This is a genomic window from Enterobacter sp. Tr-810 (assembly GCF_011752765.1).
GTDB lineage: Bacteria > Pseudomonadota > Gammaproteobacteria > Enterobacterales > Enterobacteriaceae > Enterobacter > Enterobacter soli.
The window spans coordinates 114,996-172,531 of the sequence record NZ_VWWW01000008.1 but is presented as its reverse complement, the minus strand read 5'-3'; the positions used below and the strand labels follow the sequence as shown (position 1 = coordinate 172,531).

Genomic DNA, 57,536 nt, shown 5'->3' with positions numbered 1-57,536 from the left:
ACAGATTTCACCTCTGGATGATGGGTCATGATCCCAAGAGCCGTCATGCCCCCCATTGATGCCCCTGCCACCGCCAGACGGTTATCCGCCACCAGCCCCGCCTGGTGCAATGCATCTCGCAGCGCGGCGAACTCGTTAAGGCTGCCGTGAAGGATTTGCCAGAACTGCCCAAGACGAGCCTGTTCATCACCCGTAAAGCGTGCGCCGTGATCGGGGGCATCCGGCATTACCACACGAAAACCCGCCTGTGCCAGCGCGACTGCAAAGTAGCTGTAAACCAGCTTAGATGAAGTAAACCCATGATAAAAAACCACAACGGGCAACGGTTGCTGACCTTTTCCCGCCGGAAAAGCATGTAAAATTTCGTGGTCACCGAGCCGTTGTGTTTCAAGTTCTATCATTGTCGATCCTTTGCAATTGAATGATTCATAATGTTGAGAACTGGGTTACGCTTTCACGACATTTTCATTCGAAATTTACGCCCCAGATAACACTTCGGGAACATTCCCCCAAAACTAAATTTACAGACAACTACACTATGGCTATCAGGAAACGAGATATGGTTATGCGCAGGTTTGCTGCTTTATTGCTGGTGTCACTGCTTAGTGGCTGTAGCGCGCTGCAAGGCACGCCACAACCCGCTCCCCCGGTTGCCGATCACCCGCAGGAAATTCGTCGTAATCAGACGGAAGGATTACAACGAATGGGTACTGTTTCCGCGCTTGTTCGCGGTTCCCCGGATGATGCGCAATCCGCAATAAAAGCCCAGGCCGTCGCTGCAAAAGCAGATTATTACGTCATCATCATGGTTGATGAAACCATCATTACGGGACAGTGGTACTCACAGGCGATTTTGTACCGTAAGTAATGGGCTTCATTTGAACGACATTTACACTGCTTTGCGTCCATAGACATTTTCCTGTCCACAATAAACTCCATGCCCGCAACAATGGAAGTGAGTTTATTCGCGAAGGATTGCCCGGCGGATACCGGAGACATGTGAAATGGAGCTGACGATGAAACGAACTCTTGCTTTGACCTCTCTGTTGCTCTCAGCAGGCCTTGTGAGCACGACTGCGCAGTCAGCTGAATTCGCCAGTGCTGATTGTGTTACTGGCCTCAATGAAATTGGCCAGATCTCCGTGAATAACATTTCGGGGAGCCCGCAAGACGTTGAACGTGTAGTTGCATTAAAAGCAGATGAACAGGGTGCTTCCTGGTATCGCATCATCCAGATGCAGGAAGATAACCACGTCGATCAGTGGCGGGTACAGGCCATTCTCTATGTGTAATCCTTCCAGATAAAAGCCACTTATTTTTAGTGGCTTTTCGTTTTTGCAAATCTTTTATCCTTTAATAAACCATTCAAAAACAATTGAATAACATTTTGTTACATTAAGAAGATAAATGTTATCTCTGCCCTGCCGTTGAAGAGCCATACCTTTTCAATAATGAGCAATTTATGATCAGTTTTTTCCGCCGTGCGGGTCTGGGCACTAAGCTATCGCTGCTTACCGGCGTGAGTGTCGCTATTCTTTTCCTGTTCTTCACTTTTCTGCTTAGCCATAAAACCAGCCAGCAGCTTGAAGCCCTTGCAGTCGAAGACCTGCACAACCAGTCCACCGGCATGGTCGATATGGTTCAGATGTTTAACACCAGCCTGAGCGAAGAGGTTGAAAGTTATACCCGACTGTTCAGCACCTTTTTACCTCAGCCGCTTAACATCGATAATAGCCAGAATCGCGCAATCAATGGGATGAACGTCCCCCTGCTGAAAGGTGGTGAAACGGAACTTCATGAAAATAATAGCCTTTCTGACGACTTTCTGAGCCGTACAGGCGCTATCTCAACTCTGTTTGTACGCAGCGGTAACGACTTTGTCCGCGTGGCCACCTCGCTGCGCAAGGAAAACGGCGATCGGGCCATTGGCACCGTGCTGGACACGGCAAGCCCGGCCTTTGCCGCCGTTAGCAAGGGCGAAGTGTATCGCGGCCTGGCATTGCTATTCGGCAAACGCTACATCACCCAATATCAGCCCGTTAAAAACAGCGATGGCCAGGTCATTGCCATTATGTTCGTCGGCGTGGATATCACCCACTCCTGGAACGTCATGCGCGAGAAAATCCTCAACCGCCGTCTGGGTGAGAGCGGCCATTTCTTTGTTCTGGATCGCAGCAACGGAAAAACGCACGGGCAATTCCTGTTCCATTCCAGCGAAGAGGGCCAGTTACCTAAGTGGAGCAACGCAATCCAGCAGCAGTTGATGAGCGATAAATCCGGCACGCTGGAACGCGAAAGCGATGATGGCCGCACCTTGAAAATGGCCTGGACGCCGATGCCTGGCTGGAACTGGACCATTGTGGGCGAAGTGGATAAATCGGTACTTCTCGCCAGCGTGACGACGTTACGTGACCGCTTCCTGCTGGCGGGCGTGGTGTTATCCGCGCTCTTCGCGGGCCTGTTTGTCCTTATCATTCGCAGGATGCTGACGCGCCCACTGCGCGATGTTATCCACCTGGCGCGCCAATATGCCGCCGGTGACCTCCGCGCCAACCTGCCCGTAACACGTCGTGATGAAGTGGGCCAGTTGATCACCGCCATTAACGGGATCGGTGCCGGATTACAAAAAATCGTGCTTCAGGTTCGGGAAGCCGCAGGCGAGATCCACATGGGCACGAACGCACTGGCCTCGGATAGCGGGGAGATCTCAGAGCAGATCAACAAACAGGCCAGCAGCGTGGAAGAAACCTCGGCCAGCATGGAGCAACTTGCCGCGACCGTGCAGCAAAATGCTGCCAACATGGAGCAAACACAGCAACTGGTGGGCGAAACCTCACAGGCCGTGCATCAGGGTGGCAAGACGGTCACCCACGCGGTGGCTACCATGGATGATATTCGCGACGCATCGAAACGTATCGAAGACATCACGCGCGTGATTGAGTCAATTGCATTTCAGACCAATATTCTGGCACTTAATGCGGCGGTTGAGGCGGCGCGCGCCGGGGAGCATGGCAAAGGTTTTGCCGTGGTGGCGCAAGAAGTTCGCGCCCTGGCGGCACGTAGCGCCAATGCGGTGAAAGAGATTGAGCAACTGATTGGCGATACGCTGAACAAAGTGAGTGAAGGCCACGCGCTATCTGAACAGACGCGCCTGGCGATGGATGCCATCATCCTTCATATCGATAACATCAGCCAGCTGGTTACGGAGATTAACCACTCTTCCCACGAGCAGTCGGCGGGGATCCATCAGGTTAACCTTGCCATGACGCACATTGGCGAAGCTTCACATATCAACGCCGACCGCGTTTCACGCAGCGAGCAAACCGCACAAACGCTGCGTGAGAAAGGCTCACACCTCACCCAACTGGTCAGCCTGTTCCAGTTAAAAGACTAACCCACCCTGCCCGTGGCACGCAGCAGCAGGTCATTCTGTACCTGTTCGCTCAGAAGTGAGCCGCCACGGGTATCGAGCATCATGCGGCACCACGCCTGCGCGACCGGCGGCGATGCGTGCCGCAGCATCTGGCTCCCGGCACCCAGCAAAAAGAGCTGTTGCGTGATCTCCCTGCCCTGCGCCTCCTGAGGTTTACGCAGTTTTTGCTGAAGCTGACGCCAGCTACGATCAAAATGCCGATCCTGCCCTTTTACCTGCGCAAAATCCTCACCAAGAAGCTCCAGGATGCCTGGCTGCTTCGTGAGTACCCGCAGGACGTCCAGGCACATGATATTGCCCGAGCCTTCCCAGATGCTGTTCACCGGCATTTCCCGGTACAGGCGTGGAAGTTCGCTCTCTTCGCAATAGCCAATCCCGCCCAGCACCTCCATCGCCTCCGCCACAAATGGGATACCGGCTTTGCACACGCCATATTTTGCTGCCGGGGTGAAAAGCCGCGCCCAGGCCGCTTCCTGCACGTCTTCCCGCGAGTCCCAGGCACGTGCAAGGCGAAACAGCAGCGCAGTTTGTCCCTCAAGCACCAGCGCCATCCGGCTCAGTACATCGCGCATTAAAGGCTGATCGATAAGGTTCTTACCAAATGTCTGTCGCTGATGGGCATGGAACAGCGCCACAGACAACGCCCGGCGCATCAGGCCGTGGCTGCCAAGCGCGCAGTCGAAGCGCGTCATTCCCCCCATCCTGAGAATTTGTCGAATCCCTTCGCCCTCCTCACCCAAAAGCCAGCCAGCGGCGTCCAGAAATTCCACTTCACTGCTGGCATTAGAACGGTTACCCAGCTTATCTTTCAGCCTCTCCAGCCGTACGGCATTGCGCTGCCCGTCAGGTAAAAAGCGCGGGACAAAAAAGCAGGATAACCCCCCTTTCGCCTGGGCCAGCACCAGGTGCGCGTCACTTTGTGGCACCGAGAAAAACCATTTGTGGCCCACCAGCCGGTAACTGCCGTCACTGCTTTTCTCCGCTTTGGTGGTATTGCTGAGAACATCCGAACCACCCTGTTTTTCGGTCATCCCCATACCAATCAACACCCCACGCTTTTGTCCACCTGGCGCGAGATGCGGGTCATAGCGATCGCTGTGCAAAGGCGTGAGCCAGTCACGAAAGATTTTGGGCAGTGCCTGCTGGAGCAACGGCGTGGCGGCGAAGGTCATGGTGACGGGGCAAAGCGTACCCGCTTCTACCTGCGCATGGAGGATAAAGCGTGCCGCCCTGGCAACGAACGAGCCTTTGCGCGCGTCCTCTTCCCACGCCAGATTGTGAACCCGGTTGGCACATAGCCCCTGCATCAGTAAATGCCAGGCAGGGTGAAAACGCACATCATCCAGCCGTTCGCCCGTGGCGTCATAGCGCAGAAGCTCCGGCGGATTGACGTTCGCCAGCCTGCCAAGCTCCAGGGATTCTGCCGTACCCAACTGCTGGCCGATGCTGGCGAGAAATTCCATGTCCCACTCCGCCCCTTCGCGGTTTACCGCTTCACGCAAAGCGCAATCCGAAAGGAAAAGATTGCTGTTGGAAAGCGGCACAGGCTGATTAAAAACCGTATGCGTTTGCCAGTTCATGTTGTGTCCCTCCTTCAGTGGCAATGAAGGTAAGTATGGACAGCACAGGCTAACGCTGCATGGGAGTGGGGTCACAGGGTGGCAATCCCACTGAAATCATTCGTGAAATAGCTCACATAACATAAGAATAAACTATTTCATGGTCAGCTATTTGTTGAATAATTTATTCTTACTCTTCCTGTGAGGATCCTTATGCAACCTTCACACTTTGCGCCGGATGCGCACAAGCGCGCACTCATTGCCGGCTCTATTGGTAATTTCATCGAATGGTATGAATTTGCGGTGTACGGTTTTCTGGCGACCGTGATTGCGAAGAACTTCTTCCAGCTGGAAGGGGACGCGGGGCTGACCAGCCTGATCCTCACCTACGCCTCGTTTGCCATCGCCTTCTTCTTTCGCCCGCTGGGTGCCGTCGTGTTCGGCCGGATAGGTGACAGGATTGGCCGCAAACCCACGTTGATTATTGTCCTGGTGCTGATGACGCTCGCCACCGCCGCAATTGGCATTGTGCCGGTGTATGCGAGCATCGGGATTGCCGCACCGCTGATGATGACGTTGCTTCGCATATTGCAGGGGCTGTTCGCCGGGGGTGAATACGGTGGCGCAGTCTCGCTAATGACCGAGTTTGCGCCACGCGGAAAACGTGGCCTGTACGGCGCATGGCAATCTTTCACCGTGGCGCTGGGGCTGCTGGCGGGTGCGGGTATTGTCGCCCTCCTCTCTGCGTTGCTTACCCCGGAGGCACTGCACGACTGGGGCTGGCGTATTGCGTTCTTCCTGGCTCTGCCGATGGGCGCGGTTGCCCTGTGGCTGCGCGTGAGCATGGAAGAGACGCCAAGCTTCGTCCAGCAACAGGAAAAGCCAGTTGTCGCTCAGGCTCACACTGCGGCGACGCTGAAAGCCATCGTGATGGGGATTGGCCGGGTCATGGTGTGGTCGGCAGCGGGCTATACCTATCTGGTGATCATGCCCACCTACCTCCAGTCGGCGCTGCATACCGGGTTTAATCAGGCATTATTGATTGCGGTGATTTCCAATATCGGCTTTGCACTGACCATCATTCCGTCGGGGATCCTGAGCGACCGGATCGGCCGACGTACCGTGATGCTCATTGCCACCGGGCTGCTTCTGATCCTCGCCTTGCCGCTGCTTAAAATCCTCCAGGCAGAGTCCAGCACGCTGGCGGTAAAAGCAATTGTAGTGCTGGTTGCAGGCGGTCTGGTGGGAATGCTGGCAGGGCCGGGGCCTGCGATGCTCTCAGAGATGTTCCCGACCCGCGTGCGTTATACCGGGCTTGGGCTGGCCTACTCGCTCTCAAACGCTATTTTTTCGGGCTGTGCGGGTTTGATTATCACCGGGCTGATTAAAGAGACAGGCAACCTGGATATTCCGGCGTATTACGTGATGGCTACGGCGGTGGTGAGTATTGTGGCGCTGATGACGCTCAGGAAGGATGACCATTTGCGGTCTTTAGAGGAGTGAGGTTGTTTTGCCGGGTGACGGCTTCGCCTTACCCGGCCTACAAAACCGTAGGCCCGGTAAGCGAAGCGTCACCGGGCGAAAATCAGCTACGCTGACGCACCGCTTCAAACAGGCAAATACCTGTTGCCACAGACACGTTCAAAGACGACACGCTGCCCGCCATCGGGATGCTGATTAGCTCATCGCAGTGTTCGCGCGTCAGACGACGCATCCCTTCACCTTCGGCACCCATCACCAGTGCCAGACGACCGGTCATTTTGCTCTGATACAGAGTATGGTCGGCTTCACCCGCGGTGCCCACGATCCAGATGTTCTCTTCCTGAAGCAGACGCATGGTGCGCGCCAGGTTGGTAACACGGATCAGCGGAACGTTCTCTGCCGCGCCGCAGGCCACTTTTTTGGCCGTGGCGTTCAGCTGTGCAGAGCGATCTTTTGGCACAATAACCGCGTGCACACCGGCCGCATCAGCACTACGCAGACACGCGCCCAGGTTGTGCGGATCGGTCACGCCGTCCAGGATCAGGAAGAACGGGTTATCCAGTTCGGCAATCAGATCCGGCAGATCGTTTTCCTGATACTGACGGCCCGGCTTCACGCGCGCAATAATGCCCTGGTGAACCGCGCCCTCGCTTTTCTCATCCAGGAACTGGCGGTTCGCCAGCTGGATCACCACGCCCTGAGCTTCAAGCGCGTGGATAAGCGGCATCAGACGTTTATCTTCACGCCCTTTCAGAATAAAGACTTCCTGAAAACGCTCCGGCGCGCGCTCCAGCAGGGCTTGCACCGCGTGGATGCCGTAAATCATTTCACTCATTGATGGTTCTCATTATGACGATACTTTTCCCTCTCCCCATGGGGAGAGGGTCAGGGTGAGGGGCGGAATTACTCCGCCTGCGTTTTCTTCGCCGCGCGCTTCGCTTTGGTGGCGGCGGCAATTTTTTGGGTCTTAGCGGAAGGCTTTTTCGCTGAGCGAGCTTCTTTCTTCGCGGCCTTCGGTTTCTTTTTCTTTTCGCCACGGAAGGCGCTGTCCGGCTCGAAGTTTACCTTTTTACCGGCCTGGCGACGCTTGCCGCTGGTGTTACCGTTGCCGCCTTTTTTGGCTTTCTCACGCGCAGTTTTGCCAACATTACGTGGGCCACGCTCGCTGGAAATCAGGCTAAAGTCGATTTTACGCTCGTCCATATTAACGGCTTCGACTTTCACTTCGACACGATCGCCCAGGCGATAAGTCTGGCCGCCGGATTCGCCAATCAGACGCTGGCCAACCTGGTCAAAGCGGTAGTAGTCGTTATCCAGACTGGACACATGCACCAGACCATCGATAAACAGATCGTCGAGACGGACAAAGAAACCAAAGCCGGTCACGCTGGCAATCACGCCCTTGAAGACGTTACCGACCTGATCCAGCATAAAGTCGCATTTCAGCCAGTCGGAGACTTCACGCGTGGCTTCATCAGCGCGGCGTTCAGTCATGGAGCAGTGCTGACCCAGTTGCAGCATCTCTTCCATCGAGTAGTGATAACCACCCGTTTCCGTAGTGTTGCCCTTATGCCCCTGCTCCTGCGCCAGCAGATATTTAATCGCACGGTGCAGAGAGAGATCCGGATAACGGCGGATAGGCGACGTGAAGTGTGCATACGACTGCAACGCCAGGCCAAAGTGACCCCGGTTTTCCGGATCGTAAATGGCCTGCTTCATGGAACGCAGCAGCATGGTTTGCAGCATCTCATGGTCCGGACGGTCACCGATGGACTCCAGCAGTTCAGCGTAATCACGCGGCTCCGGCTTGTTGCCGCCCGGCAGTTCAAGACCCAGCTCGGCCAGAACAGTACGGAATGCGGTAATCGCTTCGGTGCTTGGTTTATCGTGGATACGGAACAGTGCCGGCTCTTTGGCTTTTTCAACGAAACGCGCCGCTGAGATGTTCGCCAGAATCATGCACTCTTCAATCAGCTTGTGCGCATCGTTACGCTGCGTCTGCTCAATACGCTCGATACGACGTTCGGCGTTGAAGATAAACTTCGCCTCTTCGCTTTCGAACGAGATCCCGCCGCGCTCTTCGCGCGCCTGATCCAGCGTCTTGTACAGGTTGTGTAGCTCTTCGATGTGTTTGACCAGCGGCGCGTATTGTTCACGCAGATCCTGGTCGCCCTGGAGCATATGCCAGACCTTGGTATAGGTCAGACGCGCATGAGAGCTCATCACCGCTTCGTAGAACTTATAACCGGTTAAGCGGCCTTTGGTGGAGATAGTCATCTCACACACCATACACAGGCGATCAACCTGCGGGTTCAGGGAACACAGACCGTTAGAGAGCACTTCCGGCAGCATCGGTACAACCTGGGACGGGAAGTAAACCGATGTACCACGACTGCGGGCTTCATTATCCAGCGGCGTATGCGGGCGAACGTAGTAGCTTACGTCGGCGATAGCCACCCACAGGCGCCAGCCGCCACCGCGTTTTTTCTCGCAGTACACGGCGTCATCGAAGTCACGCGCATCTTCACCATCAATCGTGACCAGCGGCAGGGAGCGCAGGTCCACACGGCCTGCTTTGGACTCTTCCGGCACCACTTCTTTCAGGCCGACAATCTGCTCTTCAACGGCTTTTGGCCAAACGTAGGGGATTTCATGGGTACGCAGCGCCATATCAACCGCCATACCCGTGCCCATGTTATCGCCAAGCACTTCAACAATTTTACCGACCGCTTTGGTGCGACGAGTCGGGCGCTGGGTCAGTTCGACGACGACCACAAAGCCCATCCGCGCGCCCATGACCTCTTCAGGCGGGATCAGGATATCGAAACTCAGACGGCTATCATCCGGCACCACAAAACCCACGCCTGCATCGGTAAAATAGCGGCCGACAATCTGGCTGGTCTTCGGTACCAGAATGCGCACCACGCGCGCTTCGCGACGGCCTTTACGATCGGCACCCAGCGGCTGAGCCAGGATTTGATCGCCATGAATGCACATCTTCATCTGTTCGGATGACAGGTACAGGTCGTCTTTACGTCCTTCCACGCGCAGGAAACCGTAGCCGTCACGGTGACCAATGACGATCCCTTTCAGCAGATCAAGACGTTCAGGCAGGGCGTAGCACTGGCGGCGGGTAAAGACCAGTTGCCCGTCGCGCTCCATGGCACGCAGGCGGCGGCGAAGGGCTTCAATTTGCTCTTCACCTTCAATGTTTAATTCAACGGCAAGTTCTTCACGATTGGCGGGTTTTTCGCGCTTTGTTAAGTGTTCAATGATGAACTCGCGGCTTGGGATTGGATTCGCGTATTTTTCGGCTTCGCGTTCCTGGAAAGGATCATGTGACATAGCGGTTCCTCCGTTGTCAGCTCCAGTGGAAATTTTCTTCATTCCACCAGCAATAATTTATAAAGCGGTTGATTCTCTTCAACCAAATCGGCCAGCGTGTAGTTATCCAGTTCCTTGAGAAAACTTTGCACGGCCTTAGAAAGCGCCTGTTTCAGACGACAAGCGGGCGTAATGTGGCAGAACTCGCTGCTGCAATTCACCAGAGACAAGGGCTCCAGTTCACGTACCACATCCCCAACCCGGATACTCTGCGCCGGTTTCCCAAGGCGGATCCCGCCATTCTTCCCGCGGACGGCAGCAACATATCCGGCACGACTAAGTTGATTGATTATTTTGACCATATGATTACGGGACACACCGTAGACCTCTGTTACTTCAGAGATACTGGTCATTTTCCCATCGGGTAACGACGCCATGTAAATCAGCGCGCGTAAGCCGTAATCGGTGAAACTTGTTAACTGCACATCAACCTCAGGAAAAGGGAAAACGCGGTCAAACCGCAGAGATATTCATTAATGATGATAAACCAGCCAGATAGTTGGCGGCTAATTTATTTGAACTGAAAGGGGGAAGGAGAACAAAAAAGCCGGATCCACGTTGCTTATCCGGCCTGTGATGGGTTTTGTAGGCCCGGCAAGCGCAGCGCCGCCGGGCGAAACCATCATTATGCGTCGAACGGGTCGCGCAGGATCATCGTTTCAGTACGATCCGGGCCGGTAGAAATAATATCAATCGGCACTTCGGTCAGTTCTTCAATACGCTTGATGTAATCCAGTGCTGCCTGTGGCAGGCCACTACGCTCTTTCACACCGAAGGTGGTTTCAGACCAGCCCGGCATGGTTTCGTAGATTGGCTCGATGCCTTCCCAGTCGTCAGCTGCCAGCGGAGTGGTCGTCACTTCGCGGCCATCTGGCATCCGGTAGCCCACACAGATTTTCACTTCTTTCAGGCCGTCCAGCACGTCCAGCTTAGTCAGGCAGAAGCCAGAGAGGGAGTTGATCTGCACTGCGCGACGCACTGCAACCGCATCCAGCCAGCCGGTACGACGACGACGACCGGTGGTCGCGCCAAACTCGTTACCCTGCTTGCACAGGAACTCGCCGATATCATCAAACAGCTCAGTCGGGAACGGACCTGCACCCACGCGAGTGGAGTATGCTTTGATGATGCCCAGAACGTAATCCACATAACGCGGACCCAGGCCAGAGCCGGTCGCCACGCCACCTGCGGTGGTGTTAGAGGAGGTTACGTACGGATAGGTACCATGGTCGATATCCAGCAGCGTACCCTGCGCACCTTCGAACATGACGAAATCGCCACGCTTGCGCGCCTGGTCCAGCAGATCGGACACATCAACAACCATACCGGTCAGGATGTCAGCAATCGCCATGACGTCATCCAGCACTTTCTGGTAGTCAACAGCGTCAGCTTTGTAGAAGTTCACCAGCTGGAAGTTGTGATATTCCATCACTTCTTTCAGTTTGTCAGCGAAGGTTGCTTTGTCGAAGAGGTCGCCTACGCGCAGACCGCGACGTGCAACTTTGTCTTCGTAAGCTGGCCCAATACCACGGCCAGTGGTGCCGATAGCTTTCGCGCCACGCGCTTTTTCACGCGCTACGTCCAGCGCCACATGATAATCCAGGATCAGCGGGCACGCTTCAGAGAGCAGCAGACGCTCACGAACAGGGATACCACGGTCTTCCAGACCTTTCATCTCTTTCATCAGCGCAGCTGGAGACAGCACAACGCCGTTACCGATGATGCTGGTGACGTTTTCGCGAAGAATACCTGATGGAATAAGATGGAGGACGGTTTTTTCACCGTTGATTACGAGAGTATGGCCTGCGTTGTGACCGCCCTGGTAGCGTACAACATATTTAGCCCGTTCAGTCAGAAGATCAACAATCTTCCCTTTACCTTCGTCACCCCATTGGGTGCCCAGTACGACGACGTTGTTACCCATTTTTTCAAAATCACCGTTTGCTTAAAAATGGATTCTACCATCGCTTTTTCAGATATACAGCACTTTTTGACCCCAAAACATGCCAAATCCGACCACTTTTTGATCAGCCAATCGTTTTCCTCAACATGTAGTAGATAACGATGCCGGCAACCACAAGACCACCGCCAAATCGGCGCAAAATATTATCCGGAAGCTGGCTCATTGTGGCGATCATACGACGCCAGGCACGCGGATAAAGCATTGGGCCCAACCCTTCCAGGACTAAAACAAGTGCCAGCGCCAGCCAGATCGTTGAATTCATTTTGGTTCCTTATAAAAGAAAACCACCGCTCCGTTGAGAGCGGTGGTTTGAAAACTCAAACGAGCCTGAGTTTATCGCGTTGCGTTAGCTGGCGTCTTCATATAACGGAAGAAATCGCTGTCCGGGCTGAGCACCATCACATCCTGGTTGCTCTGGAAGCTATTCTCGTAAGCACGCAGGCTACGGATGAAAGCATAGAAGTCTGGATCCTGGCTGAAGGCATCAGCGAACAGTTTCGCCGCTTCGGCATCACCTTCACCGCGCAGGATACGACCCTGGCGTTCAGACTCGGCAAGCGTCTTGGTCACTTCGTAGTCCGCGGCAGCGCGCAGCTTCTCAGCCTCTTCCTGACCCTGTGAACGGTGACGACGGGCTACCGCTTCACGCTCAGCGCGCATACGGTTGTAAATCGCCTCAGACACTTCAGCAGGCAGGTTGATTTGCTTGATACGCACGTCAACCACTTCGATACCCAGTGCAGCCATACTGTTCGGGTTAATCACCGGCACTTTGCCGTTGGTTTCAGCCTGAACACGTTCTGCTGCTTTGGCAATCGCGTCATCCGCGGCCGGGGTAGAAACTTCGTCTTCCGTGCCCGCTGTACCGGAGTTCAGCGCATCACGCACTTCCAGCGTCAGACGACCACGGGAGTCGGTCACGATGTCTTTCACATCCAGACGACCAATCTCAGAACGCAGACGGTCAGAGAACTTACGTTTCAACAGCACTTCTGCCTGAGAAACATCACCACCGCCTGTCGCCAGGAAGTAACGGCTGAAATCACTGATGCGCCATTTGATATAGGAATCAACGATCAGGTCTTTCTTCTCTTTGGTCACGAAACGATCGGCCTGGTTATCCATGGTCTGGATACGCGCATCAAGCGTTTTCACAGACTGAATGAAAGGCACCTTGAAGTGCAGACCCGGCTCATAAATCACCGGACGCTTGTCACCATCACGGACGACGCTGCTGAACTGGAACTTAATCCCACGTTCACCCTCTTTCACAACGAAAATAGAGGTATAAAGCACGACCAATACGATGATGATGATCGCAATAACTGACTTACGCATCCTTATTCCCCCTGACGCTGGTAGTCGTTACGCTGCGCGTTAGCACGGCGTTGGTCCATGATGTCACCATCGTTCGAAGAAGGCGTTGTAGTCGCACTGGAGCTACCTGATGACGCTGGCGGCAGACGCAGCAGGTTGTTAGCACCGCTGTTGTCTGACGACTTCGCCGCAGGCGCAGAACCGCCTTTCAGCATCTGATCCAACGGCAGCACCATCAGGTTTCCACCTTTGCTGTCGTTAACCAGCACTTTACGCGTATGGCTCAGCACTTTTTCCATGGTCTCGATATACAGACGTTCACGGGTAATTTCCGGAGCCGCTTTATATTCCGGCAGGATCTTCGCGAAACGAGCCACTTCACCCTGAGCTTCCAGGATGGTCTGAGTCTTGTATGCACGCGCTTCTTCAAGAATACGCTGCGCCTGACCGTTAGCACGCGGCTGAACTTCGTTGGTGTAGGCTTCCGCTTCACGGATGTACTGCTGTTCGTTTTCACGTGCAGCAATCGCATCATCAAACGCCGCTTTCACCTCTTCCGGCGGACGAGCAGCCTGGAAGTTAACGTCCAGCAGGGTGATACCCATGTTGTATGGGCGAATGGTCTCTTCCAGCTCACGCTGAGTATCGCTACGAATAACGGTACGACCTTCGGTCAGGATGCGATCCATGGTGTATTTACCGATAACACCACGCAGCGCGCTGTCGGTTGCCTGACGCAGGCTGTCATCCGCACTGGTCACGCTAAACAGATAACGTTCAGGGTCGGTCACGCGGTACTGCACGTTCATCTCAACGCGCACCACGTTTTCGTCAGACGTCAGCATCACGCCAGAGGCGGCCAGTTCACGCACGGACTCCACGTTTACCGCGGTCACGTCGTCAATGAACGTTGGCTTCCAGTTCAGGCCCGGTTCAACCAGATGGCTGAACTTACCGAAACGGGTGACTACGCCGCGTTCTGCTTCTTTAATGGTGTAGAATCCGCTGGCAGCCCAGATGATCACCACAGCAGCGGCAGCAATGCCCACTATGCGGCCACCCATTTGCGGGCGCGGCCCCTGTGGTGCATTACCACCCGAGCCAGAACCTTTACCTCCGCCAAGGCCACCAAGCTTCTTGCTTAGTTTGCGGAAGATATCATCCAGATCCGGCGGCCCCTGCTCGCGACCACCTTTGTTGCCATTTCCCCCAGAGTTGCCGCCTTGATTATTGCTGCTTCCCCACGGGTCGCGGTCTTGTCCGTTATTACCGGGCTGATTCCACGCCATGTATATGCTCCATATTTGTTATGCAAGGGCGAATTATTCAGGCATCCCCTTTCTGGTCAGACGATATAGTCCACCAGCGCAGGTTCTTGTTTACAGAGGCGACGCCAGTCAACGATCGGCATACGCACCTGCATCCCCACGCTGCCGTCATCCTCCATCCACTCTTTTTCTATCGCCTGAAGCTGATAAAACCGGCTGCGCAGCCTGCCTTCCTGTGGCGGCAATCGCAGCGTGTGCTGGGCTACCTCACCGGAAAGACGTTCTGTCAAAGCCTGGAAAAGCAGTGGCACACCAATACCGGTCTGAGCGGAAAGCCAGACCCGAATCGGTTTGTTCTCTTCATCTCGGTCAATACGCGGCTCAAAATCTTCCAGCATATCGATCTTGTTCATCACCAACAGCGTTGGGATTTCGTGGGCGTCAATTTCTTCCAGCACCACGTTTACTGCATCAATATTTTCCTGCACACGAACGTCTGCTGCGTCAATAACGTGCAGCAACAGGGTCGCCTGTCGTGTTTCCTGCAATGTGGCCTTAAACGCCGCCACCAGGTCATGCGGCAGATGGCGGATAAACCCAACCGTATCCGCCAGAACAGTTTCACCTACGTCTGCAACATCAATACGACGCAGCGTAGGGTCCAGGGTCGCAAACAGTTGGTCTGCGGCATAAACCTGGGCCTCAGTAATCTGGTTAAACAGGGTGGATTTACCGGCGTTGGTATACCCCACCAGCGACACCGTCGGGATGTCGGCTTTTGTTCGCGCCCGACGCCCCTGCTCACGCTGTTTCGCTACTCTTTCCAGCCGCGAGAGGATCTGGGTAATACGGCCACGCAACAGACGGCGGTCGGTTTCGAGCTGGGTTTCACCCGGACCGCGCAAACCAATCCCGCCTTTTTGTCTTTCAAGGTGGGTCCAGCCACGCACCAGGCGCGTCGCCAGATGACGCAGCTGCGCCAGCTCAACCTGCAACTTACCTTCGTGGGTACGCGCACGCTGAGCAAAAATATCTAAAATCAATCCCGTGCGATCGATAACACGGCATTCGCAAAGGGCTTCCAGGTTGCGCTCCTGGGCTGGAGACAGCGCATGATCAAACAACACGACTGACGCGCCGGTTGCTTTTACGGCATCCGCAATTTCGACTGCTTTACCTTCACCAACAAAATACTTCGGGTGCGGCGCTTTACGGCTACCGGTAATCACCTGCATTGCTTCGACACCGGCGGAAGAGACCAGAGATTCAAACTCCTGGAGGTCTTCCATATCTTTGTCTTGCGAAAAATAGATGTGTACCAGCACCGCCTGCTCACCGGCATCATAACGGTCAAACAAGCGTATAACCCTCTAAAAAGATCAGCGGGGAACGCAGGATCGCTGGCTCCCCGTGTGGATAACAGCCGGAGAACTTATTCGTTCTCTTCGCTGTCCTGCGCCGGCGTTGAAGAACCCTGCGCGTTGCTGCCATGATGGTAGTTACTGCCTGTGCCGCCGCCAGCGTTATTGCTGTGATGGGAGACCGGACGGGACGGAACAACAGTAGAGATAGCGTGCTTGTAGACCATCTGACTGACCGTGTTTTTCAACAGGATCACGAACTGATCGAAAGACTCAATCTGACCTTGCAGCTTAATACCATTCACCAAATAAATAGAAACTGGAACACGTTCCCGACGCAATGCGTTCAGGAACGGATCTTGTAAAGATTGCCCCTTAGCCATTCTATCTTTTCCTTATATGCTTGTTTTGTACTTAGAACCTTGCGATTCTGAAAAATTGCGCACGATACGGCTTAATTGTACACATTCAGTGAGCGATATCACCAACAACCTCAATCACTTCGTTTAGCGCTTGTTGCGGTTTTTCACTGTCTAACCAGTGAACACCCTCCCAACCGCGTAACCAGGTGATCTGGCGCTTCGCTAACTGTCTCGTGGCGCAAACACCTCGATAAACCATTTCATCGTATGAAATCTCACCTTCAAGATACGACCACATCTGGCGGTATCCCACACAACGAATGGAAGGCATATCCGTATGCAAATCTCCACGGGCAAAAAGCGCCCGCACTTCTGCTTCAAAATCTGAAGCTAACATCTGATGAAAACGCTGCTCAATTCGCTGATGGAGCAGTTCACGGCTCGCCGGGGCGATGGCGAACTGATGCACCTGATACGGCAGAGCTTCTCCTGACGTTTGCGTCAGTTCCGTTAAAGTTTTACCCGAAATGAAAAAAACTTCCAGTGCCCGGGAAAGCCTTTGCGGATCATTTGGATGAATCCGTGCTGCGGCAACCGGGTCAATCTCCTCCAGTTGCTTGTGCAAAACGTCCCATCCTTGCTCTGCCGCCTGCTGCTCAATCTTCGCTCTTACCTCGGGATCCGCTGATGGCAAAGGTGATAACCCTTCCAGCAGCGCCTTAAAGTAGAGCATTGTCCCGCCAACCAGCAGCGGAATTCGTCCCGCAGCGGTTATCTCGGCCATCTGCTCCAGCGCATCGCGGCGAAAATCAGCTGCGGAATACGCTTGCGACGGGTCGAGAATATCGAGCAACCGGTGCGGTGCCGCACGCAGTTCTTCTGCGTTTGGCTTTGCCGTGCCGATATCCATCCCTCGATAGATGAGGGCAGAATCGACGCTAATCAACTCTACGGGCAAAACTTTACGTAACTCAATGGCTAATGCCGTTTTGCCGGAGGCCGTTGGCCCCATCAAAAATAGTGCCTTAGGCAGGCTCGCCTTGCTTACATCAATCATGTTTCAGGGCGGTCATCGCCGTTTGTAAATCAACAGGTTGCAATAATCCACCCGGCGGCGTTTTCACCAGTTGCGGACAAAGTCGTTCGACCTCTGCCAGCACGGTAATCGCCTGCGCCATACTCCACGGATTATGTTCACTCGCCAGATGGCGGGCTATCCACTGCGCGGTATTAGCGGCAACAAACGTCGTTTGCTGCGCCAGGTAGCCTATCAGTTCAGGAATCAAGTTTTGTAAATTTTGTTGGCGTAAGGGTAAAGGCACTGCACGAATTGTCACATGCTGTGCTTCTAACACAAATTCAATGCCCATTTCCGCGAGTTGCTCTGTAGCACGCTGTAATACCGACAGTTCTTGTGGGGATATTTTTAAGCGCACCGGGATTAACAGCGGTTGTGCACACGCCGCATTTGCCCCCGGCGTCAGCTGCGCTTGCTTGAGCCAACGCTCAGCAACCGGCAGAGCGAGTAGCGCCAGCTTGCCCTCACGTTCGAGCAACGCCATATCCGGGGCGACAATGGTTAATACTCGTCCAAAGCTCTGGCTATGCCCTTCCAGTGAAGGTGTCGGAACCTCAATATGCTCTTTACGTTCCACGGCTGGGGTGTCGAGCAATTTACGGTACAACGCCCCCTGCTGTTTTTGGTAGCCGGGCTGAGCGTTTGGATAGTTAGCCCCTGTCGGGCGTGGAGTGTTAGTGTTCCCCACCGACGAGAAACGCGGTGCCGCCGGTTCACGCGCAACCGCAGGTTCAGCAAAATGGTTACGCCCCGCAGCCACACGGTTTTCCGGCAGCAGGCGCGGCGCAGGCTCTTCATTTTGCAGCGGCAATGCGGGTTCGGCCTGCTGCTGCAATACGCTCAGCACGCCCTGATAGATAAAATCATGCACAAGACGCGACTGGTGAAAACGCACTTCATGCTTGGCAGGATGCACGTTCACGTCAACCTGATGCGGGTCAATCTCCAGATACAGCACAAACGCGGGCTGCTGATCGGCCCCGAGCTTGTCTTCACACGCCTGGCGAATAGCGTGGTTAATCAGGCGGTCACGCATCATACGGCCATTCACATAGCAATACTGGATCTCCGCGAATGCCGCGCTGGATGCTTTAGGATCGGCCACCCAGCCGCGCAGAGCCAGATCGCCATGCTGCCACTCGATCGCCAGTGCTTGCTCCAGAAACGGCATCCCGCAAATAGCGCCCAGGCGGCGCTCTTTCTGTCCACCTTCCGCCACGGCACGGTACTGGCGCATCACCTTGCCGTTATGGCTGAGGTTAATGGTGACATCAAAGCGAGCCAGTGCAATACGACGGATAATTTCATCGATATGACCAAATTCAGTCTTTTCGGTGCGCATGAATTTGCGCCGGGCAGGCGTGTTGTAGAACAGATCTAACACTTCCAGCGTGGTGCCAACAGGATGGGCCGCGGGCTTGACCGTCACGTCCATGTCGCGCCCTTCGGCGTAGGCTTGCCAGGCTTCTTGCTGTTCAGCCGTGCGGGAGGTCAGCGTCAGACGGGAAACGGAGCTGATACTGGCCAGCGCCTCGCCGCGAAAGCCGAGGCTAATGATGGCTTCCAGATCGTCAAGCGAGGCAATTTTACTGGTGGCATGACGCGCCAGCGCCAGCGCCAGCTCGTCTTTTTTGATGCCACAGCCGTTGTCACGAATGCGGATAAGCTTTGCGCCACCGCGTTCGATATCAATATCGATGCGGGTTGCCCCCGCATCAAGACTGTTTTCCACCAGCTCTTTCACCACCGACGCAGGTCGTTCCACCACCTCACCGGCGGCGATTTGGTTCGCAAGCTGCGGCGGTAGAACCTGAATCGGCATGAATGCTCCTTAGTTTGTCGCGGTCATCTCACCCGGCAGCGCCGCACTGGCCGTCTGCCCTGTACCGCCCTGTGGCGCGGACTGCAACGGATGCGCATTAAAGTATTTGCGCAGACCATTATAAATCGCATCAGCAATCTGCTGCTGATAGCTATCGCTCCCCAGCAAGCGCTCTTCACCGTTATTGCTGATGAAGCCCGTCTCGACGAGGATGGATGGAATATCTGGCGAACGTAACACGCCCAGGCTTGCATGTTCCGGGCGACGTTTATGCAACACACCCACGCTTTGCAACTGGCTCAATACGTTAGTCGCCACATCATACCCGACGCGTTGCGAATGGCCGAATTGTAAATCCAGAACCGCCTGGCTGAGGTACGGATCAGACTGACTATTTGCCAGCACATCACCCGCGCCGCCTAACAGTTCGGACTGCTTCTCATGCTGTTCCAGCCAGCCGGCCATTTCGCTGTTAGCGCGACGGTTGGAAAGCACCCAGACAGACGCCCCGGTGGCATCACGGTTTGGCGCAGCATCCGCATGAATCGACACCAGGAAGTTCGCATTCTGTTTACGCGCCACATCCGAACGCCCCATCACGGAGATAAAATAATCGCCGTCACGGGTCAGCACGCCTTTGAACATCGGGTCATCGTTGAGCAATGCACGTAACTTACGGGCAATCGCGATAGTGACATTTTTTTCCTGCGTGCCGCCCGGCCCGATAGCGCCCGGGTCTTGCCCGCCATGCCCGGCGTCGATAGCGATAATCACTTTATCGCCACTCACCGCACGCGTGCTGGCCGCAGGGCGTGTTGCCGTATTGCTGCTGGTCACGCTAGTGATACGGTCATTCTCTGATTTAAACGGATTCCGCGCCGGCGTGGATGGACGCGGCGTATATACCGGCTCTTCCACACGTTTTACCACCACTGGTGGTGGTGGCGGCGGTGGTGGCGCGTCAGCATTGATGGTAAAGACCACCGTATAGTTCGCGCCATTCTGCTGCTTCACCGCCTGCGTTTTGCCCTTTTCGGTCAAATCGACCACCAGCCGTAACGACTGATCGTCTTTTGCCGTGCCAGAGCGAATACGTTTTACCAGGTTATTCCCGCTAAATTGCAGCGGCAACCCCTGGACCACACCCGTTTGCTTGATATCCAGCGCCACGCTGTGACTATCGATTTGGGAAAACGCATACTCAGGATCGCCCATAAAGCTGAACGTAATCCGCGCCTGGCTTTCACCGTTCGATACCTGAATATCTGAGAGACTGGCCGCGCCGGCATGCGCGCACAGCAACACCGTTGCAGCCAATAACCAACCTTTAACGCGATTAATCATCCCGTTATCCCTAAGCTCAACCGGCTAAACGAGCCAGTAAGGAATTACCTGATGAGGAAACAGCACTGATGCGTGCCTCACGCCCTTGTGCCTGGTAATCTAAGTGAATTTCGACATCCGGGTCAGGTAACACACCCGCACCTTGTTGCGGCCACTCCACCAGGCAGATGGCATCGTTGGCAAAGTAATCGCGGATCCCCATAAACTCCAGCTCCTCAGGGTCCGCAAGACGGTATAAGTCGAAGTGATACACCATCAGGTTTTCAAGCGTATAAGGCTCGACCAGCGTATACGTTGGGCTTTTTACATTGCCGTTATGGCCTAACGCCTGTAAGAAGCCACGGCTGAAGGTTGTTTTACCCGCGCCTAAATCACCATACAGATAAATGACGGTTGCACCCTGACAGGCCTGCGCCACACGCTTGCCGAGATCTAAAGTTGCCTGTTCGTCAGGTAAAGGAATCGCTCGATTAGTCATTTTCTACGTCAATCACATCCGGGTTAACAACACGCCTTAGCGTGCAAAAAAGATCGGTGGCCAGCATTCCGCGTGTACCATATTGCGCCGCAAGCTTGTCTGCGGCCGCACCGTGTGCCACGCAGCCCGCACAGGCTGCATCATATAGGGGAAGTTTCTGTCCGAGCAATGCACCTATGATGCCAGAGAGCACATCGCCCATACCGCCGCTCGCCATTCCCGCGTTACCGGCATCGATAATGCCCAGCGCATCGTCACAGGCCACGACGGTTCCCGCCCCTTTTAAAACGGCAACACCCCCGTAACGTTTTACCAGACGCTGTGCAGAAAGTAAGCGATCGTTTTCAATTTCTGCAACGCTGCAATTGAGTAATCGCGCGGCTTCGCCGGGGTGCGGCGTCAGGATGCGATTGTGACGCTTATCAGGATTGATTGCCAGAAGGTTCAGCGCATCGGCATCCCACAGCATCGCTTTACGAAAATTCTCGGTTTTTTGTAGCGCCTGCTTACCCCAGGCCAGCTGTCCAAGCCCGGGGCCAATGACCACGACATCCGCCCATTCCAGGCTTTCTTCCAGCGTCTGAGGGGTTAACTCATGCACCATCAGTTCCGGGCGCGCGGTTATAATGGGGGCGATATTTTCGATGCGAGTAAGTACTCGCACTAATCCTGCACCACTGCGCACTGCAGCCTCTCCCGCCATGCGAATGGCACCAGCGGTTCCGTAATCCCCGCCAATAATCACCAGCCTGCCATGATCGCCCTTATGGGATGTCGGGCGTCGCGGTGGCAACCACTGCACAAGCTGTGAAGCATCAAAGCGGGCGATATGTGTTTCCTGCCCGGCAAGCCAGTTTTCCAGCCCCAGCGCGTTATGGTGCAGTACACCCACCACGTCACGTGCTTTACCGATCAGCAGACCAGGTTTGAGGGCGATAAACGTCACCGTGTGGCTGGCATGGATAACCGCGCCGGGTGTGGCCCCGGTTTGCGCGATAAGCCCGGATGGAATGTCCAGCGCCACCACCGGCGCAGAGTGGGCATTGGCTTGTTCTATCAACGCCGCAACACCCTCGCGCGGCGCACTGCGCAACCCGGTGCCCAGCAGACCATCAATAATCACATCGATGTCATCGGGCCAGACGATATCAGACGCATGAATAACACCACCCGCGTTCAGCCAGGCTTCACGCGCCGCGCCGGCTTCTTCCGGCAGCGGTTTATTGTTCTCCAGCGCCAGTAATGTCACTCGAATACCCGCCGCCACGGCCAGCCGGGCGACCACATAGCCATCCCCACCGTTATTGCCGTGTCCGCATAAAATAAGCCAATGTGTCGACTGGGGATAAAGGGCGTGGAAAACGGTAAATGCCGCCTCGCCTGCGCGCTGCATCAGTTCATAAAGGGTGAGGCCGAGACTGTCTGCCGCCTCTTTTTCAGCGCGGCGGAGGTCATCCGCATCCCAGACGGAATGTGGTATACTTGCGGGGTTTTTCTTCACTGTATGGTCCGTCATGTCACAGCCCCTCGATCTCAATCAGTTAGCGCAAAAAATTAAACAGTGGGGCGCTGAGCTTGGCTTTCAGAAGGTCGGTATTACAGACACAGACCTTTCCGCCAGCGAGCCTAAACTTCAGGCCTGGCTGGACAAACAATACCACGGCGAAATGGAGTGGATGGCGCGTCATGGCATGATGCGTGCGCGTCCACACGAGCTTTTGCCGGGCACATTACGTGTCATTAGCGTGCGGATGAACTATCTGCCGGCCAACGCGGCGTTTGCCCGCACGCTAAAAAATCCCTCTTTGGGTTACGTCAGCCGTTACGCCCTGGGGCGTGATTACCATAAACTTCTGCGTAACCGCTTAAAAAAACTTGGGGAAACTATTCAGCAGCACTGTGTTTCGCTGAATTTTAGACCCTTTGTCGATTCTGCGCCTATTCTTGAGCGCCCAATCGCCGAAAAAGCCGGGCTTGGCTGGACAGGTAAGCACTCACTTATCCTTAGCCGTGATGCCGGATCATTCTTCTTTCTGGGTGAGTTGCTCATTGATTTGCCGCTGCCGGTAGACGGCCCGGTGGAGGAAGGTTGCGGGCGGTGCGTGGCCTGTATGACCATCTGCCCGACAGGCGCGATTGTTGAGCCCTACACCGTTGATGCTCGCCGCTGCATCTCTTATCTCACTATCGAGCTGGAAGGCGCTATCCCGGAAGAGTTCCGCCCGCTCATTGGCAACCGGATATACGGCTGCGACGACTGCCAGCTAATTTGTCCGTGGAACCGCTATTCACAGCTTACCGATGAAGAGGACTTTAGCCCGCGCAAGGCTCTGCACGCCCCGCCGCTTATCGAGCTGTTCGCCTGGACCGAGGCCTGGTTCCTGAAAGTCACTGAAGGTTCAGCTATCCGCCGTATCGGCCATTTGCGCTGGCTACGAAATGTGGCTGTTGCCCTGGGCAACGCCCCCTGGGATGAAGCCAATGTTCAGGCACTGGAAAGTCGTAGAGGTGAGCACCCACTTCTCGACGAACACATAGAGTGGGCGATTGCGCAGCAAATCGAGAAGCGAAATGCCTGCGTAGTTGAAGTGCAATTACCGAAAAAACAGCGTCTGGTGAGAGTGATCGAAAAAGGACTTACACGTGACGCCTGAACTATTCACAGCCTGTGCATAAAAATAAAAACTCAGGCGCCATCAGGCTTAGCAGACAGGTCAAGTGATCTCTTTAACATTTTGAAATCAAATTTTCTTAATAAAATTCAATGCATTGAAGCAATACTATTCACCCTGCGAAGTTTTTACCCCATTCAGGTAAACGACAGGATCTGTGGATAACTCTGTTTATAGTAGTATTTCAGATGCAATAGAAAACGTCCCCAACGAACTATTTCGCTGTGGATATTTTAAATATGGAGAAGAATTTGGAGCGGGAAACGAGACTCGAACTCGCGACCCCGACCTTGGCAAGGTCGTGCTCTACCAACTGAGCTATTCCCGCTTAATCTGTGTCTTTCAAGCTGCCACTGCGTTGGCTGCCTTCACTCACCTTAGTCACTTACTTAAGTAAGCTCCTAAGGATTCGTTCAGTTGCCGCCTTGTTGCAACTCGAAATCCCACGATTTGGTGGTCCGTGCTGTGAAAGCACTTTCAAATTTTGGAGCGGGAAACGAGACTCGAACTCGCGACCCCGACCTTGGCAAGGTCGTGCTCTACCAACTGAGCTATTCCCGCTTGGGCAGTCTGTGCTGTGGAAGCACTTTCAAATTTTGGAGCGGGAAACGAGACTCGAACTCGCGACCCCGACCTTGGCAAGGTCGTGCTCTACCAACTGAGCTATTCCCGCAAATCTGTACTGCTTTTGTTGCTGTCGTAACGCGTAATTCTCTGTCGTTACGGGAGGCGCATTATACGAGAAATCCTTTTAGCTGCAACCCCCCTGAAAGCGATTTTTTCGAAATCTTGTTCAAGTGATTAATTAATCAGCAAGCTGCACAATTTAACGACAAAAACCCGGCAACGCAAGGGTGCCGGGCCTCAAAAATCACAGCTTAATAAAATTCTCGCGGTAGTAAGCCAGTTCCGCTACAGACTCACGGATATCATCCATCGCCTGGTGGGTGCCCTGTTTTTTAAAGCCGTCCAGAATTTCAGGTTTCCAGCGACGCGCCAGCTCTTTCAGGGTGCTGACATCCAGGTAACGGTAGTGGAAGTAAGCTTCCAGTTCCGGCATGTACTTAAACAGGAAACGGCGATCCTGGCCAATACTGTTACCGCAGATAGGTGATTTCCCTTCCGGAACCCACTGCTTCAGAAACTCAATGGTCGCCAGCTCCGCATCACGATCGCCCTGCGTGCTGGCCTTCACGCGATCCACCAGCCCGCTGCCGGTATGGGTACGCACGTTCCAGTCATCCATCAGCGCAAGTTGTTCATCAGACTGATGAACGGCAATGGTTGGCCCTTCAGCCAGAATATTGAGGTTTGCATCGGTGACCAGCGTGGCAATCTCAATAATGCGATCGCGCTCGGGATCCAGCCCGGTCATTTCAAGATCAATCCAAATCAGGTTGTTTTCATCTGCGCTCATGTTATTTTCCACCCTTCTCGCATAACCGGCGGTAGCAGGTTAACTAGTATTAATTAGAGTGTATCATAGAGGTTTTGCCCATCACGGGCGACCAGGAGCCAGTGCGATTGAGTAAAAATAAACTCTCCAAAGGGCAGCAGCGCCGCGTCAACGCCAATCACCAGCGCCGTCTTAAAACCACTTCGGAGAAGCCGGATTACGACGACAACCTGTTTGGCGAAGCGACAGAAGGTGTCGTGATTAGCCGTTTTGGTATGCATGCCGATGTCGAATCCGCCGACGGGGATATCCACCGTTGTAATATCCGTCGCACCATCCGTTCACTGGTTACCGGTGACCGCGTGGTCTGGCGTCCAGGCAAAGAAGCCGCGGAAGGTGTGACGGTAAAAGGTATCGTTGAGGCCGTACATGAACGCACATCGGTGTTAACCCGTCCGGATTTCTACGATGGCGTAAAACCGATTGCCGCCAACATTAACCAGATCGTCATCGTTTCGGCGATTTTACCGGAGCTTTCGCTCAATATCATCGACCGCTACCTCGTTGCTTGCGAAACGCTTCAGGTTGAACCGATCATCGTGTTGAACAAAATCGATCTGCTGGATGACGACGGCATGGCCTTTGTTAACGAGCAGATGGATATCTACCGCAAGATTGGTTATCGCGTGCTGATGGTCTCCAGCCACACCAAAGATGGCCTGAAACCGTTAGAAGAAGCGCTGACCGACCGGATCAGCATCTTTGCGGGTCAATCCGGCGTGGGTAAATCCAGCCTGCTGAATAACCTGCTTGGCCTCCAGCAAGAGATCCTGACGAACGATGTCTCGAATGTCTCAGGTCTGGGCCAGCACACCACCACCGCCTCGCGTCTGTATCACTTCCCGCACGGCGGCGACGTGATCGACTCCCCGGGCGTGCGCGAATTCGGCCTGTGGCACCTCGAACCGGAACAAATCTTCAATGGTTTTGTCGAATTCCATGATTATTTAGGCGCTTGCAAATATCGCGACTGCAAACACGATAACGACCCAGGTTGTGCTATCCGTGAAGCGGTAGAGAACGGTGAAATTGCGGAAACCCGCTTTGAAAACTATCACCGCATTCTTGAGAGCATGGAAGACGTAAAAACGCGTAAAAACTTTTCTGATTCGGATAACTGACAACTAAGCTAAGCATCGCTAAAATCGTCCCCTTTTTTCAGGTTCCGGCAGCGTAATGCCGGATCAGGAACGACAAAACAATGGCCTGGAGGCTACCTTGTTAAACTCATTTAAACTTTCGCTTCAATACATTCTGCCAAAACTGTGGCTCACTCGCCTGGCGGGCTGGGGCGCGAGCAAACGAGCAGGCTGGCTGACCAAACTGGTCATCGACCTGTTCGTGAAATACTACAAGGTCGACATGAAAGAGGCGCAGAAGCCGGACACCGCCAGCTACCGCACTTTCAACGAGTTCTTCGTCCGTCCCCTGCGCGACGACGTTCGCCCGGTAAACACCGACCCTAACGTGCTGGTCATGCCTGCTGACGGCGTCATCAGCCAGCTCGGTAAAATCGAAGACGACAAAATTTTGCAGGCGAAAGGCCACAACTACAGCCTGGAAGCGCTGCTGGCGGGTAACTACCTGATGGCTGACCTGTTCCGCAACGGGTCATTCGCCACCACCTATCTTTCGCCGCGCGACTATCACCGCGTGCATATGCCATGCAACGGCATCCTGCGTGAAATGATCTATGTGCCAGGCGACCTGTTCTCTGTGAACCACCTGACCGCGCAGAACGTCCCGAACCTGTTCGCCCGTAACGAACGCGTCATCTGCCTGTTTGATACTGAATTTGGCCCAATGGCGCAGATTCTGGTGGGTGCTACCATTGTAGGCAGCATCGAAACCGTCTGGGCGGGCACCATCACCCCGCCACGCGAAGGTGTTATCAAGCGCTGGACATGGCCTGCGGGCGAAGCAGAAGGCTCCGTGGCGCTGCTGAAAGGCCAGGAGATGGGCCGCTTCAAGCTGGGCTCTACGGTTATCAACCTGTTTGCGCCGGGTAAAGTAAACCTGGTAGAGCAGCTGGAAAGCCTGTCAGTGACCAAACTGGGTCAGCCGCTGGCCGTTTCTACCGAAACCTTCGCCACGCCAGACGCAGAGCCTGCACCGCTGGCAGAAGAAGAGATCAAAGCAGAGCACGACGCCAGCCCGCTGGTTGACGACAAAAAAGACGAAGGCTAACAACAGAAGGACCGCTGACGTGCGCCCGATTATCGTACTACTGATGGCCTGGTGCCTCAGCATGGGGGCGTACGCAGCGACTGCCCCCGACGCCAAACAGATAACCCAGGAGCTGGAGCAGGCAAAAGCGGCAAAACCCGCGCAGCCTGAAACCGTCGAATCGCTCCAGGGCGCACTGAACGCGCTCGAGGAACGCAAAGGTTCCCTTGAGCGTGCTCAGCAATATCAGCAGGTTATCGATAACTTCCCCAAACTTTCGCAAACGCTGCGCTCGCAGCTGAATAACCTGCGCGATGAACCGCGCGAGGTGCCTGCGGGCATGACCTCCGACGCGCTTAATCAGGAGATCCTGCAAGTCAGCAGCCAGCTTCTGGAAAAGAGTCGCATGGCTCAGCAGGAGCAGGAGCGCGCGCGTGAAATTGCCGATTCGCTCAACCAGCTTCCACAACAGCAAACCGATGCCCGCCGCCAGCTCAGTGAAGTTGAGCGACGTGTCGGGACACAGACCGGTAATACCCCGCTTAACCAGGCGCAGAATCTTGCCATTCAGGCTGAATCCGCCAGACTCAAAGCCCTGGTGGATGAGCTGGAGCTGGCGCAGCTGTCGGCCAACAACCGCCAGGAACTGTCACGGATGCGTTCCGAGCTGGCGCAAAAGCAGAGCGAGCAGCTTGATGCCTGGTTACAGACCCTGCGTAACCAGCTAAACAGCCAGCGCCAGCGTGAAGCTGAAAAAGCTCTGGAAAGCACGGAATTACTTGCCGAAAACAGCGATAACCTCCCCGCCGGGATCGTCGATCAGTTTAAGGTTAACCGCGAGCTTTCTGCCGCCCTGAACCAGCAAGCACAGCGTATGGATCTGGTGGCATCGCAACAGCGTCAGGCCACTAACCAAACCTTGCAGGTACGTCAGGCGCTGAATACCCTGCGCGAGCAATCCCAGTGGCTTGGCTCCTCAAACCTGCTGGGCGAAGCATTACGCGCGCAGGTTGCACGCTTGCCGGAAATGCCAAAGCCACAACAGCTTGATACTGAAATGGCACAACTGCGCGTCCAGCGCCTGCATTTTGAAGATCTCCTCAACAAACAGCCGCAAATCCGCCAGATCCGTCAGGCCGACGGGCAGCCGCTGACCAGTGAGCAAAACCGCATTCTGGACGCGCAGATGCGCACCCAACGCGAGCTGCTGAATTCACTGCTTCAGGGTGGCGATACGCTTATCCTCGAGCTCACCAAGCTGAAAGTGTCTAACAGCCAGCTTGAAGATGCGCTGAAAGAGGTGAACGAGGCGACGCACCGCTACCTGTTCTGGACTTCCGACGTCCGCCCGATGACCTTCTCCTGGCCAATTGAAATCGTGCAGGATCTGCGCCGCCTTATTTCACTGGATACCTTCAGCCAGTTGGGCCAGGCCAGCGTGATGATGCTCACCAGCAAAGAGACGATCTTCCCGCTGCTGGGGGCATTGATTCTGGTGGGTTGCAGTATTTATTCGCGCAGGCACTTTACCCGCTTCCTGGAGCGCTCCAGTGCGCGCGTCGGTAAGGTGACGCAGGATCACTTCTGGCTAACGCTACGCACGGTATTCTGGTCGATTCTCGTTGCCTCGCCGCTGCCGGTGCTGTGGATGACGCTCGGCTACGGCCTGCGGGAGGCCTGGCCTTATCCGCTGGCAGTGGCGATTGGCGATGGTGTGACCGCCACCGTTCCGCTGCTGTGGGTGGTGATGATTTGCGCCACGTTTGCCCGCCCAAACGGCCTGTTCATAGCCCACTTTGGCTGGCCGCGGAATCGCGTGGCGCGCGCCATGCGTTATTACCTGATGAGCATCGGGCTTATCGTGCCGCTGATCATGGCGCTTATCATGTTCGATAACCTCAATGACCGTGAATTCTCCGGCTCGTTGGGCCGTCTGTGCTTTATGCTGATTTGCGGCGCGCTGGCGATGGTTAAGCTCAGCCTCAAACGTGCCGGTATTCCGCTGTATCTCGATAAAACCGGCAGCGGCGATAACATGTTCAACCGCCTGCTGTGGAACCTGATGCTCTCTGCTCCACTGCTCGCGATCCTGGCGGCAGCCGTGGGTTATCTGGCTACTGCGCAGGCGCTGCTGGCGCGACTGGAAACGTCAGTCGCCATCTGGTTCCTGCTCCTGGTGGTCTACCACGTAATTCGCCGATGGATGCTTATCCAGCGCCGCAGGCTGGCGTTCGACCGTGCCAAGCACCGCCGCGCGGAGATCCTCGCGCAGCGTGCCCGAGGTGAAGAGGAATCGCACCATACCAACAGCACGGAAGGGAACACCGATGCGGATGATGTTGAACTGGATCTCGATGCTATCAGTACCCAGTCCCTGCGACTGGTACGCTCGATCCTGATGCTGATTGCCCTGCTCTCGGTGATTTTCCTGTGGTCTGAGATCCACTCTGCATTTGGCTTCCTCGAAAACATCTCGCTGTGGGATGTCACGTCGACGGTACAGGGTGTTGAAAGCCTTGAGCCCATCACCCTGGGCGCGGTGCTGATTGCGATTCTGGTGCTGATCATCACCACGCAGCTTATCCGTAACTTCCCTGCTCTGCTGGAACTGGCGCTGCTGCAACACCTGGATTTAGCGCCAGGTACAGGCTATGCCATTACCACCATCACCAAATATCTGATCATGCTGTTTGGTGGGCTGGTTGGGTTCTCGATGATTGGTATTGAGTGGTCGAAGCTACAGTGGCTGGTTGCTGCCCTCACCGTTGGCCTGGGCTTTGGCTTGCAGGAGATTTTCGCCAACTTTGTTTCCGGCCTGATCATCCTGTTTGAAAAACCGATCCGTATCGGCGATACGGTGACGATCCGCGACTTGACCGGCAGTGTCACCAGGATCAACACCCGTGCGACAACGATCAGCGACTGGGATCGTAAAGAGATTATCGTGCCAAATAAGGCGTTTATCACCGAGCAATTTATCAACTGGTCGTTGTCAGACTCCGTTACGCGTGTGGTGCTGACCGTGCCTGCGCCATCGGATGCAAACAGCGAAGAGGTGACGCAGATCCTGTACACCGCCGCAGAACGCTGCTCGCTGGTGATAGACAATCCGGCACCGGAAGTCTTCCTGGTCGATTTGCAGCAGGGGATCCAGATTTTCGAGCTGCGTATTTATGCGGCTGAAATGGGGCATCGAATGCCGCTGCGCCATGAGATCCACCAGCTGATTCTGGCCGGCTTCCGCGAGCACGGTATCGATATGCCGTTCCCTCCATTCCAGATGCGCCTGGAAAGTCTGGATGGTCGTAAGACGGCAAGAACGGTGACATCAGCGGCGCGTAAGCGCCCGGCGGGAAGTTTGTAGCCCTGACCCCTCCCATCCGGGAGGGGGTTTTTATTCGCTACGCCACTTCAGCAGTAAAGGCCGTCGAACGTCGACGGTAGTTCTCATAAATTCCCATCGCCAGCAGCGAGAAGAAGATCGGCCCACCCACCATCCACAGCGCGCTGTTCCAGTCATTCGCTTCGATCACCGGCTGGATAATGGTAAAGATATTGGCGAATGCGACCACCAGCACCACAACCATTGTTGCCAACAGCGTTGCAGCGCGCGTTTTGAAAATCACAAACGGACGCTCAAGATCCTGCTTCGCCTTGAAGAACGGGAACGCCAGCGTCAGGAAAAGATAAGGCAGCGTCATCGACACGTTCGCCATCAGGGTCAGCTTGTTATAAAACGCGGATGCCGTATCCCCACCAAACGACACCAGCAGGATGAACACGCAGACCAGCAGACACTGCATCCACATGGCATTGGCAGGCATACCCGCGGTATTCAGCTGTGTCATGCGTGTCGGCCACAGCGCTTTTGGCGTACCCTGAATAATGGCTTTGAGCGGCGAATAGATAAGCGTGAAGAATGCACCGGTATAGGCAAGGAACATTGAAAGACCGGTTATGCGTGCAAACCAGACGCCCATTGTTGCCGCGGCGTCTGGCGTCAGATGCATTGCCTGCCCCAGTGTCACCCCCAGGCTTTTCATCAGTACATACGTAATATTGCCGAGATTAGTGGTGTTGTTACTCAACACCTGCTGCCAGTTGGTGCTAACGCCCCAAAGGAAAATCGCCAGCGAGTAGCCAACAGAGATAACAATGGCAGCAAAGATAATCCCTTTGGCAAAGTTCTTCTCTGGGTTCTCGGTCTTATCAACCAGGCCGCCCACAGCCTCAATACCGCCGTAGGCAAAGATGGCAAACACCACAAAAGAGAGCATGGCGAGGCCAGACTGGTAGCCCGGATTAGGCGATGAAACGAAATTCACCTCCTGCGCGAAATGCCCGCCGTTCAGACACAGAATGGCGATACTCACCAGCAACAGTACCAGGTTCAGGCACATCACTGCGATCCCCCCCACGGCAGTAATGCGGGCAATTTTATTGATACCTTTCGACGCTACCAGCGTCACCACCACCATCCAGAGGACTGCCAGGATCCCCACAACCTGCGTGGAACTCAGACCCGCCAGCGACCAGACCTGTGTTTTATCGGCCCCAAACAAAAACGTGGAAAACGGCACCCAGACTTTCGCCGCCGTGCTGACCATCCAGACCACGTAAGAGGAGAACCACATAAACGTGCCGATAAACGCGTAGCGCGGGCCGACGCTGTTATTCATCCACGAATAAATCCCCCCCTCTTCTTTCCGGTAAGCCGAGCCCATTTCCGCCATCATCAGCGCAAACGGAATAAAGAAGAACAGAGCAGAAACGATATAGAACGGCGTCGCGCTGTAACCCATCAGGTAGAACGCAGATGGGCTATTCGCAAAGCCAAAGACGGAGGTAAAAATCATCAGAATGAGCCCGGTGAGGGTCATCTTTTTAAGTGAGTGGGACATAGAGCCATCCGAAGGAGAAGTAAACTGCGCGGATGGTAGCAGAAGACCGGATAAATGATGTGGCTATGCGGGTCAAATTAAGAAATTGACCCGTGTATAGAGAGCGTGGCAGTTTTTAATGTTGTCGTGCGGAAATGGAAAGGAATATTGCCAGCCGGGTAAGCACAGCGCCACCCGGCATGTTGTTACGCGCGGTCGACGGTAAACGCAATCACATCGGCCAGTTGCTCGGCACCCAGCGCCAGCATCACCAGACGGTCAACACCCAGCGCCACACCAGAGCAATCTGGCAGACCGGCTTTCAGGGCTTCCAGCAGATGAGTATCAATCGGCTGCTGCGGCAGGCTACGCGCATTACGCTTGCGGTTGTCCTGCTCGAAGCGCTGCTGCTGTTCGCGCGCGTCGGTCAGTTCGTGGAACCCGTTCGCCAGCTCAATGCCTTTGTAGTAAACCTCAAAGCGTTCCGCCACGCGGTGATCTTCAGTGCTGATCTGCGCCAGAGAAGCCTGGCTTGCCGGGAAGTGGTAAACAAAAGCAGGCCGGTCTTTGCCAATCTGTGGCTCAACGCCAAAGGTGAACAGCAGTTGCAGCAGCGTATCGCGGTCTTCTTCAGTATCCGCTACGTTGCTCAAATCAAGCTTCGCCGCCACTTCACGCAGCTGCGTTTTGTCGGCAGACAGCGGATCAATTTCCAGATAGCGCTGGAACGCCTGTTGATAGGAGAGCGTTTCGGCTTCTGCGCAATCCAGTACCTGTTGCAGCAGATCGTCCACCTCATTCATCAGGCGGTACATATCATAATGCGGGCGATACCACTCCAGCATGGTGAATTCCGGGTTATGGTGACGCCCCATCTCTTCATTGCGGAAGCTGCGACACAGCTGATACACCGGGCCACAGCCCGCAGCCAGCAGGCGCTTCATGTGGTATTCCGGGCTGGTCATCAGATACAGATTCATGCCCTGAGAGTGGCCAGGACCAACAAAACGGGTTTCGAACGGGACCAGATGAATATCGGTAACCGTTGCCTGACTCATGCACGGCGTTTCCACCTCAAGTACACCGCGATCGGCAAAGAAGCGGCGGATCTCCGCCATAATTGCTGCGCGTTTTAACAAATTAGGGATGGACGCGCTCGGCTGCCAGGTGGCCGTTTCGCTCATGAGTTCTTCTCCGATTTCAAACAAGGGCACGAAGTCTACTCGTTAGCAGGGACAGAGACAAATTTTGCGCAGTAAATTAGCGGATTTCATTGAAGGCGATAATTCCGTGACGCAATTCATCAATCACAATGATAAATCACCGCACATAACAGCAAAAAAATCGAACACGTCAAATTTCCCTCACATCCACGCGGTTATACTGTTTTACCCATAAAGGAGCAGTGGAAACGCTTTCGCGATAGCCCGTCCGGGCAGGTGAGCTACCTTTAGTTCATCGCATTGCGAAATAACAAAAATCTGGAGGAATGTCGTGCAAACTTTTCAAGCCGATCTTGCCGTTATAGGCGCTGGCGGGGCTGGATTACGTGCTGCGATTGCAGCCGCTCAGGCTAATCCAAACGCTAAAATCGCACTGATTTCAAAAGTCTACCCTATGCGCAGCCACACGGTTGCCGCAGAAGGGGGATCCGCCGCCGTTGCGCAGGATCATGATAGCTTCGAATACCATTTCCACGACACGGTTGCAGGGGGCGACTGGCTTTGCGAACAGGATGTCGTTGACTACTTCGTGCACCATTGTCCAACGGAAATGACCCAGCTCGAACATTGGGGATGCCCGTGGAGTCGCCGCCCGGATGGCAGCGTGAACGTTCGTCGCTTCGGCGGGATGAAAATCGAACGTACCTGGTTCGCCGCCGATAAAACCGGCTTCCACATGCTTCACACTCTGTTCCAGACCTCCCTTCAGTTCCCCCAAATTCAACGCTTTGACGAACATTTCGTTCTCGACATCCTCGTGGATGACGGCGAAGCGCGTGGTCTGGTGGCGATGAACATGATGGAAGGCACGCTGGTGCAAATCCGCGCAAAAGCCGTGGTGATGGCAACCGGCGGCGCTGGCCGTGTTTACCGCTACAACACCAACGGCGGGATTGTCACCGGCGACGGGATGGGCATGGCGCTCAGCCACGGCGTACCGCTGCGTGATATGGAGTTTGTTCAGTATCACCCAACTGGCCTGCCGGGTTCCGGCATTCTGATGACGGAAGGTTGCCGTGGTGAAGGCGGTATCCTGGTCAACAAAAACGGCTATCGCTATTTGCAGGATTACGGCATGGGCCCGGAAACCCCGCTCGGCGAGCCGAAAAACAAATATATGGAGCTCGGCCCACGCGACAAAGTGTCCCAGGCTTTCTGGCACGAGTGGCGCAAAGGCAACACCATCCCTACCCCGCGCGGCGATGTGGTCTACCTTGACCTGCGTCACCTTGGCGAGAAGAAATTGCTGGAACGTCTGCCGTTCATCTGCGAACTGGCAAAAGCCTATGTGGGCGTCGATCCGGTGAAAGAGCCGATTCCGGTGCGTCCAACCGCGCACTACACCATGGGCGGCATCGAAACGGATCAGCAGTGTGAAACCCGCATCAAAGGCCTGTTCGCCGTGGGCGAATGTTCCTCCGTGGGCCTGCATGGCGCCAACCGTCTGGGATCGAACTCACTGGCAGAGCTGGTCGTCTTTGGTCGCATGGCGGGCGAGCGTGCGATGGAACGTGCCGCTACCGCGGGCGAAGCCAACAGCGCCGCACTGGATGCACAGGTTGCAGACGTTGAAAAACGCCTGAAAGACCTCGTTAACCAGGAAGGTAACGAAAACTGGTCGAAAATCCGCGATGAGATGGGGCTTTCCATGGAGGAAGGCTGCGGTATCTACCGTACGCCAGAGCTGATGCAAAAAACCGTCGACAAGCTGGCGGAGTTGCAGGAGCGCTTCAAACGCGTGCGTATCACCGATACCTCCAGCGTGTTCAATACCGACCTGCTTTACACCATTGAGCTGGGACATGGCCTGAACGTGGCCGAATGTATGGCGCACTCTGCGCTGGCCCGTAAAGAGTCTCGCGGCGCGCACCAGCGTCTGGATGAAGGCTGCACCGAACGTGACGATGTCAACTTCCTGAAACACACCCTCGCCTGGCGCGATGCGGACGGGACCACGCGTCTGGACTACAGCGACGTGAAGATCACCACGCTACCGCCGGCGAAACGCGTTTACGGTGCAGAAGCAGAAGCCGCCGAGAAGAAGGAGAAGGCGAATGGCTGAGATGCAAAAACTGAAAGTTGAAGTGGTGCGCTACAACCCGGAAGTGGACGCCGCCCCGCATAGCGCTTTCTACGAAGTCCCTTACGACGAGCAAACCTCCCTGCTGGATGCGCTCGGCTACATTAAAGACAACCTGGCGCCTGACCTGAGCTACCGCTGGTCCTGCCGTATGGCGATCTGCGGCTCCTGCGGCATGATGGTCAACAAAGTGCCGAAGCTCGCCTGTAAAACCTTCCTGCGGGAATACACCAAAGGGATCAAGGTTGAAGCATTGGGTAACTTCCCGATCGAGCGCGATCTGGTGGTCGATATGACCCACTTTATCGAAAGCCTTGAAGCGATTAAGCCATACATCATCGGTAACCCGCGCACGCCGGATCAGGGGCCAAACACCCAGACCCCGGCGCAGATGGCGAAATACCATCAGTTCTCCGGCTGCATCAACTGTGGCCTGTGCTATGCCGCCTGCCCACAGTTCGGTCTGAATAAAGAGTTCATCGGCCCGGCGGCCATTACCCTGGCGCATCGCTATAACGAAGACAGCCGCGACCACGGTAAAAAAGAACGTATGGCGCAGCTTAACAGCCAGAACGGCGTCTGGAGCTGTACTTTTGTCGGCTACTGCTCTGAAGTCTGTCCGAAGCATGTCGATCCGGCCGCCGCCATTCAGCAGGGTAAAGTTGAAAGCTCGAAAGACTTTCTTATCGCTACCCTGAAACCACGCTAAGGAGTGCATGATGACGACTAAACGCAAAGCCTACGTGCGGCCAATGCCGTCCACCTGGTGGAAAAATCTGCCGTTTTATCGCTTCTATATGCTGCGTGAAGGCACGGCGGTACCGGCGGTCTGGTTCAGCATTGAACTGATGTTCGGGGTGTTCGCTCTCAAACACGGCCCGGAAACCTGGGCGAATTTTGTGGGCTTCCTGCAAAACCCGATTGTGGTGATCCTGAACCTCATCGTGCTTGCAGCGGCGCTGCTTCATACTAAAACCTGGTTTGAACTGGCGCCAAAAGCGGCGAACATCATCGTAAAAGGCGAGAAAATGGGGCCAGAGCCGGTGATTAAAGGGCTGTGGGCGGTGACGGCGATAGTCACCGTGGTCATTCTGTTTGTCGCACTGTTCTGGTAAGGAGACTACTGTGATCAATCCAAATCCAAAACGTTCAGACGAGCCGGTCTTCTGGGGTCTGTTTGGCGCAGGCGGCATGTGGAGTGCCATTATCGCGCCGGTGATCATCCTGCTGGTTGCCATTATGCTGCCGCTGGGGCTGTTCCCGGGTGATGCGCTTGGCTACGATCGCGTGCTGGCGTTCGCGAGCAGCTTTATTGGCCGCGTATTCATCTTCCTGATGATTGTTCTGCCACTGTGGTGCGGCCTGCATCGTATTCACCATGCGATGCATGACCTGAAAATCCATGTGCCGAGCGGCAAGTGGGTCTTCTACGGTCTGGCAACCATTCTGACCGTGGTGACGCTGATTGCCGTGGTCACCATCTGAATCATCTGGCCCGCCATCCGGTGGGCCTTTTTATTTCTGCATCTTCCCCACCAGCCACTGCGCAAACTCGTGCATGGCAGGGGTTTCAGTCCGGGACTGCAATCGCGTTAGCCAGTAACTGCCCAGATCGATCTGGGTGGCAAACGGCTGCACAATACGTTCGCTGTTCAGCAGATGGGCAAACATGCCGACCGGTGCGATGGCAATCCCCACTCCCGCCTGCGCGGCTTCCAGCATGGTCACGGATGAATCAAATACCATCACCCGATGTGTCGGCGAGGGTGGCGGCTCACCCGCAGCCTGCATCCATGCCGACCATTCATCCCGTCGATAGGAGCGCAGCAGGGTAAATTTCAGAATATCAGCGGGCGCGTGTAGCCTGTCGGCAAACTCCGGCGAGCAAAGAGGGGCCAGCGGTGCTGCACAAAGAAAAATGGCCTCAGTGCCGTGCCATGCGCCGCCACCGTAGCGGATGGTGTAATCCAGCCCTTCAGCAGCCGGATCGACCCGGTTGTTATGCGTGGAAAGCTGGAGGTCAACATGCGGGTAACTTTGGCGAAAATCCTCCAGCAGCGGGAATAAGCAGCCAGTGGCGAAGGTCCCGACAACGCCGATTTTGAGTTTTTCCTGCGCCCGGTGACGACTAAAGCGGTCCAGCATTCCGGCAATGCGATCAAAAGAGTCGTTCAGTACCGGCAATAAATTCTCACCTTCCGTGGTCAGCATCAGGCCGCGAGAGACGCGCACGAACAGCTGGCAGTTGAGGTGCTGTTCCAGAGCTTTCACCTGCTGGCTAATGGCGGAATGGGTGACATTCAGCTCGATCGCCGCATGAGTAAAACTGAGGTGCCTGGCGGCGGCTTCGAATGCCCGAAGCGAATTAAGGGGTATATAGCTGCGCGTCATGGACTTGTCCGTTAGAAAAATTAACAGCTCCTGCTAAATTTAACCGTTTGTCATGCACAGTCAAATCCAACAGACTACGCTCGTCTGATGGGCCCGGACATTCCCTTGACTCGCTATTACGGAAGATATCTCATGAAAAAATCACTTTGCTGCGCTCTGCTGCTCACCGCCTCCTGTTCTGCCCTTGCCGGGACGATGTCAGAAAAACAGTTGGCTGATGTGGTGGAACGTTCCGTGACTCCCCTGATGAAAGCACAGGCCATTCCCGGTATGGCGGTGGCGGTCATTTATCAGGGCAAACCGCACTATTTCACCTTCGGTAAAGCCGATGTCGCAGCCCGCCAGCCCGTTACACAACAGACGTTATTCGAGCTGGGCTCCATCAGTAAAACCTTCACCGGCGTGCTGGGAGGCGATGCCATTGCTCGCCATGAAATCTCACTGAGCGACCCGGCAACGAAATACTGGCCTGAACTGACGGGCAAACAGTGGCAAGGGATCCGTCTGCTGGATCTGGCAACTTACACCGCCGGCGGCCTGCCGTTACAAGTCCCGGATGAGGTCACTGACAACGCTTCGCTGCTGAATTTCTACCAGCACTGGCAGCCACAGTGGAAACCCGGGACAACGCGCCTTTATGCAAACGCCAGTATTGGCCTTTTCGGCGCGCTGGCAGTTAAGCCTTCCGGCATGAGCTTTGAGGAGGCCATGACGAAGCGGGTCTTTAAGCCGCTCAAACTGGACCATACGTGGATTAACGTTCCGAAAGCAGAAGAGGCGCATTACGCCTGGGGATACCGTGACGGTAAAGCGGTACGCGTATCACCAGGGATGCTGGACGCTGAAGCCTATGGCGTCAAAACCAACGTGAAGGATATGGCGAACTGGGTGATGGCCAACATGGCGCCAGATACCGTCGCGGATGCGTCTCTTAAGCAAGGCATCGCCCTTGCACAATCGCGCTACTGGCGCGTGGGTGCCATGTATCAAGGGTTAGGCTGGGAAATGCTTAACTGGCCGGTCGATGCCAAAACCGTGGTCGGGGGCAGCGACAATAAGGTGGCGCTGGCACCGTTGCCCGCGTCAGAGGTCAATCCACCCGCTCCCCCGGTCAAAGCGTCCTGGGTACACAAAACAGGCTCTACTGGCGGATTTGGCAGCTACGTGGCATTTATTCCTGAAAAGCAGATCGGTATTGTGATGCTCGCGAATAAAAGCTATCCGAACCCGGCGCGAGTTGAGGCGGCATACCGTATTTTGAGCGCTCTGTAGTAAACATTGCCGGGTGGCGCTAACGCTTATCCGGCCTTCATAACGCATCGGTGTTGTAGGCCGGGTAAGGCGAAGCCACCACCCGGCGGAACACACCGCACGTCCCCCACATTTTCCTTGCCGTCATCTACACTTAACAAAAAACAGTAAGGAAACACCTATGCGCATTCTGCCTGTTATCGCCGCAGTGACAGCCGCGTTTTTAGTGGTTGCCTGTAGCTCTCCGACCCCACCAGCGGGTGTCACCGTCGTCAACAATTTCGATGCTCAGCGATTCCTGGGAACATGGTATGAAATTGCCCGTTTCGATCACCGCTTTGAGCGGGGTTTGCAGAAGGTCACCGCGAACTACAGCTCGATGGATGATGGCGGGATCCAGGTGATTAATCGCGGCTATAACCCTGACCGTGGCATGTGGCAACAGGCGATTGGACAAGCCTACTTTACCGGCGACCCAAATCGGGCGGCGCTTAAAGTCTCTTTCTTTGGTCCCTTCTATGGCGGGTATAACGTCATAGCCCTGGACAGAGAATACCGTCATGCGCTGGTCTGCGGGCCGGATCGCGACTACCTCTGGATACTCTCCCGCACGCCAACCATCTCCAGTGAAATGAAACAGCAGATGCTGGACGTCGCGACCCGGCAGGGGTTTGATGTGACGAAACTAATCTGGGTGGAACAACCCCATTAATGTGCGCTAAGTTTTAAACCAATAATTCCTGCGACAATCAAGGCGAGGCTGGCAATACGTGCCAGACTCGCCGATTCACCCAGCAGCAAAATGCCCGTAATTGCCGCTCCGACAGCGCCGATCCCCGTCCACACGGCATAAGCCGTGCCTACCGGCAGCGTGCGCATCGCCCACGACAACAGAGCAATACTGACAACCATCGCGGTAACGGTAATCAGGCTTGGCATCAGGCGGGTAAAACCGTGGGTGTACTTCAGACCGATTGCCCAGACAACCTCAAGCAAACCGGCAATAACAAGAATAATCCAGGACATATCTGGCTCCTTAACTTAAATGCAAGTTGGGGCCGTCCCCGATGAACAGATGCGCTTACGGGTCGTCCCGAAAGGCAGAGATTAGGTGGCATATTTTGGTTAACGACCGATTTTTTTTCAATCCATTTATGCTGAACTTGTTAAGGCAAGAAATAGCCGCAGTATGGCGCGTAGTTCAGGCATTTATCACTCATCCGACTTCTCTATGATGATGTGCTTTCTGATGGCAGGAAGCCAAACCACTAGCCGACTGCGAAAAAAATATGTTCAAAATTCTTTTGATTGACCGTTGTCACTTCACCCGTACCGGGTTTGAAGCATGGCTCAATCATTCAGGCCTATTCCCGGGTAGCTACGTTGTGACCGGTTTGAATAATCTTTTCCTGGCCCGGGAGCACATTCTACAGTGGAAGCCGACGCTGGTGATTGCTGACTTGCACGGCTTCAAACAGGATATTCACCATTTCCAGCAGCTCTCTTCTTTGCTGAAAGCCTGCGAAACGCTGCCCTTTATTTTGTTGCAGTCAGGCGAAGAGCCGGAGATGGCAAATTACCTGGAGCAATTCCCGGTCTGGTCCTGTCTGTTGAAAAATGCCGAACTCGAGCAGCTGGCCACGGTGATTAACGATGCGCTGACATCCTGCGCCAGCATTGAAATACCGCAAATTGCAGCACCGTTATTAACCCGCCAGGAAGAAAAAGTGCTCACGCTGTGGATGGATGGCGCAAGCAATCAGAAGATTGCCAGCCATTTGAGCATTAACGGGAAAACGGTTTATACCTACAAACGCAACATCCGTATGAAACTACATATGGATACACGTTTTTCGCCGTTTTTATCCCTGCAAGAAGTGGAAAATTGACGGTACGAGGAGATCGACACAACGTACCGTCTGAACTTCATTAGTTCTGCGCTTTTGTTGCTGCACCAGAAATTGCGCTGCCACCTTCAGAAATATCCTGACCGACGCCACGCGTGGTATTACAGGCGGTTAAAACTGAAGAAAGAACCAGAACAGAAAAGATCGCTGCAATTGTCTTCTTAACCATAATATCTTCCTTTTATAGCCAAAGTTATTTTGTTGAATAGCAACTTAAGGATAGACAAGATCCCGTCATTTGACGGCTCAGGAAGCGATTTTAGGAGAATTAGACGAAATTAGCTGGCTGCGTGAGAAATCACATGGCCAAGATCTTTGATATCTTCGCCAACACCGCGTGCGGTATTACACCCGGAAAGGAACGCGCCGGACAGCGCTAACAGAAGCAGAATTTTAACGGTACGTTTCATCATCCCTGCCTGCAAAAAACAGGCGCAGCGGGCGCTGCGCCATCAATCATTTACATGAATTACTTCACGCGGGATACGTATTCGCCGGAGCGGGTATCCACTTTGATCACTTCGCCAGTCTGTACGAACAGTGGAACTTTAACCACTGCACCGGTAGACAATTTAGCAGGCTTGCCGCCAGTACCTGCGGTGTCACCTTTCAGGCCTGGATCGGTTTCAACGATTTCCAGCTCTACGAAGTTTGGTGGGGTCACAGCGATAGGCTGGCCGTTCCACAGGGTCACGATGCACTCAGCCTGATCCAGCAGCCATTTAGCGCTGTCACCGACTGCTTTCTCGTCAGCAGACAGCTGTTCGAAAGTAGAGTTGTTCATGAAGTGATAGAACTCACCGTCGTTGTAGAGGTAAGTCAGGTTCATATCAACAACATCGGCGCCTTCAGCGGAGTCAGTAGACTTGAAGGTTTTTTCTACACGGGTACCGGTCAGCAGGCGGCGCAGCTTAACACGCGCGAATGCCTGGCCTTTACCTGGTTTAACGAATTCGCTGGCTTCAACCGCATACGGTTCGCCGTCCATCATGATTTTAAGACCAGCACGAAAATCGTTGCTATAGTACGTTGCCATAAGGCCCTCTAAATTTGTTAACTGGTAGCTAAGCCACAAAATGGCGCATATTGTAACCCTAAACACCCCGTCCAGAGAAGATTGGTTATCGCAACTTGCCGATGTAATCACCAGTCCTGATGAATTACTGCGTCTTTTAGACCTGGAAACGCATGAAAACTTACTCGCGGGCCGTGAGGCTAAACGCCTCTTTCCCCTGCGAGTTCCTCGCGCATTTGTGGCGCGCATGGAAAAAGGGAACCCTGACGATCCCCTGCTAAAACAGACGCTTACTGTTCAGGATGAGTTTGTGACTGCGCCGGGTTTCAGTACCGATCCACTGGAAGAACAGAACAGCGTTGTGCCCGGTTTGCTGCATAAGTATTTGAACCGCGCATTGCTGCTGGTAAAAGGCGGCTGCGCCGTAAATTGTCGCTATTGCTTCCGCCGCCACTTCCCGTATGCCGAAAATCAGGGTAACAAGCGGAACTGGCAGGTCGCGCTGGACTACATTGCCGCGCATCCTGAGCTGGATGAGATTATCTTTTCCGGTGGCGATCCGCTGATGGCAAAAGATCATGAACTGGACTGGCTGCTAACCCAGCTTGAAGGCATTCCTCATATCAAACGTCTGCGGATCCATAGCCGTTTGCCGATTGTTATCCCGGCCCGCATTACTGACGAACTGACCGCCCGGTTTGAGCGCTCTTCCCTGCAAATTCTGCTGGTGAATCACATCAACCATGCCAACGAAGTGGATCAGGATTTCCGTATGGCGATGGCAAGATTGCGCAAGGCAGGCGTCACGCTGCTGAACCAGAGCGTGTTATTGCGTGGGGTAAATGATAATGCCCGCGCGCTGGCCAATCTGAGCAATGCGCTCTTTGATGCGGGCGTAATGCCTTACTACATTCACGTGCTGGATAAAGTCCAGGGCGCTGCGCATTTCATGGTGTCAGATGAGGAAGCAAGAGCGATTATGCGTGAATTGCTGACACTGGTGTCAGGTTATATGGTGCCTAAACTGGCACGTGAGATTGGCGGCGAGCCAAGCAAGACGCCACTGGATTTACAGCTGCGACAGAGTTAGTTTTCCCTCTTCCTTTGGAAGAGGGAAAGGTCATCAGTTCGGGCACTTATAAACCTGGCCATTCATCTGGCTGGCGGTTGGCACAAAGCTCGACAACATCCCCTGCGACGGGCTGCTCACGCCATAAATCACGTTACCGCCCATGGCCGCAGCCTGGTTACGCAGGGCGTTCGCCGCACCGCGCATAGAGCCGCCCTCTTCGCCGTGCTGGCCCGACATCCAGTTGCTTTGTTCGCCGGTTGCCGTGCCCAGCAGCTGACACTCGCTGCCCGGCTTATCTTCCACAAAGCGAACGCCCTGGCCCGCAGCTGACAGCTCATTGCTGGAGCTACAACCCGCCAGCAGCAATGCTGCCCCTACAATCCCTGCACAGACTTTTACGCGCATGTTATTCCTCGTTTTCAATAAGCTGGACAGTAGTTGTCCGTGTGTGAATCTTATACCTAAAAGATGACCAAAAGAAAAACCCCCAGGCATTTCTACCCAGGGGTTTCTCATTTTTTCGCGAGATATGTTATTTAATCGAATAATTCAAGTTGCAGGAAGGCGACAAGTTCGTGAATCCCCAGGAACTTACTCAAGTAAGTGACTGGGGTGAGCGAACGCAGTCAACGCATCTGCGGCTTGAAGTATGAAGATTAAATTACATCATGCCGCCCATACCGCCCATGCCACCCATACCAGCAGCACCTAAGTCAGGTGCGTCGCCTTTAGGCAGGTCGGTCACCATGCACTCGGTGGTGATCATCAGGCCAGCAACAGATGCCGCGTACTGCAGTGCAGAACGGGTCACTTTAGTTGGGTCCAGGATACCGAAGTCGATCATGTTGCCGTATTCTTCAGTTGCTGCGTTGTAACCGTAGTTACCTTCGCCCGCTTTCACGTTGTTGGTCACAACAGATGGCTCTTCACCGGCGTTGGACACGATCTGACGCAGAGGCGCTTCCATTGCGCGCAGCGCAACTTTGATACCCACGTTCTGATCTTCGTTCTGTGCGGTCAGGCCTGCCAGCTTAGCGGCAACACGCACCAGCGCAACACCACCACCAGCAACCACGCCTTCTTCTACCGCAGCACGGGTCGCGTGCAGGGCATCGTCAACGCGTGCTTTTTTCTCTTTCATTTCAACTTCAGTTGCAGCACCAACTTTGATAACTGCTACGCCGCCTGCCAGTTTCGCTACGCGCTCCTGCAGTTTTTCACGGTCGTAATCGGAAGTTGCTTCTTCGATCTGCTTACGGATCTGACCAACGCGGCCCTGAATAGCGGCTTCTTCACCCACGCCATCGATGATGGTGGTGGTGTCTTTGTTGATCACAACGCGTTTAGCCTGGCCCAGGTCTTCCAGGGTCGCTTTTTCCAGCTCCATACCGATCTCTTCAGAGATAACAGTACCGCCAGTCAGGGTTGCGATGTCCTGCAGCATCGCTTTACGACGATCGCCGAAGCCAGGTGCTTTAACCGCAGCCACTTTCACGATGCCACGCATGGTGTTAACCACCAGGGTCGCCAACGCTTCGCCTTCAACGTCTTCAGCGATGATAACCAGTGGTTTGCCTGCTTTCGCAACGGCTTCCAGCACTGGCAGCATTTCGCGGATGTTGGAGATTTTTTTGTCAGCCAGCAGGATGAACGGGCTTTCCAGCTCAACAGCGCCAGTCTCTGGCTTGTTGATGAAGTATGGGGACAGGTAACCGCGGTCGAACTGCATACCTTCAACCACGTCCAGTTCGTCTTCCAGGCCGGTACCGTCTTCAACGGTGATCACGCCTTCTTTACCGACTTTATCCATCGCTTCAGCGATCAGTTTACCTACGGTTTCGTCGGAGTTAGCGGAGATAGTACCAACCTGAGCAATAGCTTTAGAGTCAGAGCACGGTACAGACAGCGCTTTCAGCTCTTCAACTGCAGCAGCGACAGCTTTGTCGATACCACGTTTCAGATCCATTGGGTTCATGCCCGCAGCAACGGCTTTCAGACCTTCGGTGATGATCGCCTGCGCCAGTACGGTCGCGGTGGTGGTACCGTCGCCTGCAGCGTCGTTCGCTTTAGAGGCAACTTCTTTCACCATCTGCGCGCCCATGTTTTCGAACTTGTCTTCCAGCTCGATTTCACGTGCTACAGAAACACCATCTTTAGTGATGGTTGGCGCGCCGAAGGATTTATCCAGCACTACGTTACGGCCTTTCGGGCCCAGGGTCACTTTAACTGCATCTGCCAGTACGTTTACGCCGCGGAGCATTTTTACACGAGCGTCGTTACCGAATTTTACGTCTTTAGCTGCCATGTTCTTATTTCCTCAAATTCTCGTGCGTAAATTACGCTTCAACAATTGCCAGAATGTCGCTCTCGGACATGATCAACACTTCTTCATTGTCGATCTTCTCGGATTTCACGCCGTAGCCATCGTTGAAAATTACGATGTCACCAACTTTAACGTCCAGTGGCTGCACAGTTCCGTTTTCCAGGATGCGGCCCTTACCGACAGCGATGATTTCGCCACGCGTTGATTTGGCTGCTGCAGAACCGGTCAGAACGATGCCGCCAGCAGACTTGGTTTCAACTTCTTTACGTTTGACGATCACACGATCATGTAACGGACGAATACTCATTGATAGCTCTCCTTTGAGAAAGTCATTATCAGTTATGGATGACGCCGGGCCGTACACGGTTTTCCGGCTAGTGCCCTGAGAGATGGGGATAGCTTTTTACCCCTTCAAGGGGTAGTCGAAAAAAAATTTGCGAAAGTGTTACCATCGCCTCTCTTTGGATGGTGGCAGGACGATGTCAATGAGTGGACTCAAACAGGAGTTGGGGCTGGCACAGGGCGTGGGCTTACTCTCAACTTCTTTGTTAGGCACAGGTGTTTTTGCGGTGCCCGCGCTCGCGGCGCTGGTCGCCGGGAATAACAGCCAGTGGGCGTGGCCAGTACTGATTGTGCTGGTGTTTCCTGTCGCAATTGTCTTTGCCGTACTTGGGCGACACTTCCCGAGCGCAGGCGGCGTCGCGCATTTTGTCGGCATGGCGTTTGGCCCGCGCCTGGAGCGCGTGACCGGCTGGCTTTTCCTTTCGGTGATCCCTGTTGGGCTACCTGCCGCGCTGCATATCGCAACGGGCTTCGGGCAGGCGCTGTTTGGCTGGCATGATGAACAACTGTTGTTTGCCGAGTTAGGTACGCTGGCGATTGTCTGGTGGGTCGGGTCGCGTGGGGCCAGTTCCAGCGCCAATCTGCAAACGCTGGTCGCGGTGCTTATTGTCGCCCTGATTGCCGCTATCTGGTGGGCAGGCAACATCACCGTGGCGGAAATCCCCTTCCCGGCGGTGAACGATGTCGACCATTCACAGCTGTTCGCAGCGCTTTCGGTCATGTTCTGGTGTTTTGTGGGTCTGGAGGCGTTCGCGCATCTGGCATCGGAATTTAAGCAACCCGAGCGCGATTTCCCGCGCGCGCTGATGATTGGCCTGCTGCTGGCAGGCACTGTCTACTGGGCCTGCACCGTGCTGGTACTGCACTTTAATGCCTTTGGTGAGGATAAAGCCGCAGCGGCATCGCTGCCGGGCATCGTGGTCACCCTGTTCGGCGTCAAAGCCCTGTGGGTGGCCTGCGTGATTGGTTATCTCGCCTGCTTCGCCAGCCTCAATATTTACATTCAGAGCTTTGCCCGTCTGGTATGGTCGCAAGCGTTGTACAAGCCGGAAAGCCGCCTCGCGCAGCTGTCAAAACGCCAGCTTCCGCTGAATGCGCTGAACACGGTACTGGGTTGTTGCGTGCTGAGTACCCTGGGGATTTACTGGCTGAATATCAATCTTGATGCGTTGATCGTCTATGCCAACGGCATTTTCATCATGATCTATCTGCTGTGTATGCTGGCGGGTTGTCGGCTGCTGAAAGGCCGCTTCAAAGCACTGGCCATTATCGGTGGGGTGCTCTGTTTGCTGCTACTGGCGATGGTGGGCTGGAAGAGTTTGTACGCCATTGTGATGCTGGTCGGGCTTTGGCTGTTTTTGCCGAAGCGAAGTTCAATCTGAATAACGCCCGGTGGCGCTAAACCACCGGGCATGAAATCAACGATCGTCTTTATTATCTAACCGGTCGTGCTGCTCGTCTTTACGCTGGTATTCACCATCAAACGTATTGCCCGGCCCGGTACTGAAACCACCACCCGGCATCCGGCTGAAGCTCAGGTGAGGCATTAACTTCATGGTCAGATGCTTTTGCACCGGCGGTAACAGCAGCAACAGCCCCAGGAAGTCGGTAAAGAACCCCGGCAGGATCAACAGCAGGCCGGCAATAATCAGCGACACGCTTTTGATCATCTCCGCGGCCGGGCTTTCACCTGCCGCCATCTTCTGCTGCATTAACAGGAAATTTTTGAAACCCTGATTACGCACCAGCGACATACCAATCACCGACGTGAAGATAACCAGGATCAACGTCAGCAGGACGCCAAGCACATGGGCGACCTGGATAAAAATCGAAATCTCAATGTAAACATAGAGAAAAAAAGCAATAAACGGTATCCAGCGCACTGGCATCTCCTGTGTGGCAGAGGCGTCTGGCCTCTGTCTGAATGTGTTCGCAACTCGCGTGTAGAAGAGATGGAGGCGGTTAGCCAAAATTCAATCAGTTTGCACGGATATTTTTTTTGGAAATATTAAAGCGGTGACTCATTTCACAGATTAATAATTATCATGTAATCGGCTCGATAATAAGTGATCCAGATTACGGCAATTCGCTATTATCAGCATATGATCTCGAGCATGTGGCCGATTGAGGGAATAATCGTCGGTCATAAAATATTCAAAACCACATAAATACTGTGTGTTTAGTACAATCCATCGGCAGCTTGAAAAGAAGGTTCACATGTTAAACAACATTCGTATCGAAGAAGATTTGTTGGGTACCAGGGAAGTTCCAGCGGATGCCTACTACGGTGTTCACACTCTGAGAGCGATTGAAAACTTCTACATCAGCAACAGCAAAATCAGCGACATCCCTGAGTTTGTGCGCGGCATGGTAATGGTGAAGAAAGCCGCAGCACTGGCAAACAAAGAGCTGCAAACCATTCCGAAAAGCGCTGCAAATGCGATTATCGCCGCGTGCGATGAAGTGCTGAACAACGGCAAATGCATGGATCAGTTCCCGGTTGACGTCTATCAGGGCGGCGCGGGTACCTCCGTCAACATGAATACCAACGAAGTGCTGGCAAACATCGGCCTGGAGCTGATGGGTCATCAGAAAGGTGAATACCAGTACCTCAACCCGAACGACCACGTGAATAAATGCCAGTCCACCAACGATGCCTACCCTACCGGTTTCCGCATCGCAGTGTACGCCTCCGTGGTGAAACTGGTCGACGCTATCAATCAGCTGGGTGATGGCTTCCAGCGTAAAGCCGTCGAGTTCCAGGACATCCTGAAAATGGGGCGCACCCAGTTGCAGGACGCGGTTCCAATGACCCTCGGTCAGGAATTCCACGCGTTTAACGTTCTGCTGAATGAAGAAACCAAAAACCTGCTGCGCACCTCTGAACTGCTGCTGGAAGTGAACCTGGGCGCAACCGCCATCGGTACACGTCTGAACACCCCGGACGGTTATCAGCAGTTGGCGGTGCAGAAACTGGCGGAAGTCTCTAACCTGCCGGTTGTCCCGGCTGAAGACCTGATTGAAGCCACCTCCGACTGCGGCGCATACGTGATGGTACACAGCGCGCTGAAACGTCTGGCGGTGAAACTGTCCAAAATCTGTAACGACCTGCGCCTGCTCTCTTCCGGTCCGCGCGCTGGCCTGAATGAAATCAACCTGCCAGAACTCCAGGCGGGTTCCTCTATCATGCCAGCCAAAGTCAACCCGGTGGTGCCAGAAGTGGTGAACCAGGTCTGCTTCAAAGTTATTGGTAACGACACTACCGTGACCATGGCCTCTGAAGCCGGTCAGTTACAGCTGAACGTGATGGAGCCAGTGATTGGCCAGGCGATGTTTGAATCCATCCACATCCTGACCAACGCGTGCTACAACCTGCTGGAGAAATGCATTAACGGTATCACCGCGAATAAAGAAGTGTGTGAAGGCTACGTGTACAACTCCATCGGTATCGTCACCTACCTCAACCCGTTCATCGGCCACCATAACGGCGACATCGTCGGGAAGATTTGTGCTGAAACCGGTAAGAGCGTGCGTGAAGTGGTGCTGGAGCGCGGTCTGTTGACTGAAGCGGAGCTGGACGACATTTTCTCGGCGCAAAACCTGATGCACCCGGCGTATAAAGCGAAACGTTATACCGATGAAAGCGAACAATAGCAGTTCAGGCTAAGCTTGCGAAAGGCACGTCACTTGTGACGTGCCTTTTTTCTTTTTAAGCGTTACCAATTACACAACAATTTAATATCAACTTGTTAATAAACAAGGAAGGCACTTATGTTTGGAGCAGAACTCGTTATCGTCTTGTTGGCGATTTATTTGGGAGCACGACTCGGGGGTATCGGCATCGGTTTTGCCGGTGGTCTTGGGGTGCTTGTTCTTACCCTTATCTTTCAGATCAAACCCGGCGCAATCCCTTTTGACGTTATCGAAATCATCATGGCTGTTATTGCCGCTATCGCTGCCATGCAGGTGGCGGGAGGCATGGACTACCTGGTGAGCCTGGCGGAGCGTATGCTGCGCCGCCATCCAAAATACATTACCTTCCTTGCCCCGCTGGTGACATGGTTTATGACCATTCTCGCCGGGACGGGCCACACGGCGTTCTCCACGCTGCCGGTCATTACCGAAGTGGCAAAAGAGCAAGGCATTCGCCCGTCTCGCCCGCTCTCCATCGCCGTGGTGGCGTCCCAGATAGCGATCACCGCTTCACCAATTTCCGCTGCCGTGGTCTTCTTTGCGGGTATCCTGGAGCCAATGGGCGTGAGCTACCTGACGCTGCTGGGGATCTGTATTCCGGTCACGCTGATTGCGGTGATGATCACCGCCGTGCTGTGTAACTTCCTCGGTACCGAGCTGAAAGACGATCCGGTTTACCAGGAGCGTCTGGCAAAAGGCGAAGTGAAACTGCGCGGCAGCCAGGTCTTCGAACTGAAACCGCACGCGAAACGCTCTGTGCTGCTGTTCCTGATCGGCATTGTGGCAGTGATGTTCTACGCCACCGCCATCAGCGATACCGTGGGGCTGATTCAAAACCCGGTTCTGCCACGTAACGAAGCCATTGTGGTGTTCATGCTGACCATCGCCACGCTGATTAGCATCACCTGTAAAATCGACACCGGCGAAGTGCTGAATGCCAGCACCTTTAAGTCTGGTATGAGCGCCTGCGTGTGCGTACTGGGTGTGGCCTGGCTTGGTGATACTTTCGTGAAAGCGCATATCGCGGATATCCAGACCGTTGCCGGTGACCTGCTGCATAACTACCCGTGGCTGCTGGCTGTGGTGCTGTTCTTCGCGGCCACGCTGCTGTACTCCCAGGCGGCAACCACTAAAGCACTGATGCCGGCGGCGCTGATGCTGGGCGTCACCCCGCTGACAGCGATTGCCTCTTTTGCGGCGGTGTCTGCGCTGTTCGTACTGCCGACTTATCCAACCCTGCTGGCGGCGGTTGAAATGGATGACACTGGCTCTACCCGTATCGGTAAGTATGTGTTTAACCACGCGTTCCTGATCCCGGGTGTGGTCGCGATTTCACTTTGCGTCATCCTCGGCTTTATCATCGGCGGCGTCGTGCTGTAAATCCTTTACGGTTGTAAAAATAGTTAAAATCGGGTCGCTCTGCGGCCCGATTCATTAATGAGCAGCGCCCTCGCATGGTATAGTGTTTTTTTTCGCGATAACGAGGTCGACCTGTGAATACACCAGACGCTGTTGTTGTGCTTTGTACCGCTCCCGATGAAGCTTCTGCCCAGGATCTTGCCGCCAAAGTGCTGGCAGAAAAACTGGCTGCCTGCGTCACCCTCCTTCCCGGTGCCACCTCCCTGTATTACTGGGAAGGCAAACTGGAACAGGAGTACGAAGTACAAATGCTGCTGAAAACCAACACGGCGAATCAGCAGGCGCTCCTCGATTGTCTCAAGTCTCATCATCCTTACCAAACCCCAGAACTGCTGGTACTCCCGGTGGTCCACGGCGATAACGATTATCTCTCATGGCTCAACGCGTCCTTACGCTGATCCTGCTGCTGTGCAGCACATCAGTTTTTGCCGGGTTATTCGATGCACCCGGCCGCTCTAACTTTATTCCCGCCGACCAGGCGTTCGTCTTCGATTTTCAGCAAAACCAGCACGACCTGAATCTGACCTGGCAGGTCAAAGACGGTTATTACCTCTATCGCAAGCAGGTCAGCATTACCCCTGCCCAGGCGAACGTTGGCCCGCTTCAGTTACCCAAAGGCGAGTGGCACGAAGACGAGTTCTACGGCAAAAGTGAAATCTATCGCCAGCGCCTGAGTGTGCCGGTGACGGTGAATCAGGCCGATAAAGGCGCCACGCTGACGGTCATTTATCAGGGCTGTGCGGATGCCGGTTTCTGCTATCCGCCGGAAACAAAAGTCGTGCCGCTGAGCGAAGTCAAAGTGGCCGCCGACATTTCCCCTCAACCTTCCGGGAAGAGCGTCGGGAGTGAATCGGGGTCGGCACTTCCGTTCTCCGCACTCTGGGCCTTGCTGATTGGTATCGGCATTGCCTTCACGCCGTGCGTGCTGCCGATGTACCCGCTGATTTCCGGCATTGTGCTGGGCGGTAAACAACGTCTGTCCACCGCCCGGGCGCTGCTGCTGGCCTTTATCTACGTGCAGGGAATGGCGCTCACTTACACTGCGCTCGGCCTTGTCGTCGCCGCCGCCGGGCTCCAGTTCCAGGCGGCGCTGCAACATCCGTATGTGCTTATCGGCTTGTCGGCTATCTTTACCCTGCTGGCGCTGTCGATGTTTGGCCTGTTTACGCTGCAACTACCGTCATCGCTACAAACACGCTTAACGCTGATGAGCAACCGTCAACAGGGCGGCTCCGCAGGCGGTGTGTTTGTGATGGGGGCGATTGCCGGGCTGATTTGTTCGCCTTGCACCACGGCACCACTAAGCGCCATCCTGCTGTACATCGCGCAAAGCGGCAATATGTGGCTGGGCGGCGGCACGCTCTATCTGTACGCACTCGGTATGGGTTTACCGCTGATCCTGGTGACGGTGTTCGGCAACCGCCTGCTGCCGAAGAGCGGCCCGTGGATGGAAACCGTAAAAACAGCATTTGGGTTCGTGATCCTGGCGCTGCCGGTGTTCCTGCTGGAACGCATCATCGGTGACATCTGGGGTCTGCGCCTGTGGGCAATACTGGGCGTGGCGTTCTTCGGCTGGGCGTTTATTACCAGCCTGGGCGCGAAAAAACCGTGGATGCGCCTGGTGCAAATCCTGTTGCTGGCCGCTGCACTGATAAGCGTACGCCCATTGCAGGACTGGGCGTTTGGCGCCCCCACCGCACAAACGCAGGCGCACCTGAACTTCACGCAGATTAAGAACGTTGATGAGCTGAACACGGCCCTGGCTCAGGCGAATGGCCGGCCCGTTATGCTTGATCTCTATGCCGACTGGTGTGTAGCCTGCAAAGAGTTCGAGAAATACACCTTTAGCGACCCGCAGGTGCAAAGTGCACTGAAAAAGACCGTGCTGCTTCAGGCGAATGTCACGGCGAACAACGCGCAGGATAAGGCGTTACTGAAACAGCTCAACGTGCTCGGCCTGCCCACCATCCTGTTTTTCAATAAACAGGGCGAGGAGCAGCCTGCGGCACGCGTGACCGGGTTTATGGATGCCGCGGCATTTAGCGCACATTTGCATGATCGCCAACCGTAAACGACACTTTAGACGGAACAAACCGTTGGGAAAAACGGAGGAGAACACCGTGCAACGCGAAGACGTACTGGGACAAGCCCTGCAATTGCTTGAGATTCAAGGGATAGCCAGCACCACGCTTGAGATGGTAGCCGACCGTATCGATTACCCTCTGGATGAACTGAAGCGTTTCTGGCCCGATAAAGAGGCGCTGCATTATGACGCCCTGCGCTACCTTAGCCAGCAGGTCGATATCTGGCGCCGCCAGCTCATGTTAAATGAAGAGCTGACGGCCGAGCAAAAACTGCTGGCGCGCTATACCGCACTGACCGAATGCGTGAGCAACAACCGTTACCCTGGCTGCCTGTTTATCGCCGCCTGTACGTTTTATCCCGATCCTGAACATCCGATTCACCAGTTGGCCAATCAGCAGAAACGGGCGGCGCATGACTTCACCCACGAACTGCTCACCACGCTTGAAGTGGACGACCCCGCCATGGTCGCCAGGCAGATGGAGCTGGTGCTGGAAGGGTGTCTGAGCCGAATGCTGGTGAACCGTAGCCAGGCTGACGTGGATACGGCGCACCGTCTGGCAGAAGATATTCTGCGTTTTGCGCAGTGCCGCTCAGGTGGTGCGTTAACCTAAGCCAGCATCCCGGCCCAGGCGGAAACCAACAGGCACACCGCCATCAGCCGCTGAAAACGCACCATCGCCACGGTGGTGCGAAAAATTCTGTTCACCGCTTTGCCAAGCCACGCCCAGCACAACAGACACGCAATCGAGATCATCAAAAACCACAACGCCATCAGGGCAATATCCCGCAGTGCGTTATCGCTTGCCGGGGCAAACAGGCTGACAACCGCCAGCGCCATCATCCAGGTTTTCGGGTTAACAACCTGCAATAGCGCCGCTGCCTGGGCGGTAAAGCGGTTAGGGCTTTTCGACGACAGATTCGCCGCTGGCGCGCTAAACAGCTGCCAGCTCATCCAGCTTAGCCACAGCACACCGGCCCAGCTCATTACCTGACGGATCAACGGATACTGACGCAACACCTCACCTGCACCCGCCCCTGAAATCAACACGATGGCACTCGCGGCAATACAGCCCCCCAGAATGGCGGGCACGGTATTTTTCACACCAAAATGCTGGCTGTTGGTCAGGACCAGAATATTGGTTGGCCCCGGCGTTATCGAGGCAACAAAAGCAAACAGCAGGAAGGGGATCAGACTCACAGGTGGCTCCTTTTTATAAGAGCCATGAATGTGACGCTATTTTCTGGAAACGTCTGGAAGGTTTGTGCACAACCGACGGTAATGGGCTGGCGAAATACGGTATGCCCGCTGGAACCAGCGCCCGAGGTGGCTTTGGTCGGCAAAGCCCAGAGCCGCGGCTACATCAACTGGCTGTTCTCCGCGCGCCAGGCACTGGCGTGCTTTTGCCAGCCGCAGCTGGATAAGCCAGGCGTGCGGAGCAAGGTGGAATTCGCGTTTAAAACAGCGCGTCAGGGTAAACCGGTCCGTCCCGGTTTCACGCGCAAGATCGGACAGCCCGATGTTATCGCCAATATGAGCATACAGGTAATCGCGTGCGCGATGGGCCACCGCCGCGCTCTGTAACTGCGAGGGCAATCTTTTACGCCAGTGGCAGTGCGAGGTAATTTGCGCCAGCAAACCGTCCATCGTGCTCTGCTGGACAATTTTCATCTCATCGCTGTGCAGCGCGGTAAACGTTTCGCCAATCGAACGCACCAGCTGCGGCTCTCGCGTCAGCGTTTGGGCAAAGTGCAGCGAATAACTACCCGGTACGGTGTCATAAAGTCCATGCAGCGTTTTCGTCAGCCACTGTTCATCCAGATAAAACGTCAGATAGGTAAAACCGCCTTCTACCGGCGCATCCCCGTCGTGGATCTCACCAGGCTCCAGTAAAAACGCATCCCCGGGATGGCTACGATGGCGCTCACGCCGACAGTGAAACTGCTGAGTACCGGCAAGGGTAATACCGACCAGGTAGCTATCGTGCCAGTGTGGATCAAACGCATGACCTTCAAAGTGCGCTTTAATCGTTTCAATGCCCGTGTCTGAATGCTGACGCAGCTCAAGCCAGTCGTTCGCCATACTGCCCTCCTCTTCTCATCAGCATTGTCATACTGCGCCAAACCTGTCTGGAAGATTTGTGCAATTTCGCCGCGCAAACCGACAGATTGCCGCAAAGTTAAGCAGTTGAACAGCTTTTCCAGAAATAGTGTTGACGACCGTGCGTGATTGCGGTTTAATGCGCCCCGTTGCCCGGATAGCTCAGTCGGTAGAGCAGGGGATTGAAAATCCCCGTGTCCTTGGTTCGATTCCGAGTCCGGGCACCACTATTTAAAGAACCCGCCCAAAAGGCGGGTTTTTGCTTTTGGAAATCCAACACTCCCCTGATTATTTGCATCAAAGATTGCCCACGCTTAACTTGCTATACTTCCCGCAGAGTCCACTCCCGTTGCAGGCCAACTCATGACCACTCAACGCCTTAGCTACGACTGGCGCATCCCAACCGCAGGGCTGATGTTGCTGGCAATCCTGGTGGCAGGTTTTACCCTGCATTCCCACTGGAATGCCTTTATTCAGTGGTGTCTCGCCACACAAATCACGCTGCATCGCTACCTTGTCATGTATCTGCTGCAACTCAATAACCACCAGTACAGCGGTGGGTTATGGCTGCTGACGGGCGCGTTTTTTTACGGCGTGCTGCACGCGATTGGCCCGGGGCACGGCAAATTTATTGTTACCACCTATCTCAGCACCAACAAAGAGAGCCAGTTAGCGGCCCGGGTAGTCCCCTTCCTCGGCAGCCTGATGCAGGGCGTTAGCGCGATCCTGTTTGTCTTTATTCTGGCCGTCGGATTTAACCTGGCGTCCGGCGATCTCAGCACCAGCCGCTGGTATGTGGAGAAAATCAGCGCGGTGCTGATTGGCGCATTCGGTGCCTTTGTCATTTACCAGGCGCTGAAAAGCCTGCGTCCGCGAAAACTGACCATCAATGCCATCAAGCCCCTGCACCAGCACGATGAACATTGTGGCTGCGGCCACCACGGTGTAGGCGCTGACCTGACTCAGGGCGACTGGAAAACGCGCCTGGGGGTGATTCTGGCGATTGGCGCGCGCCCGTGCAGCGGGGCGATCATGATTTTGATGTTCTCTAATGCGCTGGGGATTGTGACCTGGGGTATTGCAGCGGTGATGACCATGGCGCTGGGTACTGCGCTGTCGATCATGGGGCTGTCACTGGCGGTACGTTATGCCCGTGAGCGCACGGTCGCGTACTTTGGCGGGAATTCGTCCCTGAGCTGGCTGGTGCCGGTGGTCAAAATTGCCGGCGGGATTGTGCTGATCCTGTTTGCAACGGTTCTGTTCCTGACGGTTATCCCCATCAGCGCCAACGGCGATTACATCGCAGCGGGATGCTAACCCCATAAAGAAAAACCCGCCATCGGCGGGTTTTTTATCTTACTCGTTGATGCGTGGATGCTGATCCACCAGGCGCGAACGCTTCGCCTGCAATGCCTCAATCTCGGCATCGATATCTTCAATCTTCTGCTCGATATTATCGTGATGCTCGCGCAGGATCTCCTTCGCTTCCTGGAGGTCAGACGCCGCAGGCGTAGCCCCTTTCAGCGGCAGATTCGCCGTTTCCTTCATCGTTAAACCGGTAATCAGGCCGATAACCGCGATAACCATCAGGTAATAGGCCGGCATCATCAGGTTCTGCGTGCTTTCCACCAGCGAAGCAGCAATCGTTGGCGTCAGACCGGCAACCAGCACTGAAATGTTAAACGCGGCGGCCAGCGCACTGTAGCGGATATGCGTCGGGAACATGGCAGGCAACGTTGACGCCATCACCCCGATGAAGCAGTTGAGGATCACAGCCAGCATCAGCAGCCCGGCAAAAATCAGCCCCAGCACATCGCTGTTAATCAGGATAAAGGCCGGGATCGCCAGCAGTAACAGCGCAACGCTGCCCAGAATGATAAAAGGTCGACGGCCAAAACGGTCGCTCATGAGCCCCATGATCGGCTGAACAAACAGCATCCCCACCATGATGGCGATGATAATCAGCACACCGTGATCTTCCGAGTAGTGCAGGTTATGCGACAGATAGCTCGGCATGTAAGTCAGCAGCATGTAGTACGTCACGTTGGTGGAAATCACCATCCCGATACAGACCAGCAGGCTGCGCCAGTGTTTGGTCGCAATCTCTTTGAACGAGACTTTAGGACCTTCCTGGAGGCCTTCACGATCGCCCTGCTCCAGCTTTTCGACGTGCTGCTGGAACGCTGGCGTCTCTTCAAGAGCATGACGCAGATACAGACCGATAATCCCCAGCGGCAGCGCCAGGAAGAACGGAATACGCCAGCCCCAGTCCAGGAAGTTATCTTCGCCCACGACGGTCGAAATCAGAACGACGACGCCCGCCCCCATCACAAACCCGGCAATCGAGCCGAAATCCAGCCAGCTTCCCATAAAGCCACGTTTTCTGTCCGGAGAGTACTCTGCGACGAAGATCGACGCGCCGGTGTATTCACCGCCCACAGAGAAGCCCTGCGCCATCTTACAGAGCAGCAGCAAAATGGGTGCCCAGATGCCGATGGAGGCGTAAGACGGTATCAGGCCGATACAGAACGTACTGATCGACATAATCACAATGGTGATGGCGAGTATTTTCTGGCGACCGTATTTATCGCCGAGCATCCCGAAGAACAAAC

The 57,536-nt window shown here is 54.7% G+C and carries 54 protein-coding genes and 4 tRNA genes (2 of these 58 cut by a window edge); 24 read left to right on the top strand and 34 right to left on the bottom strand.

What is annotated here, in order from left to right:
* Positions 1–401, bottom strand: the 5' portion of a protein-coding gene (yjfP, locus tag F3J30_RS20045) for an esterase (protein ID WP_166718328.1). The gene continues 331 nt to the left of window position 1, outside the view; the window shows 401 of its 732 coding nt (coding positions 1–401); it begins with the start codon at positions 399–401; the stop codon falls past the left edge of the window.
* Between the two features lie 137 nt (positions 402–538).
* Between yjfP and bsmA the strand changes: the two genes are divergently transcribed.
* From bsmA to F3J30_RS20030, 3 genes are all read left to right on the top strand, one after another.
* Positions 539–868, top strand: a complete 330-nt coding sequence (bsmA, locus tag F3J30_RS20040) for a biofilm peroxide resistance protein BsmA (RefSeq protein ID WP_166718327.1) — start codon at positions 539–541, stop codon at positions 866–868.
* A 148-nt stretch (positions 869–1,016) separates the two neighbouring features.
* A complete protein-coding gene (gene yjfN, locus F3J30_RS20035; protein ID WP_166718326.1) occupies positions 1,017–1,292 on the top strand; it encodes a DUF1471 family protease activator YjfN in 276 nt (91 codons plus the stop codon).
* 170 nt (positions 1,293–1,462) lie between these two features.
* Positions 1,463–3,394, top strand: a complete 1,932-nt coding sequence (locus F3J30_RS20030; protein WP_166718325.1) for a methyl-accepting chemotaxis protein — start codon at positions 1,463–1,465, stop codon at positions 3,392–3,394.
* Here F3J30_RS20030 and F3J30_RS20025 read toward each other — a convergent pair.
* On the bottom strand, positions 3,391–5,013 hold the full coding sequence (locus F3J30_RS20025; RefSeq protein ID WP_166718324.1) for an isovaleryl-CoA dehydrogenase: 1,623 nt from the start codon (positions 5,011–5,013) through the stop codon (positions 3,391–3,393). The genes F3J30_RS20030 and F3J30_RS20025 overlap by 4 nt on opposite strands.
* Before the next feature lie 192 nt (positions 5,014–5,205).
* Here F3J30_RS20025 and F3J30_RS20020 point away from each other — a divergent pair, with 192 nt between their 5' ends.
* The gene (locus F3J30_RS20020) at positions 5,206–6,495 is read left to right on the top strand and encodes an MFS transporter (protein WP_166718323.1); all 1,290 of its coding nucleotides are present in this window, start codon (positions 5,206–5,208) and stop codon (positions 6,493–6,495) included.
* Positions 6,496–6,577: 82 nt separating this feature from the next.
* Here the strand turns inward: F3J30_RS20020 and rlmB are convergent, their stop codons facing one another.
* From rlmB to nnr, 14 genes are all read right to left on the bottom strand, one after another.
* Entirely contained in the window at positions 6,578–7,309 is a 732-nt protein-coding gene (rlmB, locus tag F3J30_RS20015) for a 23S rRNA (guanosine(2251)-2'-O)-methyltransferase RlmB (RefSeq protein WP_058840431.1), read from the bottom strand.
* Between the two features lie 68 nt (positions 7,310–7,377).
* Complete coding sequence (gene rnr, locus F3J30_RS20010) at positions 7,378–9,819, bottom strand: ribonuclease R (RefSeq protein ID WP_166718322.1); 2,442 nt, start codon at positions 9,817–9,819, stop codon at positions 7,378–7,380.
* Between the two features lie 38 nt (positions 9,820–9,857).
* A complete protein-coding gene (gene nsrR, locus F3J30_RS20005; RefSeq protein WP_014068620.1) occupies positions 9,858–10,283 on the bottom strand; it encodes a nitric oxide-sensing transcriptional repressor NsrR in 426 nt (141 codons plus the stop codon).
* 200 nt (positions 10,284–10,483) lie between these two features.
* On the bottom strand, positions 10,484–11,782 hold the full coding sequence (locus F3J30_RS20000) for an adenylosuccinate synthase (RefSeq protein WP_014068619.1): 1,299 nt from the start codon (positions 11,780–11,782) through the stop codon (positions 10,484–10,486).
* Positions 11,783–11,885: 103 nt separating this feature from the next.
* The gene (locus tag F3J30_RS19995) at positions 11,886–12,083 is read right to left on the bottom strand and encodes a DUF2065 domain-containing protein (RefSeq protein ID WP_003855996.1); all 198 of its coding nucleotides are present in this window, start codon (positions 12,081–12,083) and stop codon (positions 11,886–11,888) included.
* 71 nt (positions 12,084–12,154) lie between these two features.
* Complete coding sequence (gene hflC / locus F3J30_RS19990; RefSeq protein ID WP_014068618.1) at positions 12,155–13,159, bottom strand: protease modulator HflC; 1,005 nt, start codon at positions 13,157–13,159, stop codon at positions 12,155–12,157.
* Between the two features lie 2 nt (positions 13,160–13,161).
* Positions 13,162–14,427 (bottom strand): FtsH protease activity modulator HflK, encoded by a 1,266-nt coding sequence (gene hflK / locus F3J30_RS19985; RefSeq protein ID WP_014068617.1) that lies wholly within the window; start codon positions 14,425–14,427, stop codon positions 13,162–13,164.
* A 56-nt stretch (positions 14,428–14,483) separates the two neighbouring features.
* Positions 14,484–15,764 carry a ribosome rescue GTPase HflX gene (gene hflX / locus F3J30_RS19980; RefSeq protein ID WP_166718321.1) on the bottom strand — a complete coding sequence of 427 codons (1,281 nt, stop codon included), beginning with the start codon at positions 15,762–15,764 and terminating at the stop codon, positions 14,484–14,486.
* 74 nt (positions 15,765–15,838) lie between these two features.
* On the bottom strand, positions 15,839–16,150 hold the full coding sequence (gene hfq, locus F3J30_RS19975; protein WP_014068615.1) for an RNA chaperone Hfq: 312 nt from the start codon (positions 16,148–16,150) through the stop codon (positions 15,839–15,841).
* 85 nt (positions 16,151–16,235) lie between these two features.
* Complete coding sequence (miaA, locus tag F3J30_RS19970; RefSeq protein ID WP_014068614.1) at positions 16,236–17,186, bottom strand: tRNA (adenosine(37)-N6)-dimethylallyltransferase MiaA; 951 nt, start codon at positions 17,184–17,186, stop codon at positions 16,236–16,238.
* Positions 17,179–19,029 (bottom strand): DNA mismatch repair endonuclease MutL, encoded by a 1,851-nt coding sequence (gene mutL, locus F3J30_RS19965; protein ID WP_166718320.1) that lies wholly within the window; start codon positions 19,027–19,029, stop codon positions 17,179–17,181. Before mutL ends, miaA begins: the two co-directional genes overlap by 8 nt.
* Before the next feature lie 9 nt (positions 19,030–19,038).
* Positions 19,039–20,373 carry an N-acetylmuramoyl-L-alanine amidase AmiB gene (amiB, locus tag F3J30_RS19960; protein ID WP_166718319.1) on the bottom strand — a complete coding sequence of 445 codons (1,335 nt, stop codon included), beginning with the start codon at positions 20,371–20,373 and terminating at the stop codon, positions 19,039–19,041.
* 16 nt (positions 20,374–20,389) lie between these two features.
* Positions 20,390–20,851, bottom strand: coding sequence for a tRNA (adenosine(37)-N6)-threonylcarbamoyltransferase complex ATPase subunit type 1 TsaE (tsaE, locus tag F3J30_RS19955; RefSeq protein ID WP_014068611.1), 462 nt, complete (start codon positions 20,849–20,851; stop codon positions 20,390–20,392).
* A complete protein-coding gene (gene nnr, locus F3J30_RS19950; protein WP_166718318.1) occupies positions 20,844–22,367 on the bottom strand; it encodes a bifunctional ADP-dependent NAD(P)H-hydrate dehydratase/NAD(P)H-hydrate epimerase in 1,524 nt (507 codons plus the stop codon). Before nnr ends, tsaE begins: the two co-directional genes overlap by 8 nt.
* Between nnr and queG the strand changes: the two genes are divergently transcribed.
* Entirely contained in the window at positions 22,366–23,505 is a 1,140-nt protein-coding gene (queG, locus tag F3J30_RS19945; protein ID WP_166718317.1) for a tRNA epoxyqueuosine(34) reductase QueG, read from the top strand. The genes nnr and queG overlap by 2 nt on opposite strands.
* Before the next feature lie 270 nt (positions 23,506–23,775).
* Here queG and F3J30_RS19940 read toward each other — a convergent pair.
* The 4 genes from F3J30_RS19940 to orn form a co-directional block, all read right to left on the bottom strand.
* Positions 23,776–23,851, bottom strand: a tRNA-Gly gene (locus tag F3J30_RS19940).
* Positions 23,852–24,008: 157 nt separating this feature from the next.
* A tRNA-Gly gene (locus F3J30_RS19935) sits at positions 24,009–24,084 on the bottom strand.
* 36 nt (positions 24,085–24,120) lie between these two features.
* Positions 24,121–24,196: transfer RNA gene (locus F3J30_RS19930), tRNA-Gly, on the bottom strand.
* A gap of 198 nt (positions 24,197–24,394) precedes the next feature.
* Entirely contained in the window at positions 24,395–24,940 is a 546-nt protein-coding gene (gene orn, locus F3J30_RS19925; RefSeq protein ID WP_014068608.1) for an oligoribonuclease, read from the bottom strand.
* Between the two features lie 107 nt (positions 24,941–25,047).
* On the opposite strand from orn, the gene rsgA reads away from it, so the two are divergent.
* From rsgA to mscM, 3 genes are all read left to right on the top strand, one after another.
* Positions 25,048–26,100: a small ribosomal subunit biogenesis GTPase RsgA gene (gene rsgA, locus F3J30_RS19920; RefSeq protein WP_010427739.1), complete on the top strand. Its 1,053-nt coding sequence runs from the start codon at positions 25,048–25,050 to the stop codon at positions 26,098–26,100.
* A 97-nt stretch (positions 26,101–26,197) separates the two neighbouring features.
* A complete protein-coding gene (asd, locus tag F3J30_RS19915) occupies positions 26,198–27,166 on the top strand; it encodes an archaetidylserine decarboxylase (protein WP_041162176.1) in 969 nt (322 codons plus the stop codon).
* A 19-nt stretch (positions 27,167–27,185) separates the two neighbouring features.
* Positions 27,186–30,509 carry a miniconductance mechanosensitive channel MscM gene (gene mscM, locus F3J30_RS19910; protein WP_166718315.1) on the top strand — a complete coding sequence of 1,108 codons (3,324 nt, stop codon included), beginning with the start codon at positions 27,186–27,188 and terminating at the stop codon, positions 30,507–30,509.
* A gap of 37 nt (positions 30,510–30,546) precedes the next feature.
* Here the strand turns inward: mscM and yjeM are convergent, their stop codons facing one another.
* On the bottom strand, positions 30,547–32,046 hold the full coding sequence (yjeM, locus tag F3J30_RS19905) for a glutamate/gamma-aminobutyrate family transporter YjeM (RefSeq protein WP_166718314.1): 1,500 nt from the start codon (positions 32,044–32,046) through the stop codon (positions 30,547–30,549).
* 185 nt (positions 32,047–32,231) lie between these two features.
* Complete coding sequence (gene epmA / locus F3J30_RS19900) at positions 32,232–33,209, bottom strand: elongation factor P--(R)-beta-lysine ligase (RefSeq protein WP_166718313.1); 978 nt, start codon at positions 33,207–33,209, stop codon at positions 32,232–32,234.
* A 310-nt stretch (positions 33,210–33,519) separates the two neighbouring features.
* Between epmA and frdA the strand changes: the two genes are divergently transcribed.
* The 4 genes from frdA to frdD are packed head-to-tail and all read left to right on the top strand — an operon-like array spanning position 33,520 to position 36,813.
* Positions 33,520–35,310 (top strand): fumarate reductase (quinol) flavoprotein subunit, encoded by a 1,791-nt coding sequence (frdA, locus tag F3J30_RS19895; protein ID WP_166718312.1) that lies wholly within the window; start codon positions 33,520–33,522, stop codon positions 35,308–35,310.
* Positions 35,303–36,037, top strand: a complete 735-nt coding sequence (locus F3J30_RS19890) for a succinate dehydrogenase/fumarate reductase iron-sulfur subunit (protein ID WP_014068601.1) — start codon at positions 35,303–35,305, stop codon at positions 36,035–36,037. The genes frdA and F3J30_RS19890 overlap by 8 nt, the downstream gene beginning before the upstream one ends.
* A gap of 10 nt (positions 36,038–36,047) precedes the next feature.
* Positions 36,048–36,443 (top strand): fumarate reductase subunit FrdC, encoded by a 396-nt coding sequence (frdC, locus tag F3J30_RS19885; protein WP_166718353.1) that lies wholly within the window; start codon positions 36,048–36,050, stop codon positions 36,441–36,443.
* A 10-nt stretch (positions 36,444–36,453) separates the two neighbouring features.
* Positions 36,454–36,813 (top strand): fumarate reductase subunit FrdD, encoded by a 360-nt coding sequence (gene frdD / locus F3J30_RS19880; RefSeq protein ID WP_166718311.1) that lies wholly within the window; start codon positions 36,454–36,456, stop codon positions 36,811–36,813.
* Positions 36,814–36,843: 30 nt separating this feature from the next.
* On the opposite strand, the gene ampR is transcribed toward frdD, so the two are convergent.
* The gene (gene ampR, locus F3J30_RS19875) at positions 36,844–37,719 is read right to left on the bottom strand and encodes a LysR family transcriptional regulator AmpR (RefSeq protein WP_166718310.1); all 876 of its coding nucleotides are present in this window, start codon (positions 37,717–37,719) and stop codon (positions 36,844–36,846) included.
* Between the two features lie 87 nt (positions 37,720–37,806).
* On the opposite strand from ampR, the gene blaACT reads away from it, so the two are divergent.
* A complete protein-coding gene (gene blaACT / locus F3J30_RS19870) occupies positions 37,807–38,991 on the top strand; it encodes an ACT family cephalosporin-hydrolyzing class C beta-lactamase (protein ID WP_166718309.1) in 1,185 nt (394 codons plus the stop codon).
* A 160-nt stretch (positions 38,992–39,151) separates the two neighbouring features.
* Positions 39,152–39,682: a lipocalin family protein gene (locus tag F3J30_RS19865; RefSeq protein ID WP_166718308.1), complete on the top strand. Its 531-nt coding sequence runs from the start codon at positions 39,152–39,154 to the stop codon at positions 39,680–39,682.
* On the opposite strand, the gene sugE is transcribed toward F3J30_RS19865, so the two are convergent.
* The gene (gene sugE / locus F3J30_RS19860) at positions 39,679–39,996 is read right to left on the bottom strand and encodes a quaternary ammonium compound efflux SMR transporter SugE (protein WP_014068595.1); all 318 of its coding nucleotides are present in this window, start codon (positions 39,994–39,996) and stop codon (positions 39,679–39,681) included. The two genes, F3J30_RS19865 and sugE, sit on opposite strands and share 4 nt — an antisense overlap.
* 263 nt (positions 39,997–40,259) lie before the next feature.
* On the opposite strand from sugE, the gene F3J30_RS19855 reads away from it, so the two are divergent.
* Positions 40,260–40,859 carry a LuxR C-terminal-related transcriptional regulator gene (locus tag F3J30_RS19855; protein WP_014068594.1) on the top strand — a complete coding sequence of 200 codons (600 nt, stop codon included), beginning with the start codon at positions 40,260–40,262 and terminating at the stop codon, positions 40,857–40,859.
* A 40-nt stretch (positions 40,860–40,899) separates the two neighbouring features.
* On the opposite strand, the gene ecnB is transcribed toward F3J30_RS19855, so the two are convergent.
* The 3 genes from ecnB to efp all read right to left on the bottom strand — a co-directional run bounded on the left by ecnB (position 40,900) and on the right by efp (position 41,913).
* Positions 40,900–41,046 carry a lipoprotein toxin entericidin B gene (gene ecnB / locus F3J30_RS19850; protein WP_014068593.1) on the bottom strand — a complete coding sequence of 49 codons (147 nt, stop codon included), beginning with the start codon at positions 41,044–41,046 and terminating at the stop codon, positions 40,900–40,902.
* Positions 41,047–41,155: 109 nt separating this feature from the next.
* On the bottom strand, positions 41,156–41,287 hold the full coding sequence (locus tag F3J30_RS19845) for an entericidin A/B family lipoprotein (protein ID WP_041161986.1): 132 nt from the start codon (positions 41,285–41,287) through the stop codon (positions 41,156–41,158).
* A 59-nt stretch (positions 41,288–41,346) separates the two neighbouring features.
* Positions 41,347–41,913 carry an elongation factor P gene (gene efp / locus F3J30_RS19840; RefSeq protein WP_010427766.1) on the bottom strand — a complete coding sequence of 189 codons (567 nt, stop codon included), beginning with the start codon at positions 41,911–41,913 and terminating at the stop codon, positions 41,347–41,349.
* A gap of 40 nt (positions 41,914–41,953) precedes the next feature.
* Between efp and epmB the strand changes: the two genes are divergently transcribed.
* Positions 41,954–42,982: an EF-P beta-lysylation protein EpmB gene (epmB, locus tag F3J30_RS19835; protein WP_166718307.1), complete on the top strand. Its 1,029-nt coding sequence runs from the start codon at positions 41,954–41,956 to the stop codon at positions 42,980–42,982.
* Between the two features lie 33 nt (positions 42,983–43,015).
* Here the strand turns inward: epmB and F3J30_RS19830 are convergent, their stop codons facing one another.
* From F3J30_RS19830 to F3J30_RS19820, 3 genes are all read right to left on the bottom strand, one after another.
* Complete coding sequence (locus tag F3J30_RS19830) at positions 43,016–43,369, bottom strand: DUF4156 domain-containing protein (protein WP_014068590.1); 354 nt, start codon at positions 43,367–43,369, stop codon at positions 43,016–43,018.
* Between the two features lie 256 nt (positions 43,370–43,625).
* Positions 43,626–45,269 (bottom strand): chaperonin GroEL, encoded by a 1,644-nt coding sequence (groL, locus tag F3J30_RS19825; protein WP_166718306.1) that lies wholly within the window; start codon positions 45,267–45,269, stop codon positions 43,626–43,628.
* A gap of 31 nt (positions 45,270–45,300) precedes the next feature.
* Entirely contained in the window at positions 45,301–45,594 is a 294-nt protein-coding gene (locus F3J30_RS19820) for a co-chaperone GroES (RefSeq protein WP_003855929.1), read from the bottom strand.
* Between the two features lie 178 nt (positions 45,595–45,772).
* Between F3J30_RS19820 and yjeH the strand changes: the two genes are divergently transcribed.
* Positions 45,773–47,011 (top strand): L-methionine/branched-chain amino acid transporter, encoded by a 1,239-nt coding sequence (gene yjeH / locus F3J30_RS19815; protein WP_166718305.1) that lies wholly within the window; start codon positions 45,773–45,775, stop codon positions 47,009–47,011.
* Between the two features lie 36 nt (positions 47,012–47,047).
* On the opposite strand, the gene F3J30_RS19810 is transcribed toward yjeH, so the two are convergent.
* Entirely contained in the window at positions 47,048–47,512 is a 465-nt protein-coding gene (locus F3J30_RS19810) for an FxsA family protein (RefSeq protein WP_014068587.1), read from the bottom strand.
* Between the two features lie 334 nt (positions 47,513–47,846).
* Between F3J30_RS19810 and aspA the strand changes: the two genes are divergently transcribed.
* From aspA to F3J30_RS19785, 5 genes are all read left to right on the top strand, one after another.
* A complete protein-coding gene (gene aspA, locus F3J30_RS19805) occupies positions 47,847–49,283 on the top strand; it encodes an aspartate ammonia-lyase (RefSeq protein WP_003855923.1) in 1,437 nt (478 codons plus the stop codon).
* 117 nt (positions 49,284–49,400) lie between these two features.
* Positions 49,401–50,702 carry an anaerobic C4-dicarboxylate transporter gene (locus tag F3J30_RS19800; protein ID WP_014068586.1) on the top strand — a complete coding sequence of 434 codons (1,302 nt, stop codon included), beginning with the start codon at positions 49,401–49,403 and terminating at the stop codon, positions 50,700–50,702.
* Between the two features lie 113 nt (positions 50,703–50,815).
* Positions 50,816–51,139 carry a divalent cation tolerance protein CutA gene (cutA, locus tag F3J30_RS19795; RefSeq protein WP_166718304.1) on the top strand — a complete coding sequence of 108 codons (324 nt, stop codon included), beginning with the start codon at positions 50,816–50,818 and terminating at the stop codon, positions 51,137–51,139.
* The gene (locus tag F3J30_RS19790) at positions 51,115–52,812 is read left to right on the top strand and encodes a protein-disulfide reductase DsbD (protein WP_166718303.1); all 1,698 of its coding nucleotides are present in this window, start codon (positions 51,115–51,117) and stop codon (positions 52,810–52,812) included. The genes cutA and F3J30_RS19790 overlap by 25 nt, the downstream gene beginning before the upstream one ends.
* Before the next feature lie 49 nt (positions 52,813–52,861).
* Entirely contained in the window at positions 52,862–53,437 is a 576-nt protein-coding gene (locus F3J30_RS19785) for a transcriptional regulator (protein ID WP_014068583.1), read from the top strand.
* Here the strand turns inward: F3J30_RS19785 and F3J30_RS19780 are convergent.
* Together F3J30_RS19780 and F3J30_RS19775 are read right to left on the bottom strand one after the other, a co-directional pair.
* Entirely contained in the window at positions 53,434–54,024 is a 591-nt protein-coding gene (locus F3J30_RS19780) for a LysE family translocator (protein WP_166718302.1), read from the bottom strand. The genes F3J30_RS19785 and F3J30_RS19780 overlap by 4 nt on opposite strands.
* Positions 54,025–54,060: 36 nt before the next feature.
* Positions 54,061–54,906: an AraC family transcriptional regulator gene (locus F3J30_RS19775; RefSeq protein WP_166718301.1), complete on the bottom strand. Its 846-nt coding sequence runs from the start codon at positions 54,904–54,906 to the stop codon at positions 54,061–54,063.
* A gap of 169 nt (positions 54,907–55,075) precedes the next feature.
* Between F3J30_RS19775 and F3J30_RS19770 the strand changes: the two genes are divergently transcribed.
* Both F3J30_RS19770 and F3J30_RS19765 read left to right on the top strand, forming a co-directional pair.
* Positions 55,076–55,151, top strand: a tRNA-Phe gene (locus F3J30_RS19770).
* A gap of 136 nt (positions 55,152–55,287) precedes the next feature.
* Entirely contained in the window at positions 55,288–56,241 is a 954-nt protein-coding gene (locus F3J30_RS19765) for a nickel/cobalt transporter (protein WP_014068580.1), read from the top strand.
* A gap of 39 nt (positions 56,242–56,280) precedes the next feature.
* On the opposite strand, the gene proP is transcribed toward F3J30_RS19765, so the two are convergent.
* Positions 56,281–57,536, bottom strand: partial view of a glycine betaine/L-proline transporter ProP gene (gene proP / locus F3J30_RS19760; RefSeq protein WP_166718300.1) — the 3' portion only. Its footprint extends 247 nt past the window's final position; only the last 1,256 of its 1,503 coding nucleotides appear in the window; its start codon lies off the right edge, out of view; it ends in the stop codon at positions 56,281–56,283.

What these genes read in the sequence shown, in the direction of transcription:
- bsmA (WP_166718327.1), top strand. Translation starts at nt 539, where the DNA reads ATGGCTATCAGGAAACGAGATATGGTTATGCGCAGGTTTGCTGCTTTA.
- yjfN (WP_166718326.1), top strand. Translation starts at nt 1,017, where the DNA reads ATGAAACGAACTCTTGCTTTGACCTCTCTGTTGCTCTCAGCAGGCCTT.
- F3J30_RS20030 (WP_166718325.1), top strand. Translation starts at nt 1,463, where the DNA reads ATGATCAGTTTTTTCCGCCGTGCGGGTCTGGGCACTAAGCTATCGCTG.
- F3J30_RS20025 (WP_166718324.1), bottom strand. Translation starts at nt 5,013, where the DNA reads ATGAACTGGCAAACGCATACGGTTTTTAATCAGCCTGTGCCGCTTTCC.
- F3J30_RS20020 (WP_166718323.1), top strand. Translation starts at nt 5,206, where the DNA reads ATGCAACCTTCACACTTTGCGCCGGATGCGCACAAGCGCGCACTCATT.
- rlmB (WP_058840431.1), bottom strand. Translation starts at nt 7,309, where the DNA reads ATGAGTGAAATGATTTACGGCATCCACGCGGTGCAAGCCCTGCTGGAG.
- rnr (WP_166718322.1), bottom strand. Translation starts at nt 9,819, where the DNA reads ATGTCACATGATCCTTTCCAGGAACGCGAAGCCGAAAAATACGCGAAT.
- F3J30_RS20000 (WP_014068619.1), bottom strand. Translation starts at nt 11,782, where the DNA reads ATGGGTAACAACGTCGTCGTACTGGGCACCCAATGGGGTGACGAAGGT.
- F3J30_RS19995 (WP_003855996.1), bottom strand. Translation starts at nt 12,083, where the DNA reads ATGAATTCAACGATCTGGCTGGCGCTGGCACTTGTTTTAGTCCTGGAA.
- hflC (WP_014068618.1), bottom strand. Translation starts at nt 13,159, where the DNA reads ATGCGTAAGTCAGTTATTGCGATCATCATCATCGTATTGGTCGTGCTT.
- hflK (WP_014068617.1), bottom strand. Translation starts at nt 14,427, where the DNA reads ATGGCGTGGAATCAGCCCGGTAATAACGGACAAGACCGCGACCCGTGG.
- hfq (WP_014068615.1), bottom strand. Translation starts at nt 16,150, where the DNA reads ATGGCTAAGGGGCAATCTTTACAAGATCCGTTCCTGAACGCATTGCGT.
- miaA (WP_014068614.1), bottom strand. Translation starts at nt 17,186, where the DNA reads ATGATTGATGTAAGCAAGGCGAGCCTGCCTAAGGCACTATTTTTGATG.
- mutL (WP_166718320.1), bottom strand. Translation starts at nt 19,029, where the DNA reads ATGCCGATTCAGGTTCTACCGCCGCAGCTTGCGAACCAAATCGCCGCC.
- amiB (WP_166718319.1), bottom strand. Translation starts at nt 20,373, where the DNA reads ATGATTAATCGCGTTAAAGGTTGGTTATTGGCTGCAACGGTGTTGCTG.
- tsaE (WP_014068611.1), bottom strand. Translation starts at nt 20,851, where the DNA reads ATGACTAATCGAGCGATTCCTTTACCTGACGAACAGGCAACTTTAGAT.
- queG (WP_166718317.1), top strand. Translation starts at nt 22,366, where the DNA reads ATGTCACAGCCCCTCGATCTCAATCAGTTAGCGCAAAAAATTAAACAG.
- nnr (WP_166718318.1), bottom strand. Translation starts at nt 22,367, where the DNA reads ATGACGGACCATACAGTGAAGAAAAACCCCGCAAGTATACCACATTCC.
- orn (WP_014068608.1), bottom strand. Translation starts at nt 24,940, where the DNA reads ATGAGCGCAGATGAAAACAACCTGATTTGGATTGATCTTGAAATGACC.
- yjeM (WP_166718314.1), bottom strand. Translation starts at nt 32,046, where the DNA reads ATGTCCCACTCACTTAAAAAGATGACCCTCACCGGGCTCATTCTGATG.
- epmA (WP_166718313.1), bottom strand. Translation starts at nt 33,209, where the DNA reads ATGAGCGAAACGGCCACCTGGCAGCCGAGCGCGTCCATCCCTAATTTG.
- F3J30_RS19890 (WP_014068601.1), top strand. Translation starts at nt 35,303, where the DNA reads ATGGCTGAGATGCAAAAACTGAAAGTTGAAGTGGTGCGCTACAACCCG.
- frdC (WP_166718353.1), top strand. Translation starts at nt 36,048, where the DNA reads ATGACGACTAAACGCAAAGCCTACGTGCGGCCAATGCCGTCCACCTGG.
- ampR (WP_166718310.1), bottom strand. Translation starts at nt 37,719, where the DNA reads ATGACGCGCAGCTATATACCCCTTAATTCGCTTCGGGCATTCGAAGCC.
- blaACT (WP_166718309.1), top strand. Translation starts at nt 37,807, where the DNA reads ATGGGCCCGGACATTCCCTTGACTCGCTATTACGGAAGATATCTCATG.
- F3J30_RS19865 (WP_166718308.1), top strand. Translation starts at nt 39,152, where the DNA reads ATGCGCATTCTGCCTGTTATCGCCGCAGTGACAGCCGCGTTTTTAGTG.
- sugE (WP_014068595.1), bottom strand. Translation starts at nt 39,996, where the DNA reads ATGTCCTGGATTATTCTTGTTATTGCCGGTTTGCTTGAGGTTGTCTGG.
- F3J30_RS19855 (WP_014068594.1), top strand. Translation starts at nt 40,260, where the DNA reads ATGTTCAAAATTCTTTTGATTGACCGTTGTCACTTCACCCGTACCGGG.
- ecnB (WP_014068593.1), bottom strand. Translation starts at nt 41,046, where the DNA reads ATGGTTAAGAAGACAATTGCAGCGATCTTTTCTGTTCTGGTTCTTTCT.
- F3J30_RS19845 (WP_041161986.1), bottom strand. Translation starts at nt 41,287, where the DNA reads ATGAAACGTACCGTTAAAATTCTGCTTCTGTTAGCGCTGTCCGGCGCG.
- efp (WP_010427766.1), bottom strand. Translation starts at nt 41,913, where the DNA reads ATGGCAACGTACTATAGCAACGATTTTCGTGCTGGTCTTAAAATCATG.
- epmB (WP_166718307.1), top strand. Translation starts at nt 41,954, where the DNA reads ATGGCGCATATTGTAACCCTAAACACCCCGTCCAGAGAAGATTGGTTA.
- F3J30_RS19830 (WP_014068590.1), bottom strand. Translation starts at nt 43,369, where the DNA reads ATGCGCGTAAAAGTCTGTGCAGGGATTGTAGGGGCAGCATTGCTGCTG.
- groL (WP_166718306.1), bottom strand. Translation starts at nt 45,269, where the DNA reads ATGGCAGCTAAAGACGTAAAATTCGGTAACGACGCTCGTGTAAAAATG.
- F3J30_RS19820 (WP_003855929.1), bottom strand. Translation starts at nt 45,594, where the DNA reads ATGAGTATTCGTCCGTTACATGATCGTGTGATCGTCAAACGTAAAGAA.
- yjeH (WP_166718305.1), top strand. Translation starts at nt 45,773, where the DNA reads ATGAGTGGACTCAAACAGGAGTTGGGGCTGGCACAGGGCGTGGGCTTA.
- aspA (WP_003855923.1), top strand. Translation starts at nt 47,847, where the DNA reads ATGTTAAACAACATTCGTATCGAAGAAGATTTGTTGGGTACCAGGGAA.
- F3J30_RS19800 (WP_014068586.1), top strand. Translation starts at nt 49,401, where the DNA reads ATGTTTGGAGCAGAACTCGTTATCGTCTTGTTGGCGATTTATTTGGGA.
- F3J30_RS19790 (WP_166718303.1), top strand. Translation starts at nt 51,115, where the DNA reads ATGGCTCAACGCGTCCTTACGCTGATCCTGCTGCTGTGCAGCACATCA.
- F3J30_RS19775 (WP_166718301.1), bottom strand. Translation starts at nt 54,906, where the DNA reads ATGGCGAACGACTGGCTTGAGCTGCGTCAGCATTCAGACACGGGCATT.
- F3J30_RS19765 (WP_014068580.1), top strand. Translation starts at nt 55,288, where the DNA reads ATGACCACTCAACGCCTTAGCTACGACTGGCGCATCCCAACCGCAGGG.